At 40.6% G+C, this 57,671-nt stretch carries 43 protein-coding genes and 1 pseudogene (2 of these 44 running past the window's edge); 16 read left to right on the top strand and 28 right to left on the bottom strand.

Annotation, left to right across the window (positions count from 1 at the left end):
* From GKZ87_01040 to GKZ87_01005, 8 genes are all read right to left on the bottom strand, one after another.
* A protein-coding gene (locus GKZ87_01040; GenBank protein QSI24182.1) for a hypothetical protein crosses the window boundary here: on the bottom strand, window positions 1-187 show its 5' portion. Its footprint begins 146 nt before the window's first position; the window shows 187 of its 333 coding nt (coding positions 1-187); its start codon is at window positions 185-187; its stop codon lies off the left edge, out of view.
* Window position 188: 1 nt separating this feature from the next.
* Window positions 189-629, bottom strand: a complete 441-nt coding sequence (rpiB, locus tag GKZ87_01035; protein ID QSI24181.1) for a ribose 5-phosphate isomerase B — start codon at window positions 627-629, stop codon at window positions 189-191.
* Window positions 630-935: 306 nt separating this feature from the next.
* Window positions 936-1,373 carry a hypothetical protein gene (locus GKZ87_01030; GenBank protein QSI24180.1) on the bottom strand — a complete coding sequence of 146 codons (438 nt, stop codon included), beginning with the start codon at window positions 1,371-1,373 and terminating at the stop codon, window positions 936-938.
* 14 nt (window positions 1,374-1,387) lie between these two features.
* The gene (locus tag GKZ87_01025) at window positions 1,388-2,581 is read right to left on the bottom strand and encodes a hypothetical protein (protein ID QSI24179.1); all 1,194 of its coding nucleotides are present in this window, start codon (window positions 2,579-2,581) and stop codon (window positions 1,388-1,390) included.
* Window positions 2,582-2,663: 82 nt separating this feature from the next.
* Complete coding sequence (locus GKZ87_01020; protein QSI24178.1) at window positions 2,664-4,568, bottom strand: hypothetical protein; 1,905 nt, start codon at window positions 4,566-4,568, stop codon at window positions 2,664-2,666.
* A 286-nt stretch (window positions 4,569-4,854) separates the two neighbouring features.
* Complete coding sequence (locus tag GKZ87_01015; protein ID QSI24177.1) at window positions 4,855-17,019, bottom strand: hypothetical protein; 12,165 nt, start codon at window positions 17,017-17,019, stop codon at window positions 4,855-4,857.
* A gap of 208 nt (window positions 17,020-17,227) precedes the next feature.
* Window positions 17,228-18,415, bottom strand: a complete 1,188-nt coding sequence (locus GKZ87_01010; protein QSI24176.1) for a hypothetical protein — start codon at window positions 18,413-18,415, stop codon at window positions 17,228-17,230.
* Between the two features lie 202 nt (window positions 18,416-18,617).
* The gene (locus tag GKZ87_01005) at window positions 18,618-19,235 is read right to left on the bottom strand and encodes a threonylcarbamoyl-AMP synthase (GenBank protein QSI24175.1); all 618 of its coding nucleotides are present in this window, start codon (window positions 19,233-19,235) and stop codon (window positions 18,618-18,620) included.
* Between the two features lie 213 nt (window positions 19,236-19,448).
* Here GKZ87_01005 and GKZ87_01000 point away from each other — a divergent pair, with 213 nt between their 5' ends.
* The 5 genes from GKZ87_01000 to GKZ87_00980 all read left to right on the top strand — a co-directional run bounded on the left by GKZ87_01000 (window position 19,449) and on the right by GKZ87_00980 (window position 24,742).
* Window positions 19,449-20,876: an amino acid permease gene (locus GKZ87_01000; protein QSI24174.1), complete on the top strand. Its 1,428-nt coding sequence runs from the start codon at window positions 19,449-19,451 to the stop codon at window positions 20,874-20,876.
* A 218-nt stretch (window positions 20,877-21,094) separates the two neighbouring features.
* A complete protein-coding gene (locus GKZ87_00995) occupies window positions 21,095-22,411 on the top strand; it encodes a M18 family aminopeptidase (protein QSI24173.1) in 1,317 nt (438 codons plus the stop codon).
* A gap of 5 nt (window positions 22,412-22,416) precedes the next feature.
* Window positions 22,417-23,073: a transporter gene (locus GKZ87_00990; GenBank protein QSI24172.1), complete on the top strand. Its 657-nt coding sequence runs from the start codon at window positions 22,417-22,419 to the stop codon at window positions 23,071-23,073.
* Between the two features lie 182 nt (window positions 23,074-23,255).
* Entirely contained in the window at window positions 23,256-24,059 is an 804-nt protein-coding gene (locus GKZ87_00985) for a hypothetical protein (GenBank protein QSI24171.1), read from the top strand.
* A gap of 266 nt (window positions 24,060-24,325) precedes the next feature.
* On the top strand, window positions 24,326-24,742 hold the full coding sequence (locus GKZ87_00980) for a DUF2992 family protein (GenBank protein QSI24170.1): 417 nt from the start codon (window positions 24,326-24,328) through the stop codon (window positions 24,740-24,742).
* A gap of 70 nt (window positions 24,743-24,812) precedes the next feature.
* Here the strand turns inward: GKZ87_00980 and GKZ87_00975 are convergent, their stop codons facing one another.
* The 4 genes from GKZ87_00975 to GKZ87_00960 form a co-directional block, all read right to left on the bottom strand.
* Window positions 24,813-25,175, bottom strand: coding sequence for a DUF454 family protein (locus GKZ87_00975; protein QSI24169.1), 363 nt, complete (start codon window positions 25,173-25,175; stop codon window positions 24,813-24,815).
* A 66-nt stretch (window positions 25,176-25,241) separates the two neighbouring features.
* Entirely contained in the window at window positions 25,242-25,580 is a 339-nt protein-coding gene (locus GKZ87_00970) for a nitrous oxide-stimulated promoter family protein (protein ID QSI24168.1), read from the bottom strand.
* Entirely contained in the window at window positions 25,580-27,235 is a 1,656-nt protein-coding gene (locus GKZ87_00965; protein ID QSI24167.1) for an ATP-binding cassette domain-containing protein, read from the bottom strand. The genes GKZ87_00970 and GKZ87_00965 overlap by 1 nt, the downstream gene beginning before the upstream one ends.
* Entirely contained in the window at window positions 27,228-28,967 is a 1,740-nt protein-coding gene (locus GKZ87_00960) for an ATP-binding cassette domain-containing protein (protein ID QSI24166.1), read from the bottom strand. The genes GKZ87_00965 and GKZ87_00960 overlap by 8 nt, the downstream gene beginning before the upstream one ends.
* Before the next feature lie 149 nt (window positions 28,968-29,116).
* Here GKZ87_00960 and GKZ87_00955 point away from each other — a divergent pair, with 149 nt between their 5' ends.
* The gene (locus tag GKZ87_00955) at window positions 29,117-30,751 is read left to right on the top strand and encodes a diguanylate cyclase (GenBank protein ID QSI24165.1); all 1,635 of its coding nucleotides are present in this window, start codon (window positions 29,117-29,119) and stop codon (window positions 30,749-30,751) included.
* 31 nt (window positions 30,752-30,782) lie between these two features.
* Here the strand turns inward: GKZ87_00955 and GKZ87_00950 are convergent, their stop codons facing one another.
* A complete protein-coding gene (locus GKZ87_00950; protein QSI24164.1) occupies window positions 30,783-31,385 on the bottom strand; it encodes an RDD family protein in 603 nt (200 codons plus the stop codon).
* Window positions 31,386-31,780: 395 nt separating this feature from the next.
* On the opposite strand from GKZ87_00950, the pseudogene GKZ87_00945 reads away from it, so the two are divergent.
* Window positions 31,781-32,759: pseudogene (locus GKZ87_00945) on the top strand (Rpn family recombination-promoting nuclease/putative transposase).
* Between the two features lie 497 nt (window positions 32,760-33,256).
* Window positions 33,257-34,024: a TSUP family transporter gene (locus GKZ87_00940; GenBank protein QSI24163.1), complete on the top strand. Its 768-nt coding sequence runs from the start codon at window positions 33,257-33,259 to the stop codon at window positions 34,022-34,024.
* 456 nt (window positions 34,025-34,480) lie between these two features.
* Here GKZ87_00940 and GKZ87_00935 read toward each other — a convergent pair whose 3' ends face one another.
* Together GKZ87_00935 and GKZ87_00930 are read right to left on the bottom strand one after the other, a co-directional pair.
* Window positions 34,481-35,473 carry a D-2-hydroxyacid dehydrogenase gene (locus tag GKZ87_00935; GenBank protein ID QSI24162.1) on the bottom strand — a complete coding sequence of 331 codons (993 nt, stop codon included), beginning with the start codon at window positions 35,471-35,473 and terminating at the stop codon, window positions 34,481-34,483.
* The gene (locus tag GKZ87_00930; protein QSI24161.1) at window positions 35,454-35,924 is read right to left on the bottom strand and encodes a hypothetical protein; all 471 of its coding nucleotides are present in this window, start codon (window positions 35,922-35,924) and stop codon (window positions 35,454-35,456) included. Before GKZ87_00930 ends, GKZ87_00935 begins: the two co-directional genes overlap by 20 nt.
* A gap of 137 nt (window positions 35,925-36,061) precedes the next feature.
* Here GKZ87_00930 and GKZ87_00925 point away from each other — a divergent pair, with 137 nt between their 5' ends.
* Both GKZ87_00925 and GKZ87_00920 read left to right on the top strand, forming a co-directional pair.
* A complete protein-coding gene (locus GKZ87_00925; protein QSI24160.1) occupies window positions 36,062-37,006 on the top strand; it encodes a hypothetical protein in 945 nt (314 codons plus the stop codon).
* An 11-nt stretch (window positions 37,007-37,017) separates the two neighbouring features.
* Complete coding sequence (locus tag GKZ87_00920; protein ID QSI24159.1) at window positions 37,018-38,145, top strand: beta-aspartyl-peptidase; 1,128 nt, start codon at window positions 37,018-37,020, stop codon at window positions 38,143-38,145.
* Between the two features lie 586 nt (window positions 38,146-38,731).
* Here GKZ87_00920 and GKZ87_00915 read toward each other — a convergent pair.
* From GKZ87_00915 to GKZ87_00855, 13 genes are all read right to left on the bottom strand, one after another.
* Entirely contained in the window at window positions 38,732-39,829 is a 1,098-nt protein-coding gene (locus GKZ87_00915; protein QSI24158.1) for a methionine adenosyltransferase, read from the bottom strand.
* A gap of 584 nt (window positions 39,830-40,413) precedes the next feature.
* Window positions 40,414-42,489 (bottom strand): PRD domain-containing protein, encoded by a 2,076-nt coding sequence (locus tag GKZ87_00910; protein ID QSI24157.1) that lies wholly within the window; start codon window positions 42,487-42,489, stop codon window positions 40,414-40,416.
* 213 nt (window positions 42,490-42,702) lie between these two features.
* Window positions 42,703-43,353 (bottom strand): ketohydroxyglutarate aldolase, encoded by a 651-nt coding sequence (locus tag GKZ87_00905; protein QSI24156.1) that lies wholly within the window; start codon window positions 43,351-43,353, stop codon window positions 42,703-42,705.
* 28 nt (window positions 43,354-43,381) lie between these two features.
* The gene (locus tag GKZ87_00900; protein ID QSI24155.1) at window positions 43,382-43,864 is read right to left on the bottom strand and encodes a hypothetical protein; all 483 of its coding nucleotides are present in this window, start codon (window positions 43,862-43,864) and stop codon (window positions 43,382-43,384) included.
* A gap of 22 nt (window positions 43,865-43,886) precedes the next feature.
* Window positions 43,887-44,777: a 4-hydroxy-tetrahydrodipicolinate synthase gene (gene dapA / locus GKZ87_00895; protein QSI24154.1), complete on the bottom strand. Its 891-nt coding sequence runs from the start codon at window positions 44,775-44,777 to the stop codon at window positions 43,887-43,889.
* On the bottom strand, window positions 44,778-45,392 hold the full coding sequence (locus GKZ87_00890) for an SIS domain-containing protein (GenBank protein QSI24153.1): 615 nt from the start codon (window positions 45,390-45,392) through the stop codon (window positions 44,778-44,780). It lies immediately after the preceding gene.
* On the bottom strand, window positions 45,364-46,158 hold the full coding sequence (locus GKZ87_00885) for a 2,4-dihydroxyhept-2-ene-1,7-dioic acid aldolase (GenBank protein ID QSI24152.1): 795 nt from the start codon (window positions 46,156-46,158) through the stop codon (window positions 45,364-45,366). Before GKZ87_00885 ends, GKZ87_00890 begins: the two co-directional genes overlap by 29 nt.
* Before the next feature lie 60 nt (window positions 46,159-46,218).
* Window positions 46,219-47,508: a PTS sugar transporter subunit IIC gene (locus GKZ87_00880; GenBank protein ID QSI24151.1), complete on the bottom strand. Its 1,290-nt coding sequence runs from the start codon at window positions 47,506-47,508 to the stop codon at window positions 46,219-46,221.
* A 47-nt stretch (window positions 47,509-47,555) separates the two neighbouring features.
* The gene (locus tag GKZ87_00875; protein QSI24150.1) at window positions 47,556-47,831 is read right to left on the bottom strand and encodes a PTS ascorbate transporter subunit IIB; all 276 of its coding nucleotides are present in this window, start codon (window positions 47,829-47,831) and stop codon (window positions 47,556-47,558) included.
* An 18-nt stretch (window positions 47,832-47,849) separates the two neighbouring features.
* On the bottom strand, window positions 47,850-48,290 hold the full coding sequence (locus tag GKZ87_00870; GenBank protein QSI27843.1) for a PTS sugar transporter subunit IIA: 441 nt from the start codon (window positions 48,288-48,290) through the stop codon (window positions 47,850-47,852).
* A gap of 914 nt (window positions 48,291-49,204) precedes the next feature.
* Complete coding sequence (locus tag GKZ87_00865) at window positions 49,205-49,498, bottom strand: hypothetical protein (GenBank protein QSI24149.1); 294 nt, start codon at window positions 49,496-49,498, stop codon at window positions 49,205-49,207.
* Between the two features lie 128 nt (window positions 49,499-49,626).
* Window positions 49,627-50,178: a PadR family transcriptional regulator gene (locus GKZ87_00860; GenBank protein ID QSI24148.1), complete on the bottom strand. Its 552-nt coding sequence runs from the start codon at window positions 50,176-50,178 to the stop codon at window positions 49,627-49,629.
* Between the two features lie 68 nt (window positions 50,179-50,246).
* Window positions 50,247-51,530: a DUF2974 domain-containing protein gene (locus GKZ87_00855; GenBank protein QSI27842.1), complete on the bottom strand. Its 1,284-nt coding sequence runs from the start codon at window positions 51,528-51,530 to the stop codon at window positions 50,247-50,249.
* 107 nt (window positions 51,531-51,637) lie between these two features.
* Between GKZ87_00855 and GKZ87_00850 the strand changes: the two genes are divergently transcribed.
* The 6 genes from GKZ87_00850 to GKZ87_00825 form a co-directional block, all read left to right on the top strand.
* A complete protein-coding gene (locus GKZ87_00850) occupies window positions 51,638-53,125 on the top strand; it encodes a mannosyl-glycoprotein endo-beta-N-acetylglucosamidase (GenBank protein QSI24147.1) in 1,488 nt (495 codons plus the stop codon).
* 21 nt (window positions 53,126-53,146) lie between these two features.
* Window positions 53,147-53,812, top strand: coding sequence for an HAD hydrolase-like protein (locus GKZ87_00845; GenBank protein ID QSI24146.1), 666 nt, complete (start codon window positions 53,147-53,149; stop codon window positions 53,810-53,812).
* Window positions 53,813-54,178: 366 nt separating this feature from the next.
* Window positions 54,179-54,724, top strand: a complete 546-nt coding sequence (locus GKZ87_00840) for a sigma-70 family RNA polymerase sigma factor (protein ID QSI24145.1) — start codon at window positions 54,179-54,181, stop codon at window positions 54,722-54,724.
* Entirely contained in the window at window positions 54,717-55,433 is a 717-nt protein-coding gene (locus tag GKZ87_00835; GenBank protein QSI24144.1) for a hypothetical protein, read from the top strand. Before GKZ87_00840 ends, GKZ87_00835 begins: the two co-directional genes overlap by 8 nt.
* Window positions 55,418-56,290, top strand: coding sequence for an ATP-binding cassette domain-containing protein (locus GKZ87_00830; protein QSI24143.1), 873 nt, complete (start codon window positions 55,418-55,420; stop codon window positions 56,288-56,290). The genes GKZ87_00835 and GKZ87_00830 overlap by 16 nt, the downstream gene beginning before the upstream one ends.
* A protein-coding gene (locus tag GKZ87_00825; GenBank protein QSI24142.1) for an ABC transporter permease crosses the window boundary here: on the top strand, window positions 56,287-57,671 show its 5' portion. It continues 85 nt past the right edge of the window; 1,385 of the gene's 1,470 nt are visible here — the first part of the coding sequence; it begins with the start codon at window positions 56,287-56,289; its stop codon lies beyond the right edge, outside the window. Before GKZ87_00830 ends, GKZ87_00825 begins: the two co-directional genes overlap by 4 nt.

The raw sequence follows: 57,671 nt of genomic DNA, 5'->3' as shown, positions 1-57,671 counted from the left end.
TGATATAGCCATAGCACATTCCCTTTTCCTGCTGTATGGAAACTGCCCCGGAAAGTCGGATATGGACAGCAGTATCCCCACACTTCCAGCATCCGTAAAAGGGACGCTTCGCATCGCGTTCCTTCAGACGGTATCCATATAAATATAATAGTGCAAGGGACAGCAGCATTCCTGCAGCCTTTTTCATGTTATTTTTCCAAAGCTGTTACTTTGTCAATTCTTCTCTGATGACGCTCATCATGAGAAAATTCTGTATTGATCCAAACACGGACAATTTCCTTCATCAGCTCCACACCGATGATTCTCTGTCCCATTGCAAGCACATTGGAATCATTGTGCTCCCTTGTCAGCTTTGCACTTACCGGATCACCGCACAGCGCACAGCGGATTCCCTTAATCTTGTTGGCAGCAATACTGACACCGATTCCTGTACCGCAGATAACGATTCCCTTATCGTTTTTTCCATCCGCAACACTTTGTGCAGCCGGCCCTGCATAATCTGGATAATCCACAGATTCACTTCCATGGCATCCGAAATCCTCGACCTCATGCCCCATTTCCGTTAACATTTCCTTCACGATTTCCTTATATTCAAAAGCACCGTGATCGCAAGCTACAGCAATTTTCATATACAGTTCCTCCTCTTGTTTTTTCGTTCCCATTATAACACAAAACCGATGGCGGAAACATCCCGTACCATCGGTTTCTTCAGTCTTCTTTTTCTTCTCCCATATCCAGAGTGGAGTCTATGAGCTTCAACAGCTCCAGGGCACTGCGGAAATACTCAGTCCTTCCGATATCAGTCCAGGTAATGGAGCCCTGCCAGGTCTTGTTTTCAGTGTCCTTGATTTCAACTACAAACATATTTCCTTTACGCTTTCCCATTATACTACCTCCTGGATTATCCTTTATATCTAAAGTATACCTGAAAAGCGTCACAAAACTGTCATATGAGACAGATTTTCTTCCAGCAGATGCAGTAATTCCAGATCACTTCCAAACGTAGCAAGCACGCTTCCTTCTTCATTTTTCAATAATCCCTGCCAGCTTGTTTTCTTTCTCGTTTGCACAACAATATCATACGTGGCAAGCTGTCCATGCCGTTCATATATTTTCAAAGGCTCCTCCCAGGCTGTCCAATCAATACTGTCTAAATGACCCTCCACTTCACGAAATGAGCGTTTCTGCTGATATGCCTGTGGTACATGAAGGTAATCAAAAATTTCTTCTCCCAGCATAAACAATGTGATAAAGCTGTCGAATCGTACTGCTTCCTCGCCTGCCATGCAATAGAGTCGCCCGTGTATATCCTCATCCTTACGATCAATACACAGGCGTAATGCATTCGCAGGAAATCCTGTTCTATTTTCCATATTCGTAAGCTCCTTCATGCTCCTATCTCATCATAGGTATATTCTATTTCAAACATATGAAACTTGCTTTGTGCCTCATATCGGCTAATCAATCTATCTACAATAATCTGTATATTTTCTGCATTGCAGCCATATAAAAGCATGATATACTGGTTCCCACTATATTTTGAAACAACATCACCATTTCTAAGACTGCTCATTACCACTGTCTCCAGCTTTTTCATCTCTTTATTTAACAGAGATAAATTACTGTCAGAACCTGCGAATTTTTTCTGTGTCAGCGTAAACAGTACAACATATTCAGCATAACCATGCCGTTCACTGCGCCGCATATCCAAATGGTATATTTCACGAAACACACCATATTCACACTGGAATGCCTTTTTCATAGGATCATCCAGCAGATCATCCTTTATCGTATCCAGATTTTCTTCCGTATCCTCCTGTTTTTTCATAATCTCCATATATATTTTCTGTAAATACTCCGATTGCCGTATTCCCAGACTTTCATACATCATGCGGCTTGCTGTCTGATATTGCTTTTTTGCCAAATCCACATGCCCCTGCAGAAGCAGTGCCTTAATAAACAAATATTGTGTTTCATCATCAAGAGGATCTATTAGGAGAGCATTTTTGCAAATCTCACTCATATTATCATAATCCTCAGCTTCTCCACATAGAAGTGCCAGCTGCTTCGCATTTCGCAAATACAGGGAATGGAAGTAGGTTATTAGTGAAATTACCCAGTGTGAGGATGAAATAGAAGGCAACAGCTTTCCTTTATATAGGGAAAGAATACCACACATTCGTGTAATATCCTCCTGATTCACCTGTTCTTTTTCCTTTAACTCCTTTTCCATGGTTTCAAACTGCTCAATATCTAATTCTATTTCATAATCGGGATTCCAGGAATAGGAGCCTCTTTGTGTCAGAAAAAAATCACTGACACCAAATGTTGACTGCAAAACCTTACGCAGACGGTATGTCAGATTTTTTAAGGCATTTCTGGGATTCGTTATTTCTTCATTATTCCATAGGATATCCATCATTTCCGTAACGGAAACCACTCTATCATGATAAATCATCATATAGGAAAATAATGCCACAAGCTTAGAGGAATGCATTTCGTTTTCTTCCAGTATCGTATTCTGAAAACTAATCTGGAAAGTACCAAACAATGTTGCTTTTACTTTATCCATATATATCATCTCTTTTCTATATATCCTATATTTAACAAACATCTTCATTATAATGAAAAAACAGACAGATTCCTAGTCTGTCTGTTCATATTTATGCATTTTCACTATTTTTTCTGTTGTTTTTTCTCTTTATAAGGAAGAATGCAAGACCCAGAAGTGCCACAGCTGCACATCCGCCACCAATATACCAGCCGGTATAATCAGTCGTATTTTTTGTTTTCCCACCTAATGCTGTTTTATTATCATCAACATCTGTTGTGTTATCTTTGTCTTTATTTCCTCCACCCTGTGGTGTATCATTATCTTCTTCTTGAACCAGGTTGTTATCATCATCCAAAACTTCGTTGCCGTTTGGTGTCTGTACAGTCAAGTCACCGTTTGGATTTACTGTCAATACCGTATCATTACCAACTGGAGTAACTGTTGTATTCCCATTGGCATTCGGTGTAACGACAGTACCTTCATTTGCAGTATCCTCAACATCACGGTAGAAGTAAATATATCTTCTTCTGGAAGAATAGAAGGAATGCTTTGTTTCTCTATTTTGTCCGGATAGCATAGTGTATGTCTTATCACCGTCTTTTACCGTTTCCGGTGCTGAGATTGTAGCTTCCTTGCCCAGTTCAGCCTTTACTGTTCTGGAAGAAAGCACGCGATTGTTGGTGATATCGAAATAAACAACTGCTACATCATAGCTTTCCACTTCTTTCCCTTTTTCCGTATAGTATACATTATATGTTCTCTGTGCACTTCCGAATTTATGGGAAATAGCATTTGGCTGTCCGCTTGCCAGTGTATAGGTTGTATCGCCATCCTTGATACTGGAATCAATGTTGATAGAAACAGTTTTATTTACTGCTACATCAGCACTTTTACTGGAAATAGTTCTTCCACTCAGAAGATCTACATAGTTGATGCGGATGCTGTAAGGCTGATTGCTGTCTGTTACGTTCTTTTCATATTCTATCGTATAGGTTTTCATACCCTGATCAAAGCTGTGAGAAATCGATGCTTCTTCTCCGCTTTTTCTCTTATATTCTATACCATCCGGTGTTGTATAAGTTGCAGGTGTAGTCACTTTTACTGTTTTCCCGTTTGTTACTGTGTAGGTGTTCGCATTCAGCAGTGTTCCGTCGCTTACATAGCGCACAGTGATGAAATAAGGTCTTGCAGCTGCATTTTCCTGCAGCTGGTAACGGAAGGTATAGTTCCTTGCTCCATCATCATAGCTTTGAGAAACAGCCCCCTGTCCATTCATCAGCTTATAGCTTCTGCCATTTGCTGCTGTGATGACAGACTGTGGAGTGAAGGATCCGCCATTTGCTTCTGTTACAGTGAAGGAATCTTTGCCAATCCCGTTTCCATCCTGATCGACATAGCTAACATTGGAGGTGTATGGATTACGTACAACGCGGCTGTATGTGAAGTCAACAGATGGAGTACCAAAGGAGACCTGTTTGTAGTTGGATCCGTTAATTTGATATTTTGCACCCGGATTGTTTGGATTTGTGATTGTTTTAGGAGCTGAACAGCTTGCGCCAGAGCCATAACGGTTCACAACTGTATTGCTTTCCACTACTGTATTATCCGCAATAAAGCTGACCGGCATGTAATAGGCATCATTGCTTGCCTGAACGTTTACCTGATCATTACATATTGTTTTAAGGCTGGTACCTTTTGCTGAACCTACATTTACATTCACCGTAATAGTCTGACCAGGCTGAAGTGTAGCAGTTGTATTTACAGTACCATTTGTATCATAATACTGAACATTTTCAAGAACACTGTTTGTTAAATTAGTAACATAGAAAGTCCTTGTATCATAACTCTGGGAGATATCCGTTGAAATCTGAATATATCTTGCTGCAAAGGTCTGTGCCTCTTCTGCATGAATCATGGATGAAGTTCCCATCACCATCAGGAAACATGCTGTAATAGTAATCATTTTTTTCAGTGCCTTTAACATATCCAACGCCTCGCTTTTCATCTTACACATATATCATAAGCTTCTATCGTCACAGAGTGGTCACACAGATAGTAAAATATATTTTTTTTATTATATTTTGTGACCAAAAGTAATTTTATTCTAACCACAATTCTTAGAGGATTTGTCCATCCACGATTATATGATCTGGGTAAAACAGCAGAAACCTGATGAAACCATAATGAATTTAATTCTTTTAAAACGATACATTTATTTTATATTAAGGTTTTTCTATAATCTCATCACAAAAAGAAAAGAAACAGCAAAAGCCATTTCCTCTCTTTAAAAAATTCAGTGTTTATGATTTGTTAATTTTATATAGCTTCCGTCCTAATACAAATAAGGCAAGTAAAGAACCTCCGAATACATAAAGTGATTTATTATCTGTTGTATCCGCTGTATTAACCGGGCCGTTTGTGATCTGTGAGATTTCCGGATGTTTGAATATTTCACTTCCATTATAGACACCGCAATCCCACGTCATATCGAAGCCACCATCATCCAAATAGAACGGACGTGTCAAATACCAGTCACCTTGTTTCTCATAACCGTCAGAATCAAGACTTGCATCACTTCCTGATAATGGAATAGTAACAGTGTATCCCTTTAAATAAAACTTCACACGATAGTACCCTGGCTGAAGATCATCAAACCGATAATAACCTGCACGGTTAGTTTTTGTCTCAGCCAAATATTTCCATGCTTCAGCATTCAGATCATCACTATCATTTCGTTCCAAAATTACACGTATATCGGAAATTCCTGTGTTTTCCTCATCCTGTATTCCATTTTTATTTTTATCAAACCATACATAATCTCCAATACTACCTGACGTTTGAATAATACCAGCATCCCACGTCATATCATTTTGTCCATAACCAAGATGAATGGTGTCTGTAGGGAAGCCCCAGCCGTTGATATAATTGGCAAGTGCATTGGAATCTAACCGGATATCCTTTCCGGAAATTGGAGTCGTGAGTTTCGTATCATATGGAAGATCAAAGACAACACGATATTCAATACCTGTATATTCGCTTCCTTTTAAACCTTCAAATACATACCTGCCATGCTCATTTGTATCGGTTGCCGCATAGAAATTCCAAGTTTTTTCGCCCTTTTGACGAATCTGCAGATAGACTGGAACACCCGCTATCGGTGGCTCTCCCGTATCCTGAATACCATTCTTATTGATATCCTGCCATACATAATCACCGATACTGCCAAATCGTGCCGCTCCTGCATCCCAGTGCTCTTCAAGACTGTTAGGTGCGATATAGAATACAGGTGTGTATCCGCTTTGACGTAAATCATCCAGCTCCTCAGAAACATCACTATCAATTTCATCGTTTCCCTGATGCGGTTCTACAGCTTCAAAACCATTCGGGAAGATAAACTTCACCTGATAATAACCTTCAGTAAGATGATCAAAGAAATATTTGCCATCACTGCCGACTGTCGTAGTTTTTATAGGTGCTGCAGAACGTCTGCCATCATCACCAACACTGTATAATTCAACAATTGTATTTGGTAAAGCAATACCGATATCTTGTATATCATTGTAATTGCGATCCTCAAAGCAGTATCCGCTTAATGCACTATAATACGTAAGACCTGCGTCTATACTAAGATCGATAGAATGATCCGCAAGATTTATCACATCACTTCTTGCAACTGTCTTGCTATCCTTGTATTCCCTCGCGTTTGAATCTATCTCGGATGAGCTATCTCCAAGTACATATGGAACTGTGAAAGAATAAGGAGCATAGCCGTAAGAATTCGTATCAGTTATATCAAACTCTACTATATATTTCCCTTCCAGCAGACCATTGAATAAATATTTACCATTATGGTCTGTCTTGGTTTCCATAATAGCATTTCCGGTTTTCCCTGAATCATCAACACGATATAGTCGTACAGTTACATCTGAGACACCAGGTTCATCCGTATCCTGGATACCATTGCGATTCTTATCAATCCAAACAGTATCGCCCAATGCACCTAATGCTTTGAATCCGGCATCAATCGTTATGTTATCTTCACCAATGATTTCACCAGTAGCTGTATGAATCGTTTTCAATTGGACTTCATCACTTAAATTAAGTTCCTTACCGTTTTTCTTAACTGATTCTATATTGGAGTCTACTGTATTATCATTACCGGCAAATCGAATGGTTGGAATATAAGTATATTGTGATTCATCCTGTGGAGTCGCAAATTCTACCTGATAACTGTAAATAGAACCACCTACATAATTCTCCGGATCTTTTGAATCACCATTCTTATCAATCATTTCATTGCAATCCAAATTATCAAACTTATAATATCCTAATTCATTTGTAGATGTTTGCTTTTCTTCCAATTCTTCTTTTATGACTTTGCCTCCTGCAGTTTTATAAGTTTTATAAGAATGCAGTTTTACCTGAAGACCGGTTACAGGAATATCTTCACTATCCTGTATTCCGTTCTTATTACGATCAAAGAATGCGTAATCTCCAATACTTCCTTTCGCAAGTGTCAGTTTTACCTTAACAGGATCATTCTCCACCGTATCTGATAAATCAATACTATCCTCCGCTTTACCAAAGCGGAGAACTGCACCCATAGCAGAATTCATAATGACATGATCAAGTACATCATTTAATTCATCCGTTGCATAATTAGGAGCTTTCATTTCAACATGAACCTTAAATCCCTCGTACTGTTTAATTGCCTGATTTTGTGTGTCAATTTCAACAGCAATGGCAGTAACACTGCTCATATCTGTCGGTTTATCTTTCGTCCAGGTATGCGCACCGCTTGTCCATACATTATCAGAATCTTTCCAGCTTCCGTACAGCATCGGTAATTCTGTCTCTCTTGTTGCTTTTTCTCTTTCTTCTTTTGTCCATTCTGAGGTGATATCACTATCTGAAATGCCATTGCTTACACAGTAATAAATGGTATATGGCTGTGTAACTTCACTTCCATCAGTGTTAATTACAGAAACGCTTTCCAGTATTGGTCGTTTTTTCAGCTCTGTTCCTCTTTGAGTAACCGTACCGCCAGCATTTGTCCTGGATACCATGGTATCCCCATAGAAAGGCAGGATATCGACGACTCTCGCCTTTCTGATGTTCTGATCAGAAGCACCGTTTTGTAATACGATATTGTATGAAATACTTCCATTCGGTGCTGTGGAAGCAATATTTGCAGTACTTAGATAGGTTTCATCATACTGTCCCTTTACTTCCTTATAGACGTTCAGATTATTGCTGACCTTTACGCTGACTTGAACTCCGGAATAAGCAAATTTCTTTCCACCTATTTCATCATTTCCAAGTACTTTATCCAAAGCCTTATCTTCAACAATATCACTATCGCTGGATACATCAAATACCACACTGTTACCATAAGGATTTTCTGCGGATGCAGGGAGTTTGGCTCCTGATGTCAGATAGCATGGCGCGAGCAGTCCTGTATTTACTGATGCCTGCGCAATCTGGACACCAAATTTAACATATAGCTTCTTACTTGTGTTAATGCTAAGTTTTTTCAGCTGAATTGTAACCTTCTTTGTCGTTTTATTTGTCTCTACCAGTTCCCCCTTATTATTGATTTCTTTTAATGGTATTTCACTTGTAGTCACTTCCATATCTTCCGGTTCTATGATCTGCGCATCATCCTCAGCTCCATACAGAACCAGAAGTTGCCTTCCCATGTTCTTATAATCATTTATAAGTGAAGTATCCTGTGGTAAATCAAAACTGATAATCGGATATTCCAGATCAGGTGCATTTGTTCCTTTACTCCTATTGGAAGCCGTAATCGTATAATAAACAATATCACCAGGAGAGAATGCTGTTCCTTCATCCGTTCTGATCTGAATATTTGCTTTTGGTGAAATATTCTGACGGAGCGGAAATTTGATAGCAACCTCATTACTTACGTGCGTATCACTTTGAGATGTTGTATTTCCCTGGTTATCTTTAACATCATATAGATAATCAACCTGTGCCTGATTTGTTGCTTTGCGAATTTCATGAACATCAGAACTAGCAAGAGCATATCTGTCCTTAAAGGTTACATTGAAGTCAATGCCCTTCGCATAAAAGTTTTTATCTGTTCCTTCATACACTACTCTGAAATGCACGGCATTCAGCGAAGAAATATCCATCGTGATTCCTTCGACACCTGCTTTCTGCAGATTTTTCAGTTTTGTTTCACTGTCAGCATACAGGTTCCAATTATTACTGCCAAATGTCTGATATTCAATTTTTGCATGAACAGGATTTGAATCCTCCTGTTTACTGCCAGTATATGCAGGATAAACAGTTATACGATTAATTGTATAGTCATTTACACGTGCAATTTCCTTTTTGTATTGACCGTTGTCCATATAATACATATACAACGCTGTATCTGTCACTGTCACATTCTTGGCAGCAATTTCATTCTTACCCTCTGCATATCCATTAATCTTAAATGTGACATTCTGATCATTTCCAAGCAAATACTTCGTTTCAGATTCCGGTATCTCATCCGTGGTAAAGCTTCCCTCACCATATTTAATCTCTTTTCCAATAGAAACACCGAAATCTTTATAGAAATCATCCTTTTTATTCGTAAAGGATACATAATTGGAAGTATCTGGATTCTCTTTCAAGTTACTGATAATGATATCCGTACTTTGCAGAGGCTTTACAACAACCTCTTTGCTTATAGCGTTGTAATTCTCATCCAATGTATATCCATCCGGTGCCTTGGTTTCTTTCACGATATACATCGTTCCACTCGAATCTGCTTCCAGTAAATCACTGAACGCATACCCGTTTTCATCCGTTTCCAGAGGGGTTGTCGTTACAGGGTTAGATGAGCCTTTCTTATATATCTGGAATTGCGCACCTTTTAATGCTTTATTGTTTTCATCCGTTTTATGAATAACAATCCTTCCATGCGTGGACGTATTGTATACCTCTCCGTTAGAAGTACCTTCCGGATAATAGGTCTTTATCGTACTTTGTCCTTTTTTAACGGTTACCTTAAGAGTCACCAGCGGTGAATAACCATTTACTGCTGTTTCCTCAATGGTATAATCGCCTGGAACAAGGTTTTTCCATTCACAAATACCATTGTTATCGGTACTTATAGAAGGATAGGAATTGCCATCGCTATTCTTTAACGTGAAAATTACATCCTTCATCGGTACCTTTGTTCCAGTTTCATCATAAATATAAGAATCACTGTACTTCACAAGCTTCACATTTCCAAGGGCTTCATTTTCAACAGTCTGTTTATCAGTACTTGTGACCGCTGTTATCTGACTTGCCTTTATCTCGACCTCAATAGGCTCCATGATGGCAAAACCTTCAGGAGCTTTTGTCTCTACCAGACGATAGGTTCCAGGCTCCAGCATGCCGCTTTCAAAATTTCCTTCAGCATCATCTACCGTAAAGTTTTCATATCCATCCATAGTATCCCATGAAGAACTGTTTTTCTTTTCCAGTTTAAAGGTTGCTTCCTCGACATTGGATATCAGTTGTTTATTAATTGTCGTTTTCTGAAATTTGAATTTACCCTGATTTGGCTTATTGACAATAGCTTTTTCCCCTGTAAGTGTAGTGTTCTGTTGCCCTTCTTCTACAGTCAGGTTCCAGCTTTTTTTGTCAGTATCTGCAAATCCCTCAGGAACTGTTTCCGTCAGTGTATAGTCACCTGCATCCAGACCTCTGAATTCCACTGTTCCGTCTTTACCTGTCTTCTTTTCCAGCTGAAAGGATGGATCATTTGACTTAGTAAGTGTAAAGGTAACTCCTGCAAGTGGCAATTTCTCAGTAACACCTGTAGAAGAATCACTCAAATCCCATTCTGCGACCTTGTTTACCATAATACTTCCCTGTGGAGAGTTTTCTATTGGCACTTCTAATATAGACTGTTCTTTCGCTTTAGTACCCGTCTGCACCTCTATAGGATCTGTTATCCTTGTATATCCATCCGGGGCTGTGATTTCCATAATCCAATAGGGTGTATCAGGCTGTAAATTTGTGAATACCAATTCACCATCTTCACCTTTAACAGTTTGGATTGGATTTTTATTGGATATTGCATCATCTTTTGTTTCATAGATGCTAAACACAGCCTTCTTCATATACTGCTCAGAAATCACTGTATCTGTTGTGGAAGTGGAATCTGTCTTTATAATTTTAATGCTTTGTGAAGGTTTGTTCGTTATCGTTGTATCTGCCTCAGTAATTTCCTGGGCTTTTATTTCGTACGGTCCATATGTTTCATTTGATAACAGATATCCGGTAGGACTTGCTATTTCCTTTAACCAGTAAGACCCTGTAGGAAGCATCTTTGAATATGCCGTTCCATCATCTCCTGTCAAAAGTGTATCTGCAAGTTTTGTACAATCCTGATCACTGTAAACCCAGAATACAGCACCCGATAAAGGACTGTTAGAATATTCATCTGTTTTTGTTATCTTCAGCTTGCCATATGTGGAATCATTTTTAAAATCTTCGTTATCCGCTGTCTTGGTTGTTGTTGTTCCCGGCTCAATTTTAACAGATACAACTTTACCTGGAACATAACCAAGTTTTTCATTTGGTTCATTCACTTTGGTTTCTTTCAACCAGTATTCTCCTGCATCAAGATTCTCCATGTTGATGTACCCTGATGAAGAAATAGCTGTAGCAACCAGATTTTTCTCAATGGTATCTGTATCCGGATTATCGCTGACTTTACGGTAAAGCTTAAATTCAATACCGCTCAATTCTTCTTCAGCTTCCTCTTTTATTTCAGTACCTACTTTTTTAATTTTCAAAGCACCCTGCGCCTTGTTTTTCACAACAATCGGATTATCATTATATGCATCAAGAGCCTTTATGACATCTCCATCCATACCGGTTATTTTATTTGCTTCAATTGTAAACTCAATTGGTTCCTTATCTACCGTATACCCTTTTTCTACAGAGGTTTCTATCAAGCGATAATCTCCAGCTGGAAGGAATGAAGATTCATATATACCCTCAGATTTATTGAACTTAACAGCTTCCTGAACGGTAGTATATTTACCTGTAGCAGTATCCTTTTTCTCCAAACGGAAAGTTGCATCTAACAGTTTAGTATCATCACCGTCTTTTACCTTCTTTAAATAATATTTTCCATATGCAGCAGTATTTTTAATTGGGGCGTCAAAATGTGTTGTATTTACTTTTCCAGCCTCAACTTTGACTCTCCAAATCTGGTTGTCATCAGGTTTTACAAGGTTATCCGGTACAGAAACTTCCTTCAGGATATACCAGCCAGGTGTCAGCCAGGTGCTGAGGAAAGTTCCATTAACTCCACCCTCGAAAGTTCCTGTAGTATACGACAATGCAGCTCCTGTTGTATTCATACTATTTGAATCATCAGATTGATTTTCAGCCTTAAATATATCAAATTTTACACCGTCAACAGGAAAGTCTTTACCGGAGAGCGTAACAATCTTCTTCACCTTGATTTGTCCGCGCTCCACATTTTCGAGTTGGAATTCAGTATTACTTTCATATAATACATATTTGCCGTCTTTTTCTTTAACAGTAACTGCATGTACAGTTGTATCTCTGTCATATTTATCCGGCGTTTTTACTTCCACCACATAATAAGTTTTGTCCGTATCCAGTTCTGTAAAGGAGAAGCTTCCTGTGTTATCTACTTCCGCAATCTGAAGAATACCATAATTCTTCCATTTGTTTTGATCCTTTAAGTCGTCCAGAGTAGCATCTTGCTTATTTTTTAAAGACTCTTGCAACGTGTTTGCTTTCTGTTCATTATCGAGAAGTGCAATCTGAATTCCTTTATCAGTAATCAATTGCTTTTCCTGGTCAACCTTTTCTCCTGTGACAGTCTGCGGTTTATAATTCATAACTGTTTCTTTTGTTATCTCTCCCGCCGTTACCGTAATTGGTCCTGTCCATTCTGTTACCATCTGATATCCATCGGGAGCTTTTACTTCTTTTAGGAAATATGTGCCTGTATCAAGATAACCGGTAAATGCCTCTCCGGTATCAGCTCTACCATCACCATTTACATCGGCAGTTCCTGTTACAGCATTCGTACCTACCTTTAACAGATGATATGTCTGTCCGTTAATCGTGTATGTTTCTTTGCCTGCAGTTGATTTATCAACTTCCTTATAAATTGCAAACTGAGCATCATTCAAATAATCATTAAGTTTGTCCCGATCCACTTTGGTAATTTGAATCTTACCTTTTAACGGTATGTTCTCAAAGGAAACAGGATTGTCTTTAGAACCACCTGTTTTATCATTTGGTACATTGACCTTTTCGTTATTCTGTCCAGCCTGAATAATCACCTGTTTGGCGTCTGGTGTTCCATATAATTGTTTCTGCTCCTCTGTGAGTTTTTCTTTCACATAATAGGTTCCGGCATCCAGATATGGTGAAAGTACAACACCGGATGTAGAACTACGCATCGTCATTACTTCATTTGTACATTCTTTATCTGTATAAATACCAAATTCCATCTCCTGATTAAATTTAGTTTTTGTAGCTGAATCTTGCCCCCATACTTCCTGTTTTAGAAGATAAAAGCGACCTTTTGGAATATTTTTTACAGGTGTTTCAACTAATTCATTATTGACTTCGTTTGCTTTTACTTCTACTTTATGAACTGACGTCAGATCCGGTGTAAACTCCTGCATATTGGTTCCTACCGGTGCTATCTCCAGTACAGCATAAATTCCGGGTTTTAAAGTTTCCGTATGAATACCACTAGTCTCAGTAATGTTGAATTCAATTAAACCAGGATTCTTTACATAATCAGCATAATCTTGACCCTCTACATATTTGTAGACAGCAAACCTGGCACCGGATACTGCAGTATCCGAAGTGATTGAACTTATTTTTTTAATGCTTAATCTTCCGTAACTTGTTGTATTTGCAACTTCTTTTTCTACTGTGGTTCCTGAGGAAACAGTAATCTTAATTGCTTCAATCTTCTGATAGCGCTCATCATCATCTTCAAGAAGCCAGTACTCTCCAGGTTTTAGTTTTTCTGAAGTGAATGTTCCATTCATGTCCGTCTTTTTATACAATGCTGTATGATTAGTTCTAGCAATTTCTAAATCAGTTGCTGCAGTGCCATTTTCTGATTTTGGAAAGTAAGTAAATCCAATATTTCCTAAAAGCTGATCTGCATCTTCTGTTCCGAACTTATTCAGCTTTTTAATAACCTTAAAGTAACCATATTTTTCATTTTTTATAGATTCAATAGAAGTAATATCCTGTTTATAGTTCTCATCCTTACCAGGGGCTTTAAATGTACGTATCTGATCATCCAAAACGTATGCATCAGATGCTGTTTTGGTTTCTTTATAGTAATAGGTTTGATCCGGTTCCAAATCAGTAAATGTTATGATACCGTCATTCCCTGATGTATATGTTTTACCGTTTGTATCATTTTCAGCATCGTCCCTACTTGGATATAGCTTAAAGCCGACATCGGATAAAACGTTATTCTTATCATCTGTTTTTTTAATCTGATAAGAAACGAGCGGCTCATTTTTTATAATACCCTCTGTTATCTGATTATCATTTACTTCTATATCATTTCCGCTGGAATCTATTACAAATTCGCCATTATCCAATTTACTAAAAACACGATTTATGGATTTACTGGAATACCCTTCAGGCTGTGATACTTCCTTGATTGTGTACTTACCCTTTGGTAAAAAGATTGATTCAGCTTCTCCATTCCCGTCTGTGGTTACAGTATCAACCTTCGTGCCTTGTTCGTTATAAATATCAAACTTGACACCTTCTAGTTTTATATTTACATTGGAAGCATCCTGTTTTGTTATTTTAATCTGTCCAAGAGTACTTGCAACATTTGTTGCCTCATAGGTGTATTTATATGTGTTATTCTTATTAAGTTCATTTAATTCTTTAGCTTCATTTTTTTCTGTATACCCCTGAGGTGTTTTTGTCTCTTTAATCCAGTAGGAGCCTTCATTTTTCAACATCACTATGTTAGATTTTGATTTTCCTCCGGAAATAATAGTTGTAAGAATGGCGTCCTTAGGATTATCCGGATCTGTATAATCTTTAGCAACTACTGTACACTCTTTGTTTGTATAAACCGTAAACTCTGCACCGGCTAATTCCACGGATGGCTGAGTTTGCCCCTCCTTCAGTATTCCCTTTTTGTTTACATCAAGAGATATGAATTTTTCATTCTCAATCGTAACTTCATTGCGTACATTTGGCTTTACTTCTGATATCGTAGGTGTTTTCGACAAAGCATATCCTTTAGGTGCCTTTGTTTCCTCAAGGATATACCAGCCTGCGGATAATGCAAAATATGTTTTTCCGTCTGTAAAATCATTGCCGATATTAGTTCCTTTTGTATCCGCTGTTATAGAGGCATTCTTTGCTTCGTCTTCAGAATTATACGGACCATATGCGATAAACTCCGCACCCGTAAGCATTTCGCCACCGCTCTTGTCTTTCTTAATGATTTGCAAACCACCCTTTGTTGATGTGTTTTTGATATATGGTTTATTCCCATCTTTATCTAAATCACTTCCATTTGCTTTTTTGGGTACATTGACCTGGTTACCAATTACATTTACTTTCCAGTCATTGGATGGTGATTCAAATTCGCCATCTCCACGGTCAACCTCAGTCAGCTTGTATTCCCCTGCCAATACGCCCTGAAACAGGACACGGCCGTTTGCATCAGATGTTGCTGTGTACGTCTTCGATGCATCTGTTTTAGAAGTCAGTTTAAACGTGATTCCTGATATATAATTATCTGCCGTATTTGATATAGCAGTTGTTCCCTTTTTCCAGAACACCACATATCCAAAGCCTTTATCATTTGTAGAGTTGACAAAGTTAATGGACTCACCCGTTGCCAATACCGTTCCGTCTACAGTGATTGTTCCATCTTTTGCAATAACGATTTTCTTTACAGAAGGTGTATTAAACCCGTCAAAGTTCATAGTTTCCTTTAGATAGTAAGTTCCTGCTAAAAGGTTTTCAAAAGTTAACTGACCATTTTCATTATCCCCTTTTCCTGTTATAGAAATCGTTTCTACTGTGTTTCCATCCTTATCCTTAGCCGGAGTCTTGCCAGCTGCATCTTTGTAAAGTCCAAATACAATCGCATCACCATCTTTCAGGAATGCCTTTTGTAACTCTGAATCAAAATTTCTGGTCTCAGTAATTTCATCTAACAATGAGCCAGTACCGATTTTAATTTGCTTCTGTACGTTTATTTCATAATAACCAGGATTTGGATCTTTCCATCCTAGTTCAGTAGCCGCATTACTGTTTAATACTTTAACTGATTCACCCAATGGCTGATATGTTAATTGCAGTTGATTGTTCAGCAGATATTTTTCAATTTCTTTTTCATTTACCGGTATCTCATATGCATTGTAATCGTATGACGCATTCACCTGGAAGGTTGTACCTACCATAGTACCCTCCTCTATAGCGTTTCCGGCAGCTGTATTCATTGCAGCAGATTTAAAATGAATTTTTTCGATTGTTCCATCAGCAGCTTTATCAAGCGTATAATCTGTACCCTCTTGAAGATGTCTTTCTATATCTTCACCTGCATTAGCAACTATTTGAACACTATGGGCTCCACCTCCGACAGGATAACCCTCTGCTGTTTTATCTGTAATACTGTCCGTAAATGGTGTTGGCAGTGTATCCACAAGATCAAAGGTTGTACATTCCAAACGTCCATAGCGATCTGCAAGATCTACAGGATCAACATGCAGATTATATTTAATATCGTAATTCTTATTATCAGAACTTACAGCATAATCCTCGCCGTTTTGTTTTTCAATCGCCTTCTGTATTTCCCATTCCTGAGTAGCTTTATTCGTGACGACTAGATTATCCGTGTAAATAGGCTCCAATTGTGTTCCACTTGCTGTAGAAGCCGTAAACTGTATATTGTCAAATTTACCAGAATAATTGTTTTCTGTAGTCATATTCGGATAATGGAAAGACATATATACTGTTCCACTGACTCCGCTGTTAAAATTACCATCAGTACTGAATGTGACCATACGGCTTATTGGATCATATTCAAAATTTTTAAATATTGATGGATAATCCTGCAGAAGCTGTCTTGTTGCGGCTTCATTGAAAACCGCCTTCTCTGGAATTCGTAATGCCAATGTGCCACTGGTATAACTATCACCTGTTCCACCGGTTGAGTTTATAGAGAAACTACTTTGTATATAGAAAGATTGTCCACTCTGCACCTCCAGCGTATCTGTTCCTGCTCCACCTATATTTTCTAAAATATAGGATTGTAAGTCAATATTAGAATCTGCTGCAAAAATACCTTCCATTTTTGAAAGGTCTGTGAGATTCATCAGCATGAACAAACAAATGAACACAATTCCTGCCTTGTAGAGAAACTTTTTCACATTCTTCTTCAATCTATATTTCCTTCTCATATACATCTTCCTTTCGTTCAGAAAACAAATATATGCATATATGCATTCTTATCTTAATCGACTGTTTTACTACTCTATCATACACCCTAATGGTAATAAAACGGTTAGATGAATTTTATTTTGTAAAAAAACTCCCTTAAGCATGACCTATAGGGTACAGGGATAAAGAGACAGCTGGCTGCTTTATCCAGTTGTCTCTTTCCTCTACTCAGCTTATATGCTTATACTCATACACAAGCGTAGATTCCGCAACAAGCTTTTTCTGTTCAAACTTATCCACGATTCGGCTGATTGCTTTATCACAGCCTTCAACAGATGCAGTTGCAATAATCAACGAATACTGAAACGGACTGCACTTTGAAAACACATCATTTTTTCTCAGCTCGGTAGTAATCACATCCCGCAGGATATCAGATTCTCTCTGCTGTATTTCTTCCTTTAAATCCTCAGGCTGCTGCATCGTCAGCAACACCAGATATCTGGAACGGGAGGATCTTCTCGCAGAACGCAAATTCATCTGATATATATTCTTAAACACATCAAAATCACAATAGAACGTTCCATCATGCCGGTGATCATCCTTTAACTGCTGTTCCAGCTCGTGAACATCAACCGGATTACTGGAAATACATTTTACAACATCCTCATAAATCTCTCTGCATAAAGGGGTGACCTCAATACCAAGACGTCCATAATACATATCCGCTACCTTATGATAATAGGACAAGGCAAGCGAAAGCTGATGTGTCTGCCGATACGCCTCCAGCTTATATTCATGTATATGATTATTCGCATAATGCTTGAACCCCAAAATATCACACAGCTTAATAACCTCATCATAACGCTCCTGTTCCATCAGCAGCTTACACGTACGGTTAGTTGCGCGCATCAGAATATTATCATAATAGTTCTTCTGCAGCTCCACCCAGCTTTGTGAATGAAATTCAAACATGAAATCCTCCATATAATTACTCAAAAGATCAATGCAGCTCTTATAGCACAAATCTGGATTTTCTTCTGTTTCAATGGCTTTACACAACTGATCCATCGCCACCACATCGATCTCGCATGGTATCTCTGTATTCCATGCATAGGTATTTCCTTTTGACAGAATAAAGGATACATCCTCCTTATCCGGATAAAATTTCTGCAATTCCTTCCTTGCGCGGTAAACAAGATTGCGCAGAGCTCCCTCCGGCTTATCCGATTCATCTTCCTTCCATAATATACGAATGAGCTTTTCCTTTGAAACCACGGTATGCCGATACATAATAAGATAGGCAATCAGTAAAATCAACTGCGTACTCTTTTTTGTCTCCTGCGGAAACCGGTAGTTTTTGTTTTCCATATAAAACTCACCTAAAAGATGAATTTTTAAAATATTTTTCTTTCTCATATAATGTCCTCACTGCTTTCTACGATTTCATTTTATCACAATTCCATCTCATGAACAGAGGGACGAAAAAAATCAGAAATCATGAGAAAACAAGCCTGTAATAGGACGCTGAATTTCATTTTTTCTGATTTTCAGTCAATCTACTTGACATCATAACTATAAGAAATTCAAAGGAGACAAAAGCTGCTCCTTTTTCAATATTTTACGAAGCTTTGCTTAACACTTTTTGGATATCCTCAGCAGTTACAGGCCCCTCACGTACGAGAACAGCCTCCTGTGTACTCATATCCACAATAGTACTGGCCAGCTTTCCATCCGCCTCTCCAAGGACAATGGCATCAATGCGGCCATCCAACTGCTTCAACACCTGCTCATCCCGTACCCCTGTTTCCTCACCGGAGCGATTGGCGCTCGTTACTAGCAGCGGTTTTCCGCATTCTGCAATCAGTTGCAAAACAAAGGGGTCATTTGGCATGCGGATCCCTACCGTAGGAAACCCGTTTGTGACATAGGCGGGCAGTGTTTCCTTCTTTTTCAGAATCATTGTAAATGCACCCGGCATAAACGCCTTTGCCAGCTTACACGCAGCTTCATTCATAACAGCAATCTGCTGCATCTGTTCCACATTCGCTACCATCGTGGGAATCGGTTTATTCTCCGGACGCCCCTTGCTTTCCTTTAATGCCTGTAAAGCTTCCTCATTCTCATATATAACACCAAGTCCATACACCGTATCCGTTGGAAATGCCACAACCTTACCTTCCTTCAGATATTGTGCAACCTCTTTTACATCCTTTTTATCAAACCGTCTGGTTTCCATGCATATCATTTCCTTTCCATTATCAGCATTGTAGCACAGAATGACATGAAAAAACATAGCCGATAGAAAATGATGGAAGGATGCTATATATTCATAGACAGATACTGGAAATTGTAGCACATTTCATGAACAAACTTTTCAAAAATCATGGAGTTTATGCATTACATATGGTATGATAATCTGGCTCGACATTTATATTCTAAGGAGGGTAAAATGGAAAGTTCAAAGAAAATAGTCTGGTATAACCTTGCGTTTATGGCATTTTCTACCGTGTGGGGCTTTGGAAACGTATTAAACGGTTTCGTATACTTCAACGGTGTTCAGGTTATATTCAGTTGGGTTCTGATGTTCGCCCTGTACTTCGTGCCTTATGCACTGATGGTTGGTGAACTGGGATCCGCCTTCAAAGACTCCGGTGGTGGAGTCAGCTCCTGGATCAATGAGACGATTGGTCCAAAATTCGCCTACTATGCCGGGTGGACCTACTGGGCATGTCACATTACATACATCGCAAGTAAAGGAAGCGGTGGTCTGAAAGCATTAAGCTGGGCAGTGTTCCGCAATGCGGAAACCTATGACACCTTCCCGACGCTTTATGTACAGCTGGGCACGCTTGCTGTGTTTCTGTTCTTCTGCTGGGTCGCAAGCCGCGGTTTGAATCCGCTGAAGAAGCTGGCAACGATTGCCGGAAGCAGTATGTTCATCATGTCCATACTCTACATCGTTATGATGTTTGCCGCTCCGGTGATCAATCCAAATGGAGGCTTTGTTACACCTAACTTCAGCTGGGATAACATCTTCCCACAGTTTAACGTACAATATTTTACATCGCTATCCATACTGGTATTTGCCGTTGGCGGCTGTGAGAAAATTTCTCCGTATGTAAATAAGGTGGAAAATCCAAGCAAGGGCTTTCCAAAGGGTATGATCACACTGGCAATCATGGTTGTTGTGTGTGCGATTCTCGGTACAATTGCAATGGGTATGATGTTTGATCCTTCTGTAATCAACGGTACGACAGAATCCTTTAATTCCTATGTATCCAACGGCTCCTACTGGGCATTCCAGAAGCTGGGCGGATATTATCACATGGGGGATGCACTGCTGATTATTTATGCATTATGTAATATGATCGGTCAGTTCTCCACACTGGTATTAAGCATTGATGCTCCGCTGCGTATGCTGCTGGACAATGAGGAAGCAAGAGAATTCATTCCTACAAAGCTGCTGAAGAAGAACAAATACGGCGCTTATATCAATGGAATCTGGATGGTTGTTATTCTATCCGGAAGTATCATACTGGTACAGTCCTTTGTACCTGGTGCTGCCAGCGTTCTGGCACAGTTGAATAAGCTGAATTCTGTTACCATGCCAATGCGTTACCTGTGGGTATTTGCCGCTTATATAGCTCTGCGTATGGCACGAAACAAGTTCCATCCGGAATACCGCTTTGTGAAAAATCAGGGAATTGCAATGACCTTTGGTATCTGGTGCTTTGCTTTGACAGCATTCTGTTGTATTTTCGGTATGTATACACCGGGAGATATATTCACAACCGCATTGAATATCATCACGCCGGTTGTGCTTACTGCACTTGGTATGATATTACCGGTTATCAAGCAAAACGAAAGAGCTTCCTAAACGATAAGACAAGATCATGAGGTCTTGTCTTTCTTACTATTGTTTCACTAAATTGTGTTATACTATAGATATGCCCGCAGGGCACCTTACCCGCAGGGCACCTTACCCGCAGGGCACCTTACCCGCAGGGTACATTGCCCGCAGGATACATTGCCGATAGGTGATATTCCCTATAGGGCACATCACTAATAAATAGATTACAGGAGGATAATGCTACTATGTATAAGGATATTGCAAAGGAATTACTGACATTTATTCAAAAAAGTCCCAGCTGCTTCCATGCTGTGGATACTATGAAACATATGCTGCTGGAAAATGGCTATACAGAATTACGTGAATGTGAAGCATGGTCACTGAACAAGGGCGGGAAATACTTTACGACCAGAAACGGATCCAGCATACTTGCTTTTCAAATTGGTAATACACTGGAAGATTACCATTTTCAGGTAACCTCCTCTCATTCTGACTCTCCAACCTTCAAGGTAAAAGAACATGCGGAATTAAAAGGAAAAGGCGGTTACTTACAATTAAATACAGAAGGCTATGGCGGAATGCTTTGTTCTACATGGATGGATCGTCCGCTGTCTCTGGCAGGACGTGTTCTTGTGAAGGATGGAAATACCTTTACAAGCAAACTGTTGAGCTTTGACCGCGACCTGCTTTTGATTCCAAACGTTGCCATTCATATGAACCGAGATGTAAACAATGGAATGAAATATAACAATCAGGTGGATATGCTGCCGCTGTTCTCCGCAGGTGAATGCAGTGAAGGTGATTATGCACAGTTGATTGCGGATGAGCTGGGATGTGCAAAGGAACAGATTTTTGGAACAGATTTATATTTGTATAACCGTATGGCTCCAAGCATCTGGGGTGCAAAGGAAGAATTTATCTCATCCGGTAAGCTGGATGACCTGCAATGTGCATTCACTTCACTGAAAGCCCTGCTGGCAGGAACGAATGAAAAAGCAATCAATGTATTTGCCTGCTTTGACAATGAGGAAGTCGGCTCCGGTACTAAACAGGGGGCCTGCTCCACCTTCCTGTATGATGTTTTACAGAGAATCAATGACAATCTGGGCTTTACAAAGGAAGATTACTATCGTGCCGTTGCGAAAAGCTTCATGGTTTCCTGTGATAATGCTCACGCTGTTCATCCGAACCATCCTGAAAAAACAGACGATACCAACTGCACATATCTGAATAAAGGAATCGTTGTAAAATTCAGTGCCAATCAGAAATACACAACCGATGCCATCAGCTCAGCGGTATTTGCAGGTATTTGTGAAAAGGCGGGTGTTCCGGTACAGCATTTTGCAAATCGCAGTGATGCAGCAGGAGGCAGCACACTTGGAAATCTGTCCAGTCAGAAGGTATCCATGCACACCGTAGATATCGGTCTTGCACAGCTTGCTATGCATTCCTCCTACGAAACTGCAGGTATAAAGGACAGTGCCTACATGATTCGTGCACTGACAACCTTCTATACAAGCAACCTTCACATCACAGACAGTGAAACAATCGAGGTCGCATAGGCTTCATGAAACAACAGGAAAACCGGAAAAAAGTTCATATTGATAATCTCTATCTGATGAAAAAGCTGGATGAAGATTATCTGAAGGAGTTCCATCGTTTTTATGATTACGCACTGGACAGCGGCAAGCCCGATGCGGATATCAATATCATTGTGAATACAGCACTTGAGCAATGTCTGGAGGGCATGAAAAACAGGAAGAAAGCGACGCTTGTTATTCCCAAGGATCTAAAGGAATATACGGCGAAGCTGTCACGAGGCACTCTGTATAAGGATATGAAACGGAAAATCCGTAATCAGGATTACGAGAAGATGCAAATCAGCAGTATCTGGTACGTGTTCTCCCTCTGTATCGTATTATTTTTCTTCAAGAATCTGATTGATCAGAAATTCATTGTGAATTACCTGGTCGATGTTATCGTTGCCTGCGTTGCGGGTGGGATCGCTTTTAAAAATTTCATGATTCGCAGAAGAATTATAAACCGCTATCACTTTGGCAGCTTTTATATGCGTATGGATATCATAGCAATCGCTGCCTGTGTATTCATTAAAATCGTAACACCTGCAAAATATGCGAACTTTGATATCACATATCTGCTGCTTGTAATCTCCTTTTTCATTATGAAGCGCAAAATCAAGCCGCAATTCGAAGCCGTAATTTAAAGAAAGAGTCCTTAGCGATTGCTGAGGTTCTTTTTGTTTATGATGATGGAAAAAAACAGAATGCAATTACAAGCATCTATGTAATATACTTCTAATCATCAGAGTTCTTTAATTATTTCACGGTATTATGAAATATATACTGCCACTGCTTCGTATAGTAATTGAAAGGAGATCGACGCATCATGAAACAGAAAAAAGTCATACTTCTTATCATATTGATCAGCCTCGCTGTAGCTCTGTTGGGATACACGTTATGGAAGCAGCATTTTCAGACTGCATCTTTGGGATTTCTTTCCCAGGGAATAGCAAGTAACAGACAGCAGTTGACAAGCATTCCAGAGCCTTCATCACAAACGCCGCAGGATATCTCCACGGATGAAAATAGTACAGAGCACAAGCAGGAGGATACAAATTTAGCTACGGATACTATCCAGCAAGAAAAGCTTGCGATAATACAAAGTGTACAGGAAAACAATTATTACTGTGTTCCTGCCTGTATTCAGATGACCCTGCGCTATCATGCAGTCAATCTTTCGCAAAGTGAATTGGCACAGCAGCTTCATACAGACCCTGTTACCGGAACAGAGTATGCAGATATGGCAGTTGTACTGAATACATACCTGTTTCACAAGGATACGATTCCCACTGCGACAGAGGAAGGATACCGTGTTCAGACGATGAAGGCTACGGATGATGCAGAGAAAACTGCGCAGGTATTTGCACAACGCTGTGAACAAAATATAAAAGACGGTTATCCTGTGTTTGCAGCTGTGGATCTTCATGCGCTATATCCTTCTTTGCCGCAGGCAAACCACATGGTTCTTGTACATGGCTATCAAAAAGAGCATAACCGCATCACCTCTTATTATATACTGGACCCCTACCCTCCGGTTCAGGATGCTGTATATCAGGGATTAAAAACGTTTACAGCTGAGGAGCTTATTCATGCAATGCTGGTAAACGAAGAACCTGCATATATATGGTAATATCATATATAACAGCTTATTTACATATGCGATTCCAACTTATTCAGATGTCCTGTGCTATGCAAAAATAGACGTATCGACACCCTTTTGTTTTCACTTCTTTATAATCCTGTTCACCTATGATTGACAGAAGATAAGCGTCCTGTTACTATGGAATTACTGGAATAAAAACACGGTCTGGTTGGTAGTCCAGACGCAATGAAAATTGTCAGTAACCTGCCTCCTTGGTTGTCCGATTCCAGAGCAGTCTATAAGGAGGAATCATTATGAATCAGACGTCACTCAGTATTACTGTCTTTTTTGAAGACCCTTTCTGGATCGCCTTGTTTGAATACCGTGAGGATCCGTTCTCTTACCTGAAGCGCGTAGTGTTTGGAAGTGAGCCCAGTGAGCAGCTAGTCTATGACTGGGTCATACAGAACTGGTATGAGCTGTGCTTCCATGAAGCTGTGGAGGCAGTAACAAAAAAAGCAGCACATAAGAATCCGAAGCGCAGCCAGCGTGAGGCACGTAAATCCATGGCGAGCTGCATTCCCTGTACGAAGGCTCAGCTTGCGAAAAAAAAGCAGCAGGAAGAGCATGCTGTAAGGAAAACACAGAGAAGAAAGGATAAGAAGGAAGCTCAGAAAGAAGCGTTTCGTCTGCATCAACTGAAAAAAAAGGCAAAGCACAAGGGTCATTAACCTTATCCTTTACCAAAGCAGTACAACGGGTATGCAATGCATACCCTTTTCCTATGGACAATCCGCATGCTTATACAGAGATTGTTTTGATTTTGAATAGAAAATAATAATATTTAAACAGCATGAGTGCAAACAGAAACAAGCGCAGCCATATCGAATTCATAAAGTACATGGCCAAAAGCAGCATAGAGCTTGCAAATGCCAAAAGTGAAATCTTTGTTTTCAGGGTCATAGAACGCTCTCTGACAAAGGAATCCAGGTGATTTTTATATAAACGTGTAGAAATAAACCAGTTATGAAACCTTTGTGAGCTTTTCGCAAAACACCAGGCAGAGAGAAGTAAAAACGGCGTCGTTGGCAAAACCGGCAGGATGACTCCAACAGCTCCCAGCACCATAGAACCTGCACCAATGATAAAATAAATAAATTTCATATGCTTCTCCATTCCCCCGCTCTTAGCGCGGGTACTAAACTTTCATAAATGCATTTACCATACCTTTTAATTACTACATTTATTTTTATACTTTTTTTCCTTACGTGACAGCCACATATGCTGCAGCACCATAACAGGTCTGTGCAGCAGCATTCGCGGGCCGCTGTAACGCATGATTTGACGAATCTGTTCACGCTGTTCCTTACGGTAGCAGTGAACCCTGCAATTACTGCAAAAGGTTTTACTCTCTATGAAGGGACAGCAGTCGATTCGCTGCTTTGCATATTGCAGAAGGGAATTACATTCCTTGCAAAGTTGCAGCTCATGATGTTGTTTTCTGCAATACAAGGTTATCATTTCCTGAATCACACGCTTTTCCTTTTCTCTTTTCGCAGCTGCGTCCATCAGCAGACTCTTCCGGATTCCACAGACAGTACCGTATCCGCAATTTGCATGGTACCAGGTCTGTGAGATACCAGTATAATTGTTTTATCCTTCTGTTCACGTATACTTTTTAAAATTATCGCTTCATTTAATGCATCCAGATTGCTTGTCGGCTCATCCAGCAGAATACAATCACAATCGTGCAGAAATGCCCTGGCAAGCGCAATTCGCTGTCGCTCTCCCCCGGAGAGGGAATCACCAAGCTCCGCAACCGGTGTAGCATAATCCTTGGGAAGTGACATAATAAAATCATGAATTCCCGCTTTGCGACATGCCTCCTCCACCTCATTGACCGAAGCATTTAGGCGGCCAATCCGTATATTATTGAATATCGTATCATGAAACAGCACGGTCTCCTGTGTTACTAAGCTTTGCATATCTCTTAAATTAGCAGTATTGATATTCTCAAGAGCGGTGCCATTGATAAAGATGCAGTTTTCCCGGGCATTCCAAAAGCGCATAATCAGCTTCAGCAAGGTGGATTTCCCGGATCCGCTTTTTCCATGGATCCCTGTGATCTGTCCTTTTTTAAACACCGCCTGAATATGATTGAGCACAGCTTCATCTTCATACGCAAAGCTTAGATCACGCACCTCGATATCACCATTTATTACAGCAGCCTTACCACTAATATCCTTTACCTCCTCTTTTTCATCCAACAGCTGTAACACACGTCTTGCACTTGCCATGGTAAGTAACAGATTATTTGACAGACTTGCAAGAGCCAGCACAGGCCCAAAGCTGGATACCATGAGAACACTGCTCATAAGAACAGTTGTAAAGCTTACCGTTTCCTGCATATACAGTAGACTCCCACATATCAGCATGAGCAAGGTGAACACACTCACTGCGATATTTCCCAGAACAGTGGAAGTGCCCTCATGAAGCTTCAGCCGTTTCTGTACTGCATGAAGCTCCTCACTTTTTTCCTGCATGGTCTGCAGCCGTTTGGTTCCCATACGGTATTGCAGCACATCCTGCATACCGCGTAAAGATTCCAGAACATAGCTGCTCAGGCTTCCAAAGCCCTCTCTGGACTGCGTACCCTCCTGTTTTCCCAGCTTTGTGATAATGACAGGAAGTACAACACCACAGAACAGGTAAGCAGATAATGCGATGAAGAAAAACAGCAGATGCATTTTCGCAAATTCAATCAGCAGAATACTACAGGTGAAAACGGCGATAAGTACTGGTGATATCGTATGTGCATAAAACACCTCCAGCGCTTCGATATCACTGGTAATCAGATAAATCAGATTTCCCTTATCTCTGCCCTCCAGCTTCGCAGGTGCAAGCCGGCGCAGTGCTGTAAACACCTTGTCACGTAAAATCGCAAGCAGTTTGAAGGCAATGTAATGATTGCAAGCCTGCTCTCCATAATGCAGAATACCGCGCAGAACAGCCAGAACAAGCATCATAACAAAGAAAACGGTAACCGGAAAATCAGGAGCCTGTATAGCGATATGGCTGATTAACAATGCACTGAAATACGGTATATAAATCGCACACAGAAATCCCGTCACACCAAGGAATACTGCCAGAAGCATATAGGGAGCCAGCGGCTTAACAAGTAGGCTCATGCGAAGCATCAAACGTATATTTCCCATCTTATCCATGGTTTACTCCTCCTTCCATTGCCTCCAGCTCCTGCTGTTTTTCATACATCCGGGTATAGATCCCTTTCATTTTCAGCAGGGCTTCGTGAGTACCGTGCTCTCTGCACATGCCCTTATCAAGGACATAAATCTGATCACAATCTGCAATGCTTTTTAAGCGGTGCGTAATCATAAGAACCGTTTTTGTTTCTGCCAGCTTATGAATGACGGATACGATTGCATCCTCGCTATCCGCATCGATATTGCTCGCAGCCTCATCGAAAATATATACATCTCGATTTGCCAAAAGCGCACGTGCTATGGATAAACGCTGCTTCTGACCACCAGACAGATTATTGCCCTGTTCCATAAGCTCCATATCCAGACCGCCCTGCTCCACAATAAAGGCATATAGCTGAACCTTCTGCAGAGCCGCAATCATATCCGCTTCCGTTACATTCTCTGAAGCAATACTCAAATTCTCGCGGACACTGCCCTTAAAGATAAACGGCTGATGACTGACATAGAGGAAGGATTGATAAAAGGCATCATCATCAATCTCATTTCGTTGCATCCCATCAATCAGCAGCTGCCCATGGTAATTCTTTTCCAGTCCGGCAATCAGTTTGGCAATCGTACTCTTACCGGAGCCGCTTTCTCCTACGATTGCAGTAAACTGCCCCGGCTTTAGCTGCATATATATATGATGCAGGATAGAGCGTTCATCATCATAGGAAAAGCTGACATCGCGCAGCTGTATGTGCATAGCGTCATGCTTCCACTGTTTCTTATCAACACGTTCTACAGGCTGATCCAGTATTCGGAAAATCTTATCGCTGGCCGCAATACCATTCATCGCTATGTGAAAGAAGGAACCAAGCAGACGCAGTGGTATAAAAAATTCCGAGGATAAAAGTACAATGCAAATCACCTGAAACAGGGAAAGACTTCCCTGCTGGAAGCTGATAATCGCTACAATACTTCCCAGTGCTGCCCCTCCATAGGCAATCAGATCCATAACACTTACAGAGTTTAGCTGCATCGTTAGTACCTTCATCGTAATTTTTCGAAAATTCTCCGCTTCCTTATTCATTTCCTGCTGCTTCCATTCATCAGCCTGATAAATTTTCAAGGTGGTAAGACCCTGCAGGTTTTCCAAAAAGCTGTCTCCCAGCGTGGTATAACTGCTCCAGTATTTAGACAGCAGCCTCTTTGCGAATTTCTGAACAGCTATGATTGACATAGGAATCAGGGGTACACAGACAATTAGTACTACTGCACTTTTTACATCCATCCATACAAGAATCAGGAATAAGGATACCGGTGCCAGCATACTGTAGAAAAACTGGGGTAGATATCTTCCAAAATAAATCTCAAGCTGATCAATTCCTTCCACACTCAATTGTATGAGCTCACTGGTCGGTGCACATTTGGTATAGCTGTTTTTCATTTCCAGCAGCTTTGTGAACAGACGCATACGCAAGTGCTCCCGTACATGACAGGATGCCTCATGAGAATATATGCTTGCCTTGCGTACACATATTGCTCTGACAGCGATACAGATAATGACTCCCCCTGTTGTCAAAAATAAATCCTGTACAGTAACAGTCTTTTTGTATACACCGTCAAGGACATATGCCATAAGTGCCACAAAGACAATATTGCATAACAGTGAAATCCACTGCATCCCTACCTGCTTTATGATATATGGTTTTGTTTCCGGCATTTCTTTCAATAGTCGTTTATCAATCATAGTGCCTCCTTGTTAGCCTAATTTAACTTATCGGATAGAAGTTTACCACAGTTAACAAAAGGTGTCAATCTGAATTTGTAATTTTTAAAAGAGATATCATGTTCATAAAAAATATGGTAAGATTATTACGTTTGAAAGGATGTGGACAGATGAAAAAGATAAAACAGCCTTACCTCTACATCTTCTTATGGATATTGGGACTGTTTCTTATAGCATCTGTAATTTTACCTCAGAATACGCCGCCTGCCGCTGCGATCGCCTCAAATTCCACAGATATAGAGATTTTAAATAACGGATGGAAAAACGGAAATGATCAGAGCATTCCAAGCCGTGATGTAAATCAAAAGTATTTTACAAGAAAATTAACGCTGCCTGCCATTACCAAGGATACACTGCTTGTGATCCGTAATAGTTATCGCGGTGTACAAATCCTTATCGATCAGGATGTCCGCCTGGATTACGGCTTTTCTTCTGATAATACTTCACTCCTTGGTAATGTATTTGTGCGATTACCTCTGACGCCTGCGGATAGCCGTAAAGAACTGACACTGAACTTTAAAAACAATTATGCAAAGCTTACTTCTGAAATAGAATATCCCATGCTTGTATCTGCATCCTCCTTTTCTTATCATATCCTGCGCCAAAATGCTGGGGTGGTGCTGACAGTAATTTCTCTGTTCCTGCTGGTTGCGGTTATGCTATTGCTAATTATATGGCTTAAAAACAGGAGCTTCTGGTTATCCAAAACATCCCTGTATTCTCTTGTTATCTTTATCTTTCTGACCGCTATATGGCTGCTCAGTGATTCTCCCGTATTACAGATTTATATAAGTGGGAGTCTGCGAATCGTCCTGCTTTCCTTTTGCAGTTTTATGCTGATGCCAATTCCTCTGCTTACCTTTATCAATGATGCATTAAAACAGCCGCATCCCTTGCTGTATGTACTTCAGCTTGTACTTTTGGGTAATATCATCCTACAGTGTATCCTGCAGCAGATAGGTGTTTTGGATTTTATTCAGATGCTGTCTGTAACGCATATTCTCATGATTATTAGTATTGTGGCTATATTATATGTACTCTTCCGAGAAGTCCGGCTGTATAAAACTGATTATGCACGTAATATTTTATTAGCTTTTTTTATTCTGTCCCTTTTCTCCACCATTGCCCTTATCGTATTTTATATAAATCCGATGAGTAATTATAATATGTTCTTCCGTATCGGCTTACTCTTATTTATTGTCATGCTGAGCTGCTTCTCCTTTCACAAGATCTATTTGGTTTCGCAGGAACAGGAACAGCTTCAGTTTTACCGGCAGCTTGCTTATACAGATGCCATGACAAAGGTACGGAATCGATCTGCTTTTGAGCAGGTGCGAAATCGGATAGCGGATACTGGAAGCGATGCATCTATGACAGTCTTTATGTTTGATATCAATAATCTGAAGCATACCAATGATACCTATGGTCATCAGGCAGGAGATGATATCATACAAAGGGCTGCAGAGCTGCTTCATACTGTGTTTCACGATATCGGTCAATTGTACCGAATTGGCGGTGATGAATTTCTTGTTATTAGTGAACGGAATTTTACATCTCCGCAGGCTTTATATGCTTTGCTCGATCAGAAGCTGGAAGAGTATAACAAAACGGCAGAGTATCCATTAACCATAGCAAAGGGCTATGCCAGCAACAGCAGGCATGAAAAAGGAATTGATGAATTGCTAGAGCTTGCGGATCAGGCCATGTATGAGGATAAGCGCAAAAACCGAAAGAAAAAAATCTGATATTCAGAAAGTCTGAAAAACATCAGATTTTTTATTTACAATTTTCTATTGCTACAACCTTGGTATCTGCCAGATAATCATGCAGCATCCTACGGGATTGCTTTTTCATTGCGATATAAATAGAGAGGAAGCAAATAACAGCACTTGCAATTCCCAGAACAAGAGTTAAATCGTATCCTGCAGCAAGTGACAGTAGCTGACATACATAGCTGCCACCTGGAATCAGGCAGCCTTCCAGTATGATACATCCAAGAATCTGTCGCTTGCATAGAGACTTGAAATCGACATCACTTCCATCACGCTTCACAATTTTCATATCCATAAACTTTTTACCGCAGGTCTGACCCTTGTGGCGGTAAGGATAAACAACGTAATAGGCTATACAAAACAGAAGACTGAGCATACCTGCCACCCAGCCATACGGTTGATCAAATGCCAGCAGATTTTGATTCACTGTTTGCGTCTTTGTCAGTGCCATATATAGAACAACCGTAGGAAATGCAGTTATCAAAGAGCCTGCCACCCAGTCAATCAACCATGCCACAGCACGGTTTGTCATGTCTACATTACATGCCTCATTGTCTAATTTTGAAAACAGTCGAAAATACCATTTCAGCTTTACTGTATCTTCCATACGCCATATCTCCTTTAAATATCGTGTTTTTAGTGGTCTATACCACTTTACAACCATAGTATAGCACACATGAAAGCGCATTCCAAGTGTTTTTACAAAATAAAATCAATTGCTTATCCGTACAGATTATTGTTCATTGTTGTATAGGAAACAGCTTTAATTTCATAACACATAAATGAATGACTTGGTTAACAGTCTGGTAAAAGAATCGAGCAGATGTATTTTTAATGGCCAATAACATCACTTGATAATATAAATTATGAAAATATAAAGAATTTTTCTGATTTTTTAGGAATTTTACATTTTCTTTACGTATGTAGTAGTGTAAAGCATAAGACTGTATACGAAAGGATGTGAAGAATATGCTTACAAAAGATGTAACAGAGAATAAAGAAATGAAGGTAGAGGTGCAGGAACGACTGAAATATGATAACGATATATTTTTTAAGTTCGCTCTTGGCACAGAGGATGAAGATGCTGCTTTTATCCGTAACACCATTATTGAACGAGTGACCGGGATCCATCCTAAGGAAAGCACCGTATTAAATCCTAATCTGGATCCTGCTATTCTCAAAAAGAAAAAAATGGTATTGGACATCCGTGTGAAGGACAGCGAAGGAAGAGAATACGGAATCGAAATGCAGACCACCTATTCAAAGCAATCAGAGTTAAAACGCTTTGAACTGTACGGAGCCAGAATGTTATCGAATCAGCTTGATAACGGAGAAAGGTATTATGATCTTCTCCCTGTTTATCAAAATAATCTTTCTTGATTCCTATGCAGAACACACGAAGAAGTTAATTGATGCCTATCAGATGAGAAATGAGGAAGGAGAAGTAGAGAGTAAGCGCAGTTTAATGAAGCGAATTTACATCTATCTGCCGGAGATAAATGCAATCGTCAAGCGCAAAGGATTTGAGAAGCTGAATGACTTTGAACAATTGTGCTTCCTGTTTAAAAATAATGATGAAGATGGTATACTAAAAACAGAGGAAAGGCTGGTGAAGAAGGTAATGGAGAAGTACAGAAAATTTCAAGATGCAGAAGACCTCTGGTCGATAGCGATGGCAACGCAGATACAGGAACAGCGCGAAAAAAATGCCATTTTGGATAGTTTTGAAGATGGTGTTGAACAAGGAATTAAGCAGGGAATGGAGCAAGGAATTGAACAGGGGATCGAATTGGGAATTAAACAGGGACAAAAAGAAGGGGAAAGAACACTGTTAAATCGGCTACTGGTAAATAAATATCATGAAGACTGCTCAACATGGCTATGTTCGTTGACAATGGAACAAATCGACCTTGTATCCAATTTATTATTCACCTGTGATACCTTGCAGGAACTAAAGAATCAGCTTACAGTCAACAAATAATACATATAAAGCCACAAAAAAACTGTTTTATGTGAATGAAACAGTTTTTTAGCAGTTGTATATGAACTGCTTATGAAATAAAACCTTGAAACATGTTAATTTTATCAGAGAATACAACACAGTATAAATAAAAACAGGTAATTTGCTCTTTTGATTCATTTGTTACCTATTCTATATAAGTAACTCATAGCTTTAAGGCGCTTCTCGTAACGTACTTCCTAAACTCTGTCTTTTATCAGTGAATAGTAACCCGTCCAGTATAATTGTATACAGTTCTTTGAAAAAAGGAAATATAATATGTGATAAAGCTGTGTACTGCTAGATGTAACATAATGATGATGGATACTTCAAAGCTATAAATTTTGATTGCTATGTATAACTATTTCAGAATATACATATGACTTCTGAATCAGTCGTTTTGTAAAATTATTTGCATCCAATTCTGAGCAGTAGTATAATAAAATACATACATTGTTTACAATAAAGGAGTTTTGTTTATGCTATACACCTTTCTGATTTGCTTTATTGCCGGTATCGGGGCAGGGCTGGGAACCGGCTTTGCAGGAATGAGCGCAGCAGCCGTCATTTCACCGATGCTTATAACATTTCTGGGTATGGAGCCGTACATGGCCGTCGGTATCGCATTGGCAAGTGATGTACTCGCCAGCGCCGTATCCGCTTATACCTATGGAAAGCACAATAATCTTGATATTCGTAACGGCATTGTCATGATGATTTTTGTTCTTCTCTTTACGCTCGTGGGAAGCTATGTATCTGCGTTGGTACCAGGTACTGCCATGGGTGGCTTTTCCACCTTTATGACTTTATTACTTGGAATCAAGTTTATTGTACGTCCAGTAATGACAACAAAAAGCAGTATGGAACAAACGAATCCCAGAAAAAGACTTCTGCAGTCCATGATTTGCGGTGCGATGGTTGGCTTTATCTGCGGCTTTATCGGAGCAGGAGGCGGAATGATGATGCTGTTGATTCTGACCAGTGTTCTCGGTTATGAGTTAAAAACAGCAGTAGGAACCAGTGTATTCATTATGGCTTTTACAGCATTTACCGGAGCTGCCAGTCATTTCACGATTGGCGGTATGCCTGACATGACAGCATTGATTTTATGTATTGCTTCCACTCTGTTATGGGCGCGTATTGCGGCCAGATTTGCCAATAAGGCAAGTGCCAAGACGCTGAACCGGGCAACCGGTGTAGTACTAACTGTACTTGGTATCGCCATTCTTGCTGTAAATTATTTATAAGCGTAGGAATATGAATAACAAGTAATTTATTTTACTTATAAATAAAGGTAAGGGTTTATACATATACTAACTAAGGGCATAAGCAATTTACTATCCTGTTCCTGTCCGCAAGGATCCACAAAAAAAGAAAGACGCAAATACATTTTCTTCATCATAAGATGTAGGAATGTAGAATGCGTCTTTTCATTTCTTGTTTAGACCTTCAGCCTCATTGAGAGACCAGACAGTTGCAGCACTAATCTAATAACTCAATATGCAGGTAAATTTAAATCTACTAGCCTCGTGAGAGGCCAGACACATACATCGTCAGAGAAAAAAACTACTATTGCAAATTTAAATCTACTACTCTGATAAAGGATTCTAGACTAATAAATAAACGAATACAGTAACATTAACAAAATTTCAAATTCAAAAACCTTAGAGATGTAAATTACTGCCTTTTTATTTTCCCCTATCTCAATCAATTCCCTTTTCGGGCACAGTGTGAATCCGATAACCACGCTGTAAGTCAACAACATTTCTTAATTGCTTCTTCTCAAGGAACGCATTCAGATTATAAAGCGCAATATCTGCGAAACGCACAAAGGACTCCTCCAGTTGAAACGTTCCCGATATATGCGGAGTGATTATAACATTTTGTTCCTTCCAAAGAGGATGCTCCTTAGGGAGCGGTTCCTTTTCACATACATCTAGAATTGCACCATACAGCTGTTTGCTTTGTACAGCATACAGCAAAGCATCCAGAGACAGCACATCTCCCCTTCCGACATTCGCCAGAATAGCTGTTTTCTTCATACAGGAAAAATGGCGGGCGGTAAAGCATCTGCGCGTTTGGCTTGTACTGGGCAAAGCAAGCACCACCACATCCGCACGTGGAAGCAATACAGGAAGCTCCTCCATGGTATGCAGTTCATCAAAATAAGGAACAGGTTCATTCACACGTTGCCGTATCCCAATCGTATAAGCGCCCAGAGCCTTTACTCTCTTTGCAAATTCCTGTCCCAAATCACCCGTTCCTGCAATCAGAATGGTGGAACCATAAATTGATTGAACAGGCTCCTCCATCTGCCAAATTCCCTGTTCCTGATTTCGGACATAGAGATTCATATTTCGCATAAGCATAAGGATGGTGCAAATAAGATATTCACTAATAGCAAGACCAAAGCTTCCTGACGCATTACAAAGCTGACAGCTTTCAGGCAGAAGTCCATTTGCCGTATACTGCTCACTGCCTGCACAATCCAGCTGTAAGAGCTTCAAGCTCTGCGCATATTTCAACAGCTCTACCGGTATCCTGCCAACTATTACATCTGCATACTTCATCATATCCAAAGTGATCAGCGCCTGATCCGTACATACGATATCATAATCAGAAGGTATCTGTTTACGATAGTTTTTTGATAAACCGGACAGCTCCAGCAGCTTCAGCTTACTCATGCTCATCCTCATGTAACAGCACTCTTCTGGATATATCCGAAAGCAGATAGATTTGATCAAATACCTCTTCCATCTTTTCATTCATTTCATCGAGAATAGCCCCATCCACATTATAATTCATAAAGGCATTCTCAATTTCTTCCGTCAGCTGGAGACCCTTATTTGATATTTCCAGAAACTTCATAAAATTTGTACTATTGGCAGCATTTTGAAACTTCTCAACATCATGCTTAATAAAGGAAAGAACTTCATACTCATTGGAAAACTTGCCATGCACCATGGAATATGGACGCATTCTCTGCAGAAAATACTTCCCCTCTCTTGTAATATTAAATACATAGGATATACGCATATCCTCTTTCAAATCAAAATTCACAAGATACATCTGAGAATCCAGCTTCTGAATCTTTGTGGCATTCATCTCCTCCAGCTTTTCCTGAATCAGCTTTTCATTCATATACATAAGCAGCCCTCTTTTCTTAATAACACATATACATAAGCTCTAACTACAGTATATCACAAAGCAATATACATCCTCATAAAATCTTGCGTTCCCTTTTTAAAAAATCCGGCGTATAATAGAAACCTGAGGGATAAAGTATGGAAAATTTAATGTTTTGTCTGAATGCCACGATACCGGTATTCATTACGATGTTTTTTGGTTACTTCTTTAAAAAAATACATTTGTTTGATGCAGCCTTTCTTGCGAAAATGAATAAGTTTGTTTTCGTTGCCGCACTTCCTGTTCTGTTATTTGAGGATATCAGCACAACAGATCTGATGACAGCCTGGGATACCTCGTTTGTGGTATTCTGCTTTCTGGCTACACTGTTATCTATCATCTTCTCCATTGTGATATCCTACCGCTTAAAGGACCGCAGTATTCAGGGAGAATTTGTACAGGCAAGCTATCGCAGCAGTGCTGCCATTCTGGGTATTGCCTTTATACAGAATATTTACGGAAATGCTGGTATGGCTCCGCTGATGATTGTAGCCACTGTGCCTTTATACAATATTATTGCTGTTATCGTTCTTTCCATTATGAAGCCTGAGCGGGGAGCCCTGCGAAAAGAGCTGATGCTGCAGACCGGAAAGGATATATTGCGTAACCCAATCATACTGGGAATCGCAGCCGGCATGCTTTGGTCTTTCCTTAACATACCGCAGCCTGTCATTATGCAGAAATCGCTGCATAACCTGGGTGCCCTGGCAACACCGCTGGGACTGATGGCAATGGGTGGTTCATTTGAATTTCATGATCTCTATGCCAGAATAAAACCGGCACTGCTTTGCAGCTTTATGAAGCTGATTCTGTATGTGGCTGTATTTCTTCCCCTAGCAATAGCTCTCGGCTTTGTGAATGATAAGCTGGTTGCTATTCTTGTTATGCTTGGCTCCGCTACAACTGTCAGCTGCTATATTATGGCAAGGAATATGGGACATGAGGGTACGCTATCCAGCAGTGTTGTTATGATGACTACGCTGGGCAGTGCATTCACATTGACGATGTGGCTATATCTGTTAAAGAGTATGGGATATATATAGGAGGAATCACGATGCTGCTTATAAAAAATGTACATCTATATGCACCTGAGGATTTGGGAGTTCAGGATGTTCTCATCGTTCAGGGAAGAATTGCACATATTGAAAAAAATATGAAAACTGTCCCTTATATGGATATCCTAGACGGTAGTGGAAAACGAATGACGCCCGGATTGATTGACCGTCATGTTCATGTAACAGGAGGAGGCGGAGAAGGCGGCTTTGCGACTCGTACACCGCAAATACAGCTATCCTCACTCATTCAGGCAGGCATTACAACAGTTGTAGGCTTGCTGGGAACAGATGGTATTACACGCAGTATGGAGGATTTGCTCGCAAAAGTAAAGGCGTTGAAGCAGGAGGGTATATCGGCTTATGCTATGTCCGGCTCCTATGCCGTTCCAAGCACTACGGTTACCGGCTCTGTAAAAAAGGATATCATGTTTCTTGACGAGATTCTCGGTGTGAAGCTAGCATTGAGTGATCATAGAAGCTCTCATATAGCATATGAAGATTTCCTCAAGCTGGCAAGCGAGGTAAGAACAGCAGGGATGCTTTCTAACAAGCCGGGCTGTATGACGCTGCATATGGGAGATGAACAGGACGACCTTGCATATGTAATGAAGGCGATCTGTAATACCGGTCTGCCGTGTACGATGTTTCATCCTACCCATGTCACAAGAAATGATCGTTTGTTCCAAAGAGCGCTTCAGCTATTGCATATGGGAGGTACGATAGATATTACCTGTGATCCGCATACGTGCAGTGCTGTATGGATCAGACAGGCCAATCCTAAGGATTACGGCAGAATCACTTTAAGCTCTGATGGACAGGGGAGCTGGTCAACCTATGATACGCTGGGAAATTTAACTGCAATCGGTGTTTCCTCTGTTTCTGTTCTTTTACAGGATATACAGACGATGCTGCAAAACCATGACTTTTCCATCACGGAGTGCTTATCCTTCGTGACGGCAAATCCGGCTCAGATACTTGGACTGTATCCCAAAAAGGGCTGTATCCGTGCAGGCAGCGATGCGGATCTGTTACTTTTTGATAACGAATGGCAGCTTCAGGATGTTATGGCAAAAGGAACCTGGTTAATGAGGAATCAGACGCTTTTAAAAAAGGGGACCTTTGAATAACGGAATGATATCACCTGATTTCTTTCAGTCCAGTGAATGCTAAAAAAGCTTTGGCACAATGTATAAGATGAGCAACGTCCAGATACTTCTAATTTTACATAAAGAACCTTTTACTGAGTATAACCGATATAAACAGAAAATATCATATGACAGCTTTTGGCTGCTTCCAAAAGCTTTTTTTATGTTATAACAACAATTATATCCAGAGAACACCCTACCGCTTTACTGTCCCCAAATAGAAACAAACAGGCCGTATATCTGCACTACAATTACTATCCACAGCTCTAGAAAATTGATAGAAAAAGCCGTCATTATCTGCTATGGTACGGATTGTTCCATACCGCATCCTTTTTGTAATTCTGCTTGTAAATCACAAAATGTTGGCTTATGTTCAATAATAGCCACGTTAAAACCAAATTGCTTTTTAATTAGAATAAATGATACTGCATTGATGTTTTTTGTTTTTCATAGAAAGAGCTTATACAGCAAAAAAGGTATCAAAACGGCTGATACCTTTTTTCATATATCACAAAACCCAATACTATCCATATCCAGGCTATAGCAGTTGCCAGCTGCTGTTTACATCCTAATAATTCAGCTCTTTTATTTTCTCCCAACTGAATTCTTCTCTTCCAAAATGACCGTAGCAGGAGGTTTCCTTATAAATCGGACGGCACAAGTCAAGCTCTTCAATGATATCCTTCACCTCAAAGCTGAAATTGCTTCGGATAATATCAAGGATTTCCTCATCACTCTTATTTCCTGTACCGAAGGTATCCACCATAATAGATACAGGCTTCACCTTTCCGATTGCGTAGGCTACCTGCACCTCACATTTACTTGCGAGCTGATGGGCTACGATATTTTTTGCCACATAGCGGCAGTAATATGCTGCACTGCGGTCTACCTTGGAAGGATCCTTACTGGAGAAACAGCCTCCGCCAATCCTTCCCATTCCGCCATAGCTGTCCACAACAATTTTTCTTCCTGTCGTTCCGCTGTCACCAAATGAACCACCTGTAACAAAGCTTCCACTTGGATTGATCAGATAAATGGTATCCTCGTCCAACAGCTCATCAGGTATGACCGGTGTGATAACCTCTTTCATAACAATATCTGCAATCTGCTGCTGTGTAGCCTGTGCAATATGCTGAGTAGAAACAACAATCGTATCAATTCTTTTTATTTTATCGTTTTCATATTCCACACTCACCTGTGTTTTCCCATCCGGAAGCAGCAGCGGGTTTGTTCGGCGGACATCGCTTAAACGCTTAGCGAGCTTATGTGCGTATTCAATAGCCGCAGGCATATAGTTATCTGTATCATCACACGCATATCCAAACATGATACCCTGATCTCCTGCACCGATTTCACCGTCAGCCTGAACAACCGCATGATTGATCTCAAGTGATTGTTCACGAACCTTTACCAATACCTCATACTCCTCAGTATATCCGATTTCACGGATAACTGATTTCGCAATATTCTCATAATCCAGATCAGCCTTCGTATTGGCTTCACCATAGATAAGAACAAAATCATCCTTAATCGTAGCCTCCACTGCCATTTTACTTGCAGGGTCCTGACGCAATGCCTCATCCAGAATACTGTCCGCAATACGGTCACAGATTTTGTCCGGATGTCCTTCGGTAATACTTTCTGATGTAAAAATGTAATCTTTCATGTTTCAAATCTCCTTCGCTTCTATTATGAAAATGCCTTCCCTAGCGTGAGAGAAGGCAAATCGTTATGTGATTGTTTCTCTTATCGCTGTTAGCAGTACCACCTTATATGATGCGTCATACAGGTTGGCGTGGGATCAAGCGAGCTAACTCTCTACCCCAACTCTTGATAAAAAGGCATTTATATTAAACCATACTATGCTTCAGTTTGCAACTATAAAGATTAAAACAGGTGTATAGAGCAAAATGTTATGTGTAAAGTTGAAAGCACTGTGCCCAGCAATTTGAAAAACATGTAACCCAACTATGAGTGAATTTCTCATATATGACCAGTTAATAACCTCATATTCCAGTAGTCTATTGTTCCTTCACATAATAGGACTATATTGGAAAAGGTATGGATTAAAACAGGATATATTACAATCCATCCTGATGATTAAGCAACAGCAGTTTAAATCCGCCATTAAATTCTATAGCAGTAAATCATTAGAGATCAAATACCATCTTTGCCGATAAGATAAAAGCAAGCTGTAGTGCCTGTCTAGTGCTGTCCTTCGCAATGGGTGAAAGTTATGTTTTTTCTTTGTTATTGATTATTTCTTAAATACGCCATAACCGTATCACTGTCTCTTGAGCTATCGAGCATATCAAAAAACTCCGGCTTGTTAAACAGCTCCAAAAGCTCTGCCATTGCACATAAATGCGTCTGATTATCCGTAGCGCTCAGACTGAAAATATATTTCACAGGATCATTGTCACGATTTCCAAACTCTATGGCATGGTTCAATACACCTACTCCCAGTGCAACGGATAACGCCCCGGCTTCCGGCTTTACATGCGGTAATGCCACATGCTTCGTAATCACGATATACGGCCCTACAATGCGAACACTGCTAATGGTTTCCTCCACATAATTCTGAGTGATATAGCCATGCTGTACCATTGGCTCATAGGCTTTCCGCACAGCCTCCTCCCAGTTTTCCGCGTCGATATGCAGGCGAATCAGCTCCGGCTTCACCATGTCCGCAAGATGCAGGACACATTCCTCCTGCGGTTGTGTGTCAATATGAGAGAAATACGTGATCAGCTCATTGTATAATGCATGCTCCTCCTGAATATTCGCATATTTTGCTACAATCCCCATCACGACATCGACATTGGGCTGCTTTAAAAAGTGACTTCCCATCTGCATATAGACCTCACGCATCACCTGGTAGCGCTCCGCAATGGACATTACCGGACTTACCCGGATAATAGGAGCATGGATACCAGCCCCCATAGAAACATAGCTTGTAGAGAATATGATATCTACGTGCTCTTGGATATCCTGAATATGCGAGGTTTCCAGCGGTGGCAGAAAGTGAAGCTCCGGAAACATACCGGTTAGCTCATTATAAAGAATCGCAGAGCTGCCGATTCCATTGGAACATACAACCAGCGCAGTCTTCTGCTTTTCAATTTCAAATGCTTTCTGATCGGAATAAATCGACGCAAAATGCATGGTCAGGTATGCGATTTCCCCTGCCGGAATATCTCCTCCAAAAATAACATGAAACGGCTTCATGGTTTCTTCCACAAGCTGATACAGCTGACGGTATTCCTCTCTCACCTTATCACACAACGGATTGAAAATCGGCAGACGGCAAAGCAAACGGTAATAGGCAGGGCGAAAATGAGAATACAGCTGAATGAAGATTTCCTCTGTATTGCGGTAATGCGCTCCGCTCAGATATTCAAAACGGGTCATAATTTTTCCGATGATATCAGAAATCAATATACAATCCTTGGTTTCCTCATTAATATCGCCAAAGGATATCCCCAGAATCCACGAAGAAATATAATTGATATCCGTATTTGTAATATTTTCCGTATTCTTATAATTCTTTAACAGCTCCACCGTAAACTCATATTCCTTCATGGAGGATATCGCATCCATATCCATCAGCGCATGAATTTCTTCCTCTGCATTCTTTCCGCTCTGCATTCGCGCCTTCAGAAAAATAAAAATATAAATAAACTCCACCAGGCGATCCTCTACGAAACGTATTTTGTGACGCTGCGCAAGCTCCGTGATCACCAGACGGGAATAATCAAAGATATCCAGATTAAAGTCATCAATAAAAACATCGAAGATTTTGGCACTCTGTTCCTCGGCAAGAGTATAAATGACATACTTCATCATAATCCTGCGGATTTCCATTTCAGAGCCAATCAGATAATAGCCCTTTGTCCGATTATTTCTCACCCGAATGCCACGTTCCTCCAGCATCTGTGTCAGTTCCTTGAAATCCAGCAGTACTGTGCTTCTGCTTACACAAAGAGAATCAATGAAATCACTCAATGACAGATATTCACTGTTCATAAACAGCATCAGATACATGTAAATCTGCCGTTCCTTTTTGTTCATGTAGTACTGACTGCTTTGGTTCATTTCCTGAAGCAGCTCCTCAAGCTTCTTTCGTGACTGGGCTTCCAGACGGATTTCCTTCGCTGTTCCAATTGTAATCACAGGAGCATGATGCTGCCGCAGCAAATCGTTTACCTTATCAATACGATAGGTTGCCTGGCGACGTGTAATTCCGGCGCTTACTTCGATATCCTTCAGAGTGAGATAAGGCTTATTGGACAGCACCTGCATAAGTGCCATGAGTTCATTATCCATACACATACCTCCTCGAATCCTGTTCTATAATTAGATTGTATATGAAAACGGTATCACTATCAAAATGTTTTCAGTACAAGTTTTGTTTTCTGTATCAACAAACATTGAACCAAAAAAAGACGCAGCTCCTGCCACGTCCTATATTGTACCATAATGGTTTAGCAAATGTTATGCTCCTGTAGGCATGTATGATTTCACACTGCCGTTTATCCGTTATTCTGCCGCTGTCTGTAGTTCCTGTCTTGCTTCATCGATCAGACAACGGATGGAGTGAGCATTCGCTGCTATTTGTTCTCTGCTTCCCTTTGTCAGAAGACCTCCAAAGCCGCAGCAGTCCACACCGCGTGTCACATAATCCTTCAGATTCTTCAAATCGATGCCACCGCTCGCAAGAATCGGCATATAAGGAATAGGAGTTTTGAATACAGATACCAGCTTAGCCCCATAGAAATCTGAGATAGGAAACGCCTTGATAAAGGCGGCCCCTGCTTCCAGAGCCTGAAGTGCTTCCGTCAATGTCGTACAGCCCGGTGCATAGGGAATCTGATACCGGTTGCACATGATGGCTGCCTCTTTTGAAAAATTCGGTGCAATAATAAATTGTGCTCCATGTAAAATAGCATGTCTTGCAGTTTCACTATCCAGCACCGTACCGGCACCGACGAGCAGGCGATCCTGAAATTCATTGCGCAAAGCCTGAATCACCTCTCCTGCATTTGGCAGTGTATAACTGATTTCCAGACAATCTATTCCCCCGTCCAGACATCCGTTTGCGATTTCCATTCCACGCTCAATCGTATCCACACGAACGATAGCCATTGCCCCTGTTTGTGCGATTCGCTTTGTAATATCCACTTTCTGCATATACTGCCTCCTCGTATGTTTCTATTTATTATGCTTTCTGTACAACCTCACAGGTTATATGATGGGTATGAAGGCAGTTCATAGCATATGCTTGTACATCATTCAGCTTGCTTCTCTGAAAGAGATAAACTGCCCCTACATACTGCCAGCCGGAAGGATGCGTCACATGTTCTCCGGCAAAGAAGAACTTGACAGAGCTTTTATTGCGAAGAATTTTTACCGTACGAATATCCTTATATTTCATATGCCGCTGCTCTTTGGGAAGTGCAGGAAGTAGTACCTCATCCCGTTTAAATTCGCATACCGGAGTGTTTTTGACAAGCCGAAAGCCATACCTGCACATAGCCTTCACAGAAAACCAGAGACCTGTAATACCGAAGAAGGCAAACAGGAAATGCCCGGTGCCGTAAGCATAGATTGTCAGCATCATCAGCATTATGGTTAAGCACAGATTCAGCAGTGTATACAGCAGCAGCTTTCCTTTGTCTTCATGTATGATATATTCCTTCATATCCATCATCCTCTCTAAGTTGTTAAATAAGGTGATAATGCTTCAGCATCTCTTTGATTTTTTCATCATCCTGTGCACTGCATTCCAGCACCGGCTTTCTTGCCGGCCCTGCCTGTGTGATTCCTGCCAGCTCTGCTGCACGCTTCATAACAACCGGTACAGTTCCCAGCTTCAATACACCACGCAATACATCGATGTCCTTCTGCAGTGCCTCTGCTTTTTCCTGTTCCCCACTACGCAGAGCCTTGTCCAGCTCCACCAATACCTCGGTGATTACATTGGAGGTTCCTGTCACTGCTCCACTTGCCCCCAGAGCATAACCATAGCTGATCTTGGAATCCGAACCAATCAGTAAGTCGAAATCATCACGCTTTGCGATTTCTGCATATGCCTTCAGATTTTCTTCCTGTCCGCTGCTGTCCTTGATTCCACGGATATTCTTTACCTCTGCCAGACGGCTTACGACCGCTGCACTTAAATTACAGCCTGTTGCCTTTGGTATGTTATACAATATAATCGGTATATTCACACTTTCCGCTACCGCTGTAAAATGCTGTACCAGCTCTTCCTCTGTTGGTGTCAGGAAATATGGTGTGATCACACTTAATGCATCCGCACCCAGCTTCTCCATTTTCTTGGACAGACGTATGGTTTCCCTGGTACTGCATGCCCCCGTTCCCACATATACCGGGACGCGGTGGTCTACCATGGCAATCACCTTTTCTGCGAACTCTATTTTTTCTGCTTCATCGATTACATGAAACTCTCCATTGCTTCCCAGGATGAAGATTCCCTTTACACCCTTTGCGATCAGATGATCGATGAGTTGCTTTGTTGCCTCATAATTGATATGCTGTTCCTCATCACGGTGAAACGGTGTGATGATTGGAGTTATAATACCTTCAAATTTCATTTATCTATCCTCGCTATTCTTAATGCTGGCTCCAAGACTTCCTCCCGGATGCCATTTTACATACTGCTGCGGTGTCAGATTTTTCGCATTCTGCAATAAAATGCTCAGACTCTGCAGCATAACCATTTCTGCCAATATGGATGCTCTAGGAGGCTTATTCATCGGATCTCCCTCCTGCTTCACACCGGCAATCAGCGTTACATCTCCCTGTTTAGCCAGCCAGGAATCCGCTTTTCCGGTTAACGCGATCAGTCTTGCACCATTGTTTTTCAATGTTTCCACGGTTGCTTTCAGCTCTGTTGTTTCTCCGCTGTTGGAAATGGCAATGACAACATCCCCCGGAAGCACCTGTCCGGCACTGCCGTGAACAGCCTCTGTACCATGCAGCTCATACGTAGGTGTTCCCGTGGAGGATAATAATGATGCCGCATATCCGGCCACATGTCCCGGTTTTCCAATTCCTGTCACATGCACACGGTTTCGGTTTTTCTCCGCATTCAGAATCAGCTCTCTTGCGGCAACCAGTGCCTCTGTATCTATACCGTCTATAAAGTTTTTCAGCTCGCTGGATTCAATATCCAGGAACTCACGAATCTGTTCTTTTTCTACTGCCATCGTATTCCTTCCTTTCCAGTTTCTTATATTCTTCCACTGCCTGCTTCAAGCCATCTCTCATGAGTGAGGTATCAATCGCTGAAACAAGCATATTACTGTACTCTTGAAAAGCCTCCTGCATTGCCATGCTACCAATAATTCCGAAGGCAAGCTTTCGCTCCCTACATGCCTTTGCGACACATCGGATCATATCCTGCTCCTCTGTACGCATGAGATCATCCGGCCAGCCAAGAGAAATCGCCAGGTCACAGGGGCCGATGAGTACACCGTCAATGCCCTTCACATCCAGTATTTCTTTAATGCGTTCCACACCCTGTCTGGTTTCAATCTGAACAATACTCATTACATTTTCATTCAGCTCTCTCATATGCTGTTCATGATGACCGCCAGGGGCATAGTGCGTATTCGCTCCACCGGAATAGCTGCGCTTTCCAAGTGGCGGATATTTGCTCCACTGAACAAGCTGTCGTGCCTGCTCTGCTGTTTCCACCATAGGAACCATAACACCAGCTGCACCATAATCAAGGATTTTGGATACATCCGCTCTGGACAGTTGAGCAATTCGGACGATGGAGGGAAAGCCCTGCATATTGCCAAGTACCATCACATCATGGAGCTGTTCATAGGACATTACACCATGCTCACAGTCATAGAAGATAAAATCCATACCGCAATCCTTTGCCATAATGACCATAGACGGATTTGCCATCGTCTTTACCAGAACGCCTTTTGCTTTCTGCTTTTCTATCAGTTGTTTTAATCCCATAGCATTTACCTCTTTTAAAAAGCAGGACAAGGACTTCCATCCCTGCCCTGTTTATGCAAATCAGGCGAAGATTCCCAGAATCCAGTTCAGGAATGCTCCGATAATATTGTAATCGACATTCGGGAAGGATGCTCCGGAAATTCCCAGACCTGCGAATGCAGGATACAGAATCAGTGGCAGACCGGTTAATGCCATACCAACGATGAAGGAACCAACCAATGCGCCCTTCCAGCCGCCATAGGCATTACCGAAGATACCGCAGGTACCTCCTGAGAAGAAACAGATACCGGCTGCCGGAATCATAATGACACTGCTGTTGCATGCAATCATGATTGCCATTGCCGCAAGACCGCCGACGAATGCACCCACAAAACCAATCAGGACAGCAGTCGGAGCGAATGGGAAGATTGCCGGACAGTCAACTGCCGGTTTGGAGTTTGGAATATATTTCTCTGAAATTGCAACAAACGCTGCAGTGATTTCTGCGATAAACTGACGAACACCATAAATCAGAACGCTCATACCTGCCGCAAACTGCAGACCCTGCAGGAACGGATAAATAAACCAGATATCATTTCCTGCTTTTTCAAGAACGACATCCATATGACCGTTTACCACACAGGCAATTACAGCCACATAGAACAATACCACCATGAACAATGCTACTGAGAAGATAAAGTCACGGAATAATTCAAAGAATTTCGGCATATTGACTGTGCTGGCATCCTTCTTTTCCTCTGTGCTTTTTCCCATCTTACCGAATAATTTCCCTACATATCCGGCAAATGCATAACCAATACAGTTAAAGTGCCCCATAGCCAGGTTGTCAGCACCCGTAATTTTATTCATAAACGGCTGACAGAAGGATGGCAGTGCTGCACCGCAGAAGCCAAGCAGAATACCACCGGCAATTACCGTAAGTGGCATCGGCAGACCGTTGGCAATAAAGATCAGTGCGATGACACATGCAAAGTACAGAAAGTGCTGTCCGGTAAGGAAGATTGCCTTAAATCTTGTGAATTTGGCAACGATCAAATTGACAACGAAGCCCAGCAGCATAACCAGGGCCACCTCTGTACCATAAGTATTCAGTGCAAGACCGGTTGCGACCTCTACCTGTGTAGTAACTCCTTCAATTCCAAACGCTACATTGAATAAATCTGTAAATGTCTGTACAACCCCTGACATTGCAGTGGATCCAATGTTGAATACCATAAATCCGATAACTGTTTTCATCGTACCGCTGATAACGTCCGTCGCGTGCTTTTTCTGCAGCAGCAGACCAATCATCGCAATCAGCCCCATAATCAATGCGGTATTTCGTGATTGCGCTAAAATCGCATCTAACATATGTTTTCTCTCCTTTAGTTATTTTTTATACATTCCCTTGTTATTCCCTATTTTGTGGCAAGAAATTCTTCCATTTTGGATTTCATTTCCACCTTGTCCATGATATTGCGAATCCCCAGTGCATAAGGAACCTTGTCCTTTAATTCGTCTGCCAGATCATCCATCGTGATAACAAGATCCCCGGTAAACCCATTCAGGGAATCCAGATTCCCATGCTCGGTCTGGATTGGATAGCCGTTTTCGCTGATAACCTGATCCGCCTTGATTTTCAACAGCATACTGGATCCCATGCCTGCACGGCAACATACTAATGCTTTGTACATATCAGTATCCTCCTTTTTCTATTTACTGATGTATTCCATAATTTCCTTTGCGCTCTCTGCCTGTTCCAGGAGCCTGTAGAATTGTGCATCCTCAAACATTCCCGCCAGCTCAGCCAGTGCATTCAAATGCTCCATGTTATCCTTTGCACTGAGACAAAACAGATATTTCACAGGATCGTTTGCCTCATTTCCGAAGACAACCGGCGTTTTCAAAGTCGCAATACCAATGGCACTTTCCAGTGCTCCTGACTCCGGTCTGGCATGCGGAAGTGCAACATGCTTGGTAAGAACGATATAAGGGCCGTTTTCTTTTACCCCTGTAATCATATCATCCACATAGGATTGCTTGACCTTGTGTTCGTCTATCAGCGGCTGCGCGGATTTGCGGATTGCTTCTTCCCAGTCAGCGGCTTCAATGTTTAACCGGATCAGCCTTTCATTTGTCAGATCTTTCAGCATCATGTCACCTCCTTCATGTTTTCCTGTTTGCTTTACACCTAGATAATAAAAGAGATTTCAAAACATTTCAATCGTATTTAAGTTCAACTTTTGTTTTGTCCCTTAACAACTTATGAACTCTTGAAAAGCCTTTGTTTAAAGGGTTTTATAAGCATTTATCCCGGTGTTTGTAAAGTATTATTTTTGTTTTCATAATACACAAAATCTGAACGCAGGTAAAAAATACCCTGATATTATGGGATGAAAATAAATGAATATGATGCCGTAAAAGGAAGCTGAAATTCATAAAATTGAGACTACAGTTCATATGTATAATGGTCTTCCAATATCTTTTAGGAAATGGAAAACCGTATCCTTGCATAATAAGAGAAATGGGCTTTTCCAATATCTTTTAGGAAGTGGAAAGCTATACCCTTGCATAATAAGGGAAAAGGAAAATTTTCTATGTGATTGTTTTTATTAAGAGCTTTTAAGTGAGAGTCATAGTCCTGACAGGAAAAAACGGGCTTTAAAAAGAACAGAGGAAGAATTAAAATAGGTCCCTTCATAACTTTGCAGGTGATGATGTACGTTTCCTTATGCAAGCAAAGAGGAAGGATAACCTTGCAATATTCTGTACAGGAAATTCACAGTTATACAGCTGTACCTTACTGTGGTTTTTCAGATATCCATCAGGCTGAAAGCATAAAGGCTTCTGGGTTTCTCTGTACCGCAAAAGCCATTCTCAGTCTTCAAAAAAGTGACTTACGATGAAGTGCACAGCGAAAAAAGTGACTTACATTTATATGCATAGCGATTGAAGTGCTTTCACCATTGAGCAATCATTTCCCGGGGAATCGACGTATTCGACACAATATACAAAAAGGATGCAGCGTTTGAAAAGCTCAACGTTACATCCTTTTCCTATTACATTCCTAATTTACTTCTGTATACTTTCTTCGCTCCGGACTCAGATTATCCACATAATAACGGATGGTCAGACTAGCTGCACATTTGCTCTTGTTTTTCGGTTCTACAATAAAGCCGTCACCCTCAAGCATGGCATCAAGCATAGCCTTGCAGCATACATTCTGATTTCTTACACCCGGTTCACATTCCTCCAGCAAATCCTTGGCATTCACTTCGATGTACAGCCACTGCTTGTCATGAGCCTCCTGCTTCTTTGCCTGTAAACAGTTAAGATAATCCTGTATCGTCAGTTTTTCCATAGATGTCTCTCCCTTCTGTTCTAGGATATGATGCTTATTCGACCCCATTATATCATGTTTCTATAGATAATCACAAGCTTACATGAAAATTTAGACATGCACTTACAATTCCTGTGAATATGCTTTCATTATATTTTTTCCTTCAGCTTATCGATACACCAATTTGCCCATTTGATTTCATTCTGATAATACATAAAACCATAGGTCATCGTCATACCCCAGTAAAAGGATTCATTATCCTTGTGAATCTGTGCTTCAAATTCCGGTATCGTATTCAAATCATCATTCATTTTATCAATAATGTCAGAGCACTCCCGAATGTATTTTTCCAGCAGTCGCATCGTCTGATCAATATCAATATTACTGGAAAAGAAAATTTTAATCAGCAGTGGATTCTTGTACTTCATGATATCCTCAAGATCCGCATCGGCCAGCCAGCGGTGAAGCTCCAGTCTGCCCTCCTCGGTAATGTGAAAAACCTTCTTATTCGGTTTATCACTTTGGTAAACAATCTCACTGTCCACCCAGTTATGCTTTGTACAGGTGTTCAGCTCCTTGTATATCTGTGATGTCTGCGCATGCCAGAAAAAGGCAATGCTTGATTTGAAATAACGGTCAATATCATAACCGGTCATTTCCGCATAGTTCAACAGACCCAGAATCGCATGTTTCAGCGGCATAGGTACCCTTCTTTCTATATTTGCAGTATTCTATAATTAGAATACTATAGGAAGGGAAACTTTGCAACCTAATCTTTGTGTGACTCACTTTCACGGCTGCGAATGGAACGAATTGCATGCATGATTTTTTCATTATTTTCAGATATCATAGCATGAAATTCTTTTGTTTTTTCCTTCACCAGCAGTTCATAATTGTCAATCAGTCCCTGCGTGATTTCCTTCATATCAATTTCATTCAGCTTTACAACAGGAGAGGATATCATTACGGAATCTGCCATCTTCTGCAATGTTTCCTTTGGCTGCAGCTCCTTCACCTTATCCATAATCAGCTTTGTCTTACGGCGGTCAATCAAATCCTGCAAGGTAATGGTTGCCATTTCCTCCTCTGGAATATCCTCAAACAGGGATACATAGCGGGAAACATCCACAAGCATCAGCTTATACAGCTCCTCCATGGAACAGCCGCTGTCAAAATACTCATCCATTTTCGCTACGACCTTCGCCACGCGTTCCTCCTTGAGATTCATAAAGAAATCATTGATAAAATGATAGAAGAATTTTGGCATAACCGTTTTCTTTTCCGCCATGATATAGGCATTATCCTGAAAATCCATCGCGTACAGATTATGATTGTGATAAAGCTCCTCCATATTTGTACAGGGATAACACGAACGCACATAAATCGGCTCCTTCAGATTTTCAAAAAAGGCGGATACGCAATCATTTTCATTCTCAAATATCAACAGCTTATCCAGAAATTCCGGATCTCTTGCGCGCTGTTCGTATAAGGAAAGAATCGGCTTGGTGATTCCCGGTGCATTAAAGCTGACAACCCGGATTAGCTGATCCTGCAATTCTTTTTTCATCGTCAAAGCAATGTACAGCGACAGATTTCCACCCTTGGAATGTCCACACATATAAAATGGCTTCTGTATATCTGTATTCTGAATCCTATGCAGTGCTAAAAGCTGCTGCCAAGTGGGATCCTTCAGAAACATTCTGAAATTATCCTTCCAGTCCTGCCACCCTGTCCTGTGATGAACATCATCCAGCTTTTCACTGCCGCGGAATGCAAAAATCAATGCATCCTCCAGCTCAAAGGTATAATATACAACACCGCTGTCCGCATTGTCGTTATACCAGTCCTTTACCATCATATTTTTATATTCTTCCGGATTAATCTGACGAACAAGCTTCATGTTATTCTGAAAATCCGGATACTGTCCGTAATCCTGTATCAGCTGTTCATCCTCCTGTATATGCCGTATCATATCCGATACCGGAATATTAACAGCATAGGTATCAAAATAGGAAAGAAGAGACAGATCATAAAATGTTTTTTCGCATAGCATCGTCATCACCTTCACTTTTTCCTCATTATAAAACTTTTCTTAAGAATTACAAGAGTTCTTTCCTTTTTTTAAGAATTACGATACACTGTTAGAAAATGGAGGAATTCATGAAAAAAACTGTGCACAGACGTAAAAAAAAGAAACAAAACCGCTACATCTCCATATTGGCGAGCGGTGTACTGATTGCCCTGCTGGTATTGATCCTGTCATGGTTTTTTTCCACCAGAAGAACCTATACAGTTATGATTCTGTATCCGGATGGAAGAGAGCAGGAATATGCGGAATATCATTCTCTTGCACAGGCAAAGGACGAGATGCTGGCACAGACAAAGCGAAGTGAGAAACAAAATGCAGGAATCCGCTATGATAACAAGCTGATTGCAATCGGATACGGCGTTGTACAATTTCAGCGCAAGGATTGTACGCTTAACACCTCCTACCGTATGGAGCAAACAGATGAGACAGGATATACAAACGGATGCTATGGAAACGATGCCGCCTTTGTCGATATCAGCGATGACGGTAAGGAAATTCGTTTCCGTCAGGCAGGTGTTGATGGCTGGGTAGCGACAGAGCTGGTAACTCTGCATAATTACTATAATGAAAACGATGTAACCTCCATCAATCACTATACGGCAAAGTCCGGACTTCTAACACATAAGCTTACAACCAATATCTCGCAGAGCAGTTATGCGAGCACATTATCCATGGGAGAACTACAGCTTAAAGATCAGGCCTATTACAGCTATGATGGCCATTACTTCTACCGATATTTTGAGGATATGATTGATGATTATCGAAAGGATACACATGAACACGCTGCTAATAAGAACGCCTTCTATAATTATTACCAGTTTCTGCCACACAGAAGCATCAGCCGGTATTCAGCAGAGGATATTAACTGGTATGTACACAATTATCTGGGATTTACTTCATTTCAACAATCTCTTTTGTATAACAGTGGGGCCTGGTTTATGGATGCACAGAAACGCTATGGCACGAATGCTGTAATGATGTTCTGTCTGGCGATGAATGAGAGTGATTTTGGAAGAAGCTCTATAGCGCGGGAAAAGAATAATCTGTTCGGTCATGCGGCGTATGATGTATCACCATCCCAAAGCGCTTCCGGCTATGCAAATGTAAAAGAGAGTATTATGATGCATGCAGAGAAATATCTGCAGGAGGGCTACCTCAATCCGCTGAGTGATCTGTATCATGGCGGGTTCTTTGGAGATAAGGCGGGTGGTATGAATGTACGCTATGCCTCTGACCCCTACTGGGGAGAAAAAGCCGCAGATTTTTATCGAACCTTTGATATGGTTATGCAGGGAAAGGATCAAAGCTTTTCCTACCTGGTTAGTGAACAGCCGCTCACTGTATATAAAGGAAAAGAAGAGAGTACTGTTTTATATAAGATAGACAGCGTGCCTGCTTCTCTGCTAGTGCTGAAGCAGGAGGATGGATGGATCAGGGTACGGAGTGACGGGGCAGTAAATGATGGTAAGCTTCAGAAAAGCAGTACTACCTATGATTTGAAAAATTCATTCGGATTTGTAAAGGAGAACTTGACGAATCATATCCGTATACTACAATAAAATAGAAAAAGGAGAACAGCTATGAATAAAAAAGGATTGTTATTTGATTTCAACGGGACGATGTTTTTCGATTCCGAAAAGCATAGGGAAGCATGGAATGTATTTTCCCAGAAATACCGCGGCTGCCCCATCTCAGATTATGAGCTGGATCATACGCATGGACAGACCAACAAAAAAATTATTGAATTATTACTTGGTAACATGAGTGATGAAGAAAGTGAGAGGCTTTCCAAGGCAAAGGAAGCATTATATCGGGAATGCTGCGTAAATGATCCAGCTATGTTTCATTTGGTGGATGGACTGGAGGATGTGCTGAACAAGCTGCAGAAGCTGCAGGTACCGATGACCATCTGTTCAGCATCTATTAAAGAAAATATTGATTTCTTTATTTCATCCTTTCACCTCGACCGCTGGTTTGATACAAATGCCATTATTTATGATGATGGTACCCATGTCGATAAGATTTCCATGTTCCATGACGGTGCAAAGGCTATTGGTGTTCCGCTTGAAAATTGTATGATTATTGAAGATTCACTATCCGGGCTTGCTTTCGCATACCGCTGTCATCCCGGCAGACTGATTGCGATTACAACACCTGAACGTAAGGAAGCATATGAGAAGCTTGCAGGAGTTTCTGCAGTCATTCATGATTTCCGCAATTTTGATACCTCTTTCTTTTCAGAGTAAATATTTCTGATATAAATAGGTAAATTTTGGTAAATGTTAAAAAAAAGTTGATTTTACATTTAAAATAGGTTATATTAACTATGTTAGTGTTATCAGCTGGCTTACTCTTTCTTCCCCCACCCATATAGGTAAGTCAGTATATCTTCCCCCAGATCGATAACACTAACACTTTTTTTATATTTTGAACAAGTTTTGTCGGAATCTATTTCATTATAAATACAAAATGAAAAGACTTATTTCATTCCTATCAGAGAGACAGGAATGTGAACAAGTCTTTTTTTCATGCTTGAAAAGATATATGTTAAAATGAAGAAAAAAGAAAACCTTTTATTCAATGAAATCGTTAAGTAAGTGAGGAGGAGGCATATGAGAGAACAGCAGATCATTCACAAAATAAAAAAAGGCGATCAGCAGGCACTGAATACATTTATCCGTGATCTCTACCCTCCGGTCTACTCCTTCACCTATCGTAAAATGCAGGGGGATGATACTGCGAAGGATATCACACAGGAGGTATTTGTCCGCTTCATCCGTCAGCTTCCTATGTACCATGCACAGGGAAAGACACTGCACTATCTGTATCGCATCGCAAGCAATCTCTGTCACGACTACCATAGAAAAATGAATCGTGAACAGCATACGGATATTGATACACAATCCGATGGTATAGCAACAAGCTGCAATGTACATGAGGCCATACTCAATCAGATTCGAAATGAAGAACTGATGCTGTACATAGGGGAGTTATCCGATGCACAACAGGATGTAATTCTGCTGAAATATTTCCATCAGATGACATTTAAAGAGATTGCTGAAAGCTTCTCCATCCCAATTTCTACAGTAAAAACAAGACATACCGCAGCATTAAAAAAATTATCCACATTATGGAAGGAAGGTGATTATCATGAATAAAAATCATATCTCAATAGATGAAGCACACCTGGAACAAACGATTTTTCTTTGTCAAAAGGAACAGGAACAAAACATACGGCAAACCAATCCCTCACTTATGCAGTTGATTCTTCGCTTTATGTGGCTGGACTTTCGCTTCTATATGCTGCTGTCCATTCTGGGACTGATGATTTCCCTGTTCCTTATACAGCTGGATACGGCGAATGCTCTGATCTATACGACCATTTACTTCTTCACACTGGGGATTACCGCTCTTTATGAATACTATAAAAACAGACATTATCAGATGTATGAAATTGTCAGTCCAGTATACCTGAATCCCTGCCGCTCCTTTATGATCCGTACTGCTGCAATCGCTTTAAATGCTTTGTGCATGTCCATCCTTCTTCTGCCGGTTTTCATATGGAATACCTCCATACCAGCTGCGGAATTCATTGTCACAAGTATTATTCCTCTTTATATTATGCAGATCATCTTCACCCGCCTGCTGCATAAAATCAAAGGCTATGTGTCTGCAGTTGTTCTGTACGCACTTTTTTACGGAGTATATCTTTTACTATATTTACAATTTCTACGCGCCATGATAACCAGTTCCATCGTATTGCTATCCATACTGCTTGTATCCGGAATCTATCTTATCAATATGTGGCGGTTAAACATGGAGCTGACAGACACAGAAAGGAGACAGCAAAAATGGAGCTGCTTATAGAACATATCAATAAATCTTTTAAGAAGCATCAGGTTCTGCATGATGTTAATCTGACGCTTGAAAAAGGCGTACATGGCCTGCTCGGTGCAAATGGAAGCGGAAAAACCACACTGATGAGAATCCTGTGCGGACTGCTTCCTAAAGATGAAGGAAGCATCAGCTATAATGAAATCGATGCGATGCAACAGTATGATGTCTATGCGTCAAAGATCGGTTATATGCCGCAGCATTTTGGTTTTTATCCACATTATACCGTGTACGAATTTCTGGAATATATGAGCATCCTGAAAAATCAGTCTAGGGAATACGGCAGAAAAAGGATTGATGAGCTGCTGCATACGCTGAATCTTGAGGATAAGCGAAAAACCAAAATGAAGCACCTATCCGGTGGTATGCTGAGAAGAGTGGGGATTGCGCAGGCGTTATTAAACAAGCCGAAAATCCTAATTCTGGATGAGCCAACTGCAGGCTTAGACCCTAAGGAGCGCATTATTTTTCGAAACCTTATCGCATCACTTTCACAGGATTGTATTGTACTGCTGTCTACGCATATCGTAAGTGATATAGAAACGATAGCCGATGATATTATCGTGATGAAGGAAGGAAAAATTCTCCTGCATGATACACCTCAGGAGCTGTTGCAAACCATGCTTAATAAGGTTTGGCAGGTTTCTCTTCCTAAAAAAGAGGCATTGGCTTTGATAAATTCATTTATCATTGTAAAGAGTCACAATATTGGAGATTGTATTGAATTGCGGATTGTCGCAGATACGAGTCCGCATCCAAAGGCAATAAACCTGTCCCCTGATCTGGATGATCTGTATTTATACTATTTTCAGGAGGGTGATGCTGTATGATAAGACTGATACGAACAGAGTTCAAAAAAATATTCAAAAGTAAAATAAACATTATACTATTACTCATTTTGGTATTGTTTAACGGCTATAGGACGTTCCAGGTGTATCATCATAATCCGGATTATCGTCCTGATATTGGCATGAGAGATGTACAGGGAATGGAAAGAACAGGGCTTTCCTATTGGCAGCTGGCTGATCAGATTCAGCATTCCTATGCCGGAATTTTATGTGAGGATACCATCAAACGAATGGATAAAGATTTTACTGCTATCATAGATAAATTCCCCGGGGATCAGCTGGATGAAGCGAAAATGAAAAAAATGTACGGTGATAATTATAAAATTTTGCTAAAAAATGCACGGAACGGGAAATATACTGACAAAGAAGTTCGCGAATTATTCGATACCTATATAACTATCAGCGGCGGTTATTCGTATGAGGAAATTGAAGGAAGCGATAAGATACGCGTTCATTTGCAGGATTATACAAAATACGCTGATGTTCGTCATTTATATAGCAGTATCTATGGATATTATGAGGAGGAAGAGGATAAGGGAGCTGCCAGTACTTATAGGAATTATCGCTTTCAGGAAATGAAGGATTGGCTGCATGCTGATCAGTTGAGTGATAAAGAGCTTTCCTTCATTATCGCAAAGGATGATGTAATAGAAGGCAGCTATGAGCCTACGATGAATACTTTTATTCATAACTACAAAACAGCAGCATATAATATCGACAGTAATATTCCAAATACTTTATTTGTCCAAGCACTGTATGATCTGGAATTTGCCTCCCTGCTGATTCTTGTAATTGTACTGGCAAATACTTTTGCTATGGAGAAGCATTATCAGACATATCAGATTATGATTCCCACAGCGGCTGGAAACAAGAGAATAACAACTGCAAAGATCAGTGCCGGAATCCTGCTTGCACTTGGCATTGTACTGATACAGTTCCTTCTTGTTTTTATAATGGCTTGTATATTTCTGCCGTTAAGAAGTCTGCAGTTAACCTATTACTCGCAGTCAATGGCAGCGCTGAACAATGTTATCGAGTATGTTTTTACGTATAAGACGTTGATAATCAATGCAATGCTGCTGATCATTACAGCGACAGTCGCAACAGCATGCATAACATTGTTTGCTTCCTATGCTACCAAAAACCGGTTTGCAACGGTTATCCCATTGTTGCTGATTACACTGATTACAGGCTTTACCGGTTTCTTTAATCAATTATTTCCTGGACTGGTAATTGATCAGTTTTTCCCTTCACAAATGATTCATTTCACACAGTTTTTCAGAATTCCTCTGCATACGGATACAGGAGAGATACTTCCGTATTTCAGTTTTTTCGGTACACCCTTTGCTTGGAAAAATGTTAT

The sequence above is a fragment of the Erysipelotrichaceae bacterium 66202529 genome (genome assembly GCA_017161075.1).
In the GTDB taxonomy this organism is placed as follows: domain Bacteria; phylum Bacillota_I; class Bacilli_A; order Erysipelotrichales; family Erysipelotrichaceae; genus Clostridium_AQ.
This window is presented reverse-complemented; position numbering and strand designations above follow the sequence as displayed.

Coding starts and splice junctions, on each gene's coding strand:
- rpiB (QSI24181.1), bottom strand. CDS start 629: ATGAAAATTGCTGTAGCTTGCGATCACGGTGCTTTTGAATATAAGGAA.
- GKZ87_01030 (QSI24180.1), bottom strand. CDS start 1,373: ATGGAAAATAGAACAGGATTTCCTGCGAATGCATTACGCCTGTGTATT.
- GKZ87_01025 (QSI24179.1), bottom strand. CDS start 2,581: ATGATATATATGGATAAAGTAAAAGCAACATTGTTTGGTACTTTCCAG.
- GKZ87_01020 (QSI24178.1), bottom strand. CDS start 4,568: ATGTGTAAGATGAAAAGCGAGGCGTTGGATATGTTAAAGGCACTGAAA.
- GKZ87_01015 (QSI24177.1), bottom strand. CDS start 17,019: ATGAGAAGGAAATATAGATTGAAGAAGAATGTGAAAAAGTTTCTCTAC.
- GKZ87_01010 (QSI24176.1), bottom strand. CDS start 18,415: ATGAGAAAGAAAAATATTTTAAAAATTCATCTTTTAGGTGAGTTTTAT.
- GKZ87_01005 (QSI24175.1), bottom strand. CDS start 19,235: ATGGAAACCAGACGGTTTGATAAAAAGGATGTAAAAGAGGTTGCACAA.
- GKZ87_01000 (QSI24174.1), top strand. CDS start 19,449: ATGGAAAGTTCAAAGAAAATAGTCTGGTATAACCTTGCGTTTATGGCA.
- GKZ87_00995 (QSI24173.1), top strand. CDS start 21,095: ATGTATAAGGATATTGCAAAGGAATTACTGACATTTATTCAAAAAAGT.
- GKZ87_00990 (QSI24172.1), top strand. CDS start 22,417: ATGAAACAACAGGAAAACCGGAAAAAAGTTCATATTGATAATCTCTAT.
- GKZ87_00985 (QSI24171.1), top strand. CDS start 23,256: ATGAAACAGAAAAAAGTCATACTTCTTATCATATTGATCAGCCTCGCT.
- GKZ87_00980 (QSI24170.1), top strand. CDS start 24,326: ATGAATCAGACGTCACTCAGTATTACTGTCTTTTTTGAAGACCCTTTC.
- GKZ87_00975 (QSI24169.1), bottom strand. CDS start 25,175: ATGAAATTTATTTATTTTATCATTGGTGCAGGTTCTATGGTGCTGGGA.
- GKZ87_00970 (QSI24168.1), bottom strand. CDS start 25,580: ATGGACGCAGCTGCGAAAAGAGAAAAGGAAAAGCGTGTGATTCAGGAA.
- GKZ87_00965 (QSI24167.1), bottom strand. CDS start 27,235: ATGGATAAGATGGGAAATATACGTTTGATGCTTCGCATGAGCCTACTT.
- GKZ87_00960 (QSI24166.1), bottom strand. CDS start 28,967: ATGATTGATAAACGACTATTGAAAGAAATGCCGGAAACAAAACCATAT.
- GKZ87_00955 (QSI24165.1), top strand. CDS start 29,117: ATGAAAAAGATAAAACAGCCTTACCTCTACATCTTCTTATGGATATTG.
- GKZ87_00950 (QSI24164.1), bottom strand. CDS start 31,385: ATGGAAGATACAGTAAAGCTGAAATGGTATTTTCGACTGTTTTCAAAA.
- GKZ87_00940 (QSI24163.1), top strand. CDS start 33,257: ATGCTATACACCTTTCTGATTTGCTTTATTGCCGGTATCGGGGCAGGG.
- GKZ87_00935 (QSI24162.1), bottom strand. CDS start 35,473: ATGAGGATGAGCATGAGTAAGCTGAAGCTGCTGGAGCTGTCCGGTTTA.
- GKZ87_00930 (QSI24161.1), bottom strand. CDS start 35,924: ATGTATATGAATGAAAAGCTGATTCAGGAAAAGCTGGAGGAGATGAAT.
- GKZ87_00925 (QSI24160.1), top strand. CDS start 36,062: ATGGAAAATTTAATGTTTTGTCTGAATGCCACGATACCGGTATTCATT.
- GKZ87_00920 (QSI24159.1), top strand. CDS start 37,018: ATGCTGCTTATAAAAAATGTACATCTATATGCACCTGAGGATTTGGGA.
- GKZ87_00915 (QSI24158.1), bottom strand. CDS start 39,829: ATGAAAGATTACATTTTTACATCAGAAAGTATTACCGAAGGACATCCG.
- GKZ87_00910 (QSI24157.1), bottom strand. CDS start 42,489: ATGGATAATGAACTCATGGCACTTATGCAGGTGCTGTCCAATAAGCCT.
- GKZ87_00905 (QSI24156.1), bottom strand. CDS start 43,353: ATGCAGAAAGTGGATATTACAAAGCGAATCGCACAAACAGGGGCAATG.
- GKZ87_00900 (QSI24155.1), bottom strand. CDS start 43,864: ATGAAGGAATATATCATACATGAAGACAAAGGAAAGCTGCTGCTGTAT.
- dapA (QSI24154.1), bottom strand. CDS start 44,777: ATGAAATTTGAAGGTATTATAACTCCAATCATCACACCGTTTCACCGT.
- GKZ87_00890 (QSI24153.1), bottom strand. CDS start 45,392: ATGGCAGTAGAAAAAGAACAGATTCGTGAGTTCCTGGATATTGAATCC.
- GKZ87_00885 (QSI24152.1), bottom strand. CDS start 46,158: ATGGGATTAAAACAACTGATAGAAAAGCAGAAAGCAAAAGGCGTTCTG.
- GKZ87_00880 (QSI24151.1), bottom strand. CDS start 47,508: ATGTTAGATGCGATTTTAGCGCAATCACGAAATACCGCATTGATTATG.
- GKZ87_00875 (QSI24150.1), bottom strand. CDS start 47,831: ATGTACAAAGCATTAGTATGTTGCCGTGCAGGCATGGGATCCAGTATG.
- GKZ87_00870 (QSI27843.1), bottom strand. CDS start 48,290: ATGCTGAAAGATCTGACAAATGAAAGGCTGATCCGGTTAAACATTGAA.
- GKZ87_00865 (QSI24149.1), bottom strand. CDS start 49,498: ATGGAAAAACTGACGATACAGGATTATCTTAACTGTTTACAGGCAAAG.
- GKZ87_00860 (QSI24148.1), bottom strand. CDS start 50,178: ATGCCGCTGAAACATGCGATTCTGGGTCTGTTGAACTATGCGGAAATG.
- GKZ87_00855 (QSI27842.1), bottom strand. CDS start 51,530: ATGCTATGCGAAAAAACATTTTATGATCTGTCTCTTCTTTCCTATTTT.
- GKZ87_00850 (QSI24147.1), top strand. CDS start 51,638: ATGAAAAAAACTGTGCACAGACGTAAAAAAAAGAAACAAAACCGCTAC.
- GKZ87_00845 (QSI24146.1), top strand. CDS start 53,147: ATGAATAAAAAAGGATTGTTATTTGATTTCAACGGGACGATGTTTTTC.
- GKZ87_00840 (QSI24145.1), top strand. CDS start 54,179: ATGAGAGAACAGCAGATCATTCACAAAATAAAAAAAGGCGATCAGCAG.
- GKZ87_00835 (QSI24144.1), top strand. CDS start 54,717: ATGAATAAAAATCATATCTCAATAGATGAAGCACACCTGGAACAAACG.
- GKZ87_00830 (QSI24143.1), top strand. CDS start 55,418: ATGGAGCTGCTTATAGAACATATCAATAAATCTTTTAAGAAGCATCAG.